Genomic DNA, 57,349 nt, shown 5'->3' with positions numbered 1-57,349 from the left:
TCCCCTCTTTTTTGTCGTCGACCGCAGGATGCTGTTTCTCCCACTCGCGCTCGCTGAGACCGGCATGCGCATGCTCGCGCTGCTCGGCAATGGCAATGGCTTCGCCGAGGTGCAGCACTTCGCCTTCTTCCAGCCCTTCGACGTGACCATGGTCGTGCGTCGGCAACAATCCGGTACGGGAGAAATTGATCATCACCTGGATGAAACGGAAACACATCAGGAAGGAGCCCAGCGGAATGGCGGAATACACCATCCAGGTCGGCCATTCCAGATCAGGCGTCACAGGACCTTCGAAAAACTCGCCCAGCTCAAGGCCGAAAGCATTCAGGGTGACGTAGGCCATGCCGTTTTCCCAGACGAAATAGGCACCGAAAAGGCCGATCACACCGGTAAACAGGATGCCGCAGGACAAACCCAGCAGGACCATCGCCCGGCGCGGCTTTTCCGACAGCTTGTTGATCAGCAGGTCGACGCCGACATGGATGCCGGTGCGCACGCCGTAAGCGGCGCCAAACTTCGCCATCCAGACAAAAAGAATGATGCAGAACTCCTGCGCCCAGCCCATATCGATGGACAACAGCCAGTCCTGGAGCACCGGGATTTCAAAGCCCGTGCCGTAGCGATGTACCACGGAAACGAAGATCACCACCGTTGCCACCGCCATCAGCGACGCAATGATGAATTCTTCGAGGTAGTCTATTATTTTTCCCATTTACCCTCTCCTTGCAAAAACGCCCGCTGCCACGAAGCGCAACAGCGGGCGTCCAGAGGACTGAATCGATTAAAGCTTGTTCGGATTGAAGCCGGTCGCCTTGTACACAGCGTCGATGGTTTCCTTGCCGATACGGCTTTCCATCTTCTTGTGCACCGGCACCAGGGCCTTCTTGAAGACCGCGCGCTCTTCAGCAGTCGGCGTGTAGACCTGGGTCTTGCCGCTCTTGCGCACGTTTTCCAGCGCGGCATCGTTTTCCACCTTGGCGATCTGGTTGGCGTAACGGGTTGCCTGAACCATGGCTTCGTCAAGCTGCTTGCGGATATCTGCCGGCAGACCGTCCCAGAACTTCTTGTTGACGATCACGGCATAACCCAGATAGCCATGCTCGGTCAGCGTCAGATGCTTCTGCACTTCATGCATCTTCTGCGTGTACAGGTTGGAGATCGGGTTCTCGGTACCATCGACCACACCGGTCTGCAGCGCCTGGTAGACTTCGGAGAAGGCCATGACTTGCGGCATCGCGCGCAGGGCACGAATCTGCTCTTCAAGCACCTTCGAAGACTGGATGCGCAGCTTCTTGCCCTTCAGGTCATCAGGGGTCTTGATCGGGCTATTGGCGGAGAAGGACTTGAAGCCGTTGTCCCAGAAAGCCAGGCCGCTAATGCCCTTGGGCTCGAGCTTGGCCAGCAGCTGCTTGCCGACCGGACCGGTAGTGACGGTGTGCAGGTCAGCATAGCTGCCGAAAATGAACGGCAGGTCGAAGACTTCGAAATCACGCACGCCGAGCGGACCGAACTTGGCCAGCGACGGGGCCAGCATATGGACCGCACCCAGCTGCAGCGCTTCCATTTCTTCCTTGTCCTTGTACAGCGTCGAGTTGGCGTAAACCTCTACCTTGACCTTGCCCTTGGTCAGCTCGGCGGCCTTCTGGGCGAAGAAGTCGGCAGCCTTGCCCTTGGGCGTATCGTTGGCAACGACGTGGCTGAACTTGATGACGATCGGCTGTTGCGCATAAGCGCCGAGCGAGACGGCGCAAGCAAACAGGCCGACGAGAAGCTTGGAAACTTTCATTGATTTCTCCTCCAAAGTTTTGAATGTCGCGAAAACACGAATTGCGACTGGATGAAAGTATTACGAAACAGGCAACGCCTGCGTATTGTGGATATCCACATCCAGCCCGTCGGAGTTACCATCGCCACCATGAATTCGCCTGCCCTCAAGAGTCGCCCGACCAAGCAGCACCTCCCCTGGCTGCTCGCCCTGCCCAAGTTCGGCATCGTGTTGCTGATGGCCGCGCTACTCACCTTGCTCTGGCTGCTGCAGCATTCGGAACGCGAGGAGCAGCGCAGCATCCTGATCAAGGACGTCCTCTGGCTGGAACAGAACCTGCGCTTCCACCTGGAAGGCAACCGCGACCTGCTGCAACAGCTTGCGGTCGACATGGCCGATCCGCAGGAAAGGGAACGCGTATTCCGCCTGCGCTCCGCCCACCTGCTGAAAAACAGCCCGGAAATTTCGCAGATCAGCTGGCTCGATGCCGATCGCCGGAGCATCGTTACCCTGCCCGGCCATAGCCAGCAGGAAGAAACAGCCAGAAACTCCGCACATACCGCCAGGGCATTCGAAGTCGCCAAAAAACTTGGCAAACCGGCGTATAGCGCACCATTCTTCACTGAGTCAAAAGACAGCTTCATCGAACTGCTGGTGCCGGTATTCGACGAATCCCGGCTGATCGGCATGATCCTCGCCAACTATCCGCTGAACGACCTGCTGACCAATCAGGTTCCCTGGTGGTTTACGGAAAAATACAAGGTGGAAATCGTCGATGACAGCGACACCCTGTATGCCAGCAAAACCCATATCGAAGGCCTCAACGCCGATAGCTACCAGATCCCCTTCGATCCTCCCGGACACGGCCTGCGACTGAAGGTCAGCAATTACCCCAACGATCAGGGCATGCTCCAGCGCCTGCTCACCGTTTCCATCCTGCTGCTCGCCGGCGGCGTCTTCTGGAGCCTGTGGCTGATCCGCGACCTGATGCACAAGAGTACCCGCGCCGAAGAAGCCCTGCGTGCCGAACACGCCTTCCGCGCCGCAATGGAGGACTCACTGACGGTCGGCATGCGCGCGCGCGACCTGTCCGGACGCATCATCTACGTCAATCCGGCGTTCTGCCGCATGACCGGTTTTGCCGCCGAGGAACTGGTCGACCACGAACCACCGATGCCTTACTGGGCGCCCGAACACCTCGACGACACACAGGCCATGCACCGGGCCGTGATGGCCGGCCAGGCACCGAGCGACGGTTTCGAAATCACCTTCATGCGCAAGGACGGCGAACGCTTCCGGGCACTGGTCTATGAAGCCAAGCTGATCGATGGCAACGGCCAGCACACCGGCTGGATGGCTTCGGTACTGGACATCACCGAACGCGAGCGGGCCGAGGAACTTGCCCGCCAGCAGCAGGAACAACTGCAGTTCACCGCCCGCCTGGTGACCCTCGGCGAGATGGCCTCGACGCTGGCCCACGAACTGAACCAGCCACTGGCCGCAATAGCCAGCTACAACACCGGCTGTCTCAATCTGCTGGCCACCGACAACCTCTCTTGCGCAGAGCTGAAACCGGCACTGGAGAAAATCGGCGTCCAGGCCCAGCGCGCCGGCCGAATCATTCGCCGGGTCCACGATTTCGTGCGCAAAAGCGAGCCCAAGCGTGCGCCATGCGCCCTCGGCGAGGTCATCGACGACTGTCTGGGTTTTGCCGAACCGGAAGCACGCAAGCGACAGATCCGGATCGATGCCAAAATTCCGCCGCTGCCGTTACTGCCGGCCGACCGCCTGATGCTTGAACAGGTTCTGCTCAACCTGATGCGTAATGCGATGGATGCGATGAGCGACACGCCGACCGCCTACCGCGTGCTCAAACTGGCAGCCATCGTTGACGGCGAGGAGGTCCGCGTCAGCGTCAGCGACCACGGCTGCGGCATCAGTCCGGAAATCGAAGACAAGCTGTATACCGCCTTTTTCACGACCAAGCAGGAAGGCATGGGCGTCGGCCTGTCGATCTGCCGTTCGATCATCGAATTCCACCGCGGCCGGCTGTGGGCGGAAAAGCTGCCCGACTCGCCGACCGGAAGCGGTACGATATTCATCTTCACCTTGCCTCTGGAAAGCGCATGAACACGCCGCAAGCCCACCTAGTAGACGACGACGAAGCGATCCGGGACGCCCTGGCCTGGCTGCTCAAGTCGCGCGGCCTGCCATGCGCCACCTACGAATCCGCCGAGCACTTCCTCGCCGCCTGGACCCCGGCCACCGCAGGCTGTGTCGTCCTCGACATGCGCATGTCCGGCATGAGCGGACTGGACTGCTTCGACGCGCTACTCGAACGGGGATCAACGCTACCGGTAATCTTCCTGACCGGCCACGGCGACGTCCCGTTGGCCGTCGCCACACTGAAACGCGGCGCCTTCGACTTCTTCGAAAAACCGCTCAACGACAACGACCTGGCCAACCGCATCGAAGAAGCGATGGCGCTCGACGCCAGGCAACGCGCCGAAAATGCCACGGTCGACTCGGTCAACGCACGGGTTTCTAGGCTGACCACCCGTGAACGCCAGATCATGGAACTGGTTCTCGCCGGCAAATACAACAAGGTCATCGCCGACGAACTAAACATCAGCATGCGCACCGTCGAAGTTCATCGGGCGAACCTCTTCGACAAGATGCAGGTCAAAACTGCCGTCGAACTGGCCAATCTGTTCAAAACGGGCCGCTGACGCTTCCCTTGACCGATTTTTTTCGCTAGCATCACACCAGATTTCATAAGGCGTCACCGCCTTTCCCAAACGAACAAATTCCCCCCTGAAACCAAGAGGCAACCATGAGCGAGCACATCCATTACGTCACCGACGACACCTTTGAAGCCGAAGTGCTGCAAGCGCAGCAGCCCGTGCTCGTCGACTACTGGGCAGAATGGTGCGGCCCCTGCAAGATGATTGCCCCGATCCTCGACGAAATCGCTGCCGAATACGCCGGCAAGCTCAAGGTCGCCAAGGTCAATATCGATGACAACCAGCAGACGCCGGCAAAATTCGGCATCCGCGGCATCCCGACGCTGATGATCTTCAAGAACGGCAATGTCGAAGCAACCAAGGTCGGCGCCCTCTCCAAGTCGCAACTCGCTGCCTTTATTGACAGCACGCTGTAATCTCCGTAGTCTCCCGGCCTGAAGCTGCGTTCTGCAACTTCAGGCTGACGCAACCGGCCACGCGCCCCGGCGTCAATTTCACCCTCCAAGCTCCAGCTCCTGCGCCCCGTTCTTCGGGCTGTCGCCCGCGCTCCCACTTCGGCGCCACATACACTCCCAATGCAACTTTCCGAACTCAAGACCTTACACGTCAGCAAATTGCTCGACATGGCGACCGAACTCGCCATCGAGAACGCCAACCGCATGCGCAAGCAGGAGTTGATCTACGCGATCCTCAAGGCGAAGGCGAAGAACGGCGACACCATTTACGGCGACGGCACGCTGGAAGTCCTGCCCGACGGTTATGGTTTCCTCCGTTCCTCGGACACCTCCTACCTGGCCAATCCTGACGACATCTACGTTTCCCCGTCGCAGGTCCGCCGCTTCAACCTGCGCACCGGCGACACCGTCGAAGGTGAGATCCGCACACCGAAGGATGGCGAGCGCTATGTCGCGCTGACCAAGCTGGAATCGATCAACGGCTTCCCGCCGGAAGCCAACAAGACCAAGATCATGTTCGAGAACCTGACGCCGTTGCATCCGACGCGTCACTTCAAGCTCGAACGCGATATCAAGTCCGACGAGAACATCACCAGCCGGGTCATCGACATGATTTCACCGGTCGGTGCCGGCCAGCGCGGCCTGATCGTCGCCCCGCCGAAAACCGGCAAGACGGTGATGCTGCAGAACATCGCCCACGCCATCTCGGCCAACCATCCGGAAGCCGTGCTGATCGTGTTGCTGATCGACGAGCGTCCGGAAGAAGTCACCGAAATGACGCGCACCGTCAAGGGTGAAGTCGTCGCCTCGACCTTCGACGAACCAGCCACCCGCCACGTCGCGGTTGCGGAAATGGTCATCGAAAAGGCCAAGCGCCTGGTCGAACACAAGAAGGACGTGGTCATCCTGCTCGACTCGATCACCCGCCTCGCCCGCGCCTACAACACCGTCCAGCCGGCTTCCGGCAAGGTGCTGACCGGCGGCGTGGACGCCAACGCCTTGCAGAAGCCGAAGCGCTTCTTCGGTGCTGCACGCAACATCGAGGAAGGCGGCTCGCTGACCATCCTCGCCACGGCGCTGATCGACACCGGCTCGCGCATGGACGAAGTGATCTACGAAGAATTCAAGGGTACCGGCAACTCGGAAATCCACCTCGACCGTCGCATGGCCGAGAAGCGGATGTACCCGGCGATCAACGTCAATCGCTCCGGCACGCGCCGTGAGGAACTGCTGCTCAAACCGGACGTGCTGCAGAAGATGTGGGTACTCAGGAAGCTCTGCTACCCGATGGACGACCTCGAAGCGATGGAATTCCTGCTCGACAAGGTCAAATCGACCAAGGGCAACGCCGAATTCTTCGACGCCATGCGTCGCGGCTGAAATATGTATTGCCAGCGCGTGCTTATTCAACGATAATCACGCGCTTCCCAGATCGGCCACATCCGCCGGTCGCTCGCTTAAAGGACAAAAGATGAAAGCCGATATCCACCCGAACTACCAAGAAATCCAGGTGACCTGCTCCTGCGGCAACACCTTCGCGACCAAATCCACGATGAACAAGAAGGACTTCCACGTTGAAGTCTGCGCTGCCTGCCACCCGTTCTACACCGGCAAGCAGAAGATCGTCGATACCGCCGGTCGCGTCGAGAAGTTCAACCAGAAGTTCGGCGCCATGCGCGGCAAGGCTGCTGCCTGATCGGCTTGCGTTTCGCCAGAATGGGCAGCCTGTGGGCTGCCCTTTTCATTTCTGCGCTCGATGCCTGATCTCGCCCTCCTGCTTCGCCGCGGCATCCGCCTGCCACCGGGCGGCTGGATGCTCGCCGGCATGCTCGCCTTCTATGTCCTGGCCGGACTGTTCGGCCGCGACCCCTGGAAAGGCGAGGATGCGATCCATATCGGCACCGCCTGGCAGATGTTGTCGACCGGTAACTGGCTGACGCCGATACTGGCCGGCCAGCCTTTCCACGAACCACCGCTGTACTACTGGAGCGCTGCGCTGACCGGCCAGCTCTTCGGCTGGCTACTGCCGGCACACGAAGCAATGCGACTGGCCAGCGCCATCTGGATCGCGCTGGCGCTGACCGGCCTCTACTATGCCGGCCGTGAGTTGTACGGCACCGACAGCGCCGCCGCCAGCCCGATGTTGCTCGCTGGTTGCGCCGGGTTGCTGCTGCACGCCCATGACGCCCAGCCGATCCTGATCGCCCTTGCCGCCTACGCCGGCGGCCTCGGTGCGCTGGCGACCATCGGCCGCAAACCCCGGTTGACCGGCGTGTTCTATGGCCTGGCACTGGCCGCCTGCCTGCTTGGCGCCGGCATCGCACCAACCCTGCCCCTGCTGGCCGTCGCCCCGATCGCCTGGTGGCTGTCACCAGACCGCAGCAAGGCCTTGCAGACGCTGCTCGTCGGCCTCGCCATCGGCATCCTGCTTGCCGCCCCCTGGCCGCTGGCTCTGCTGGCCCAGGCGCCGGAACGCTTCGACGCCTGGCTGCTGACCGAACTGGCGCCGCTGCGCACCCCGTTCTCCCTGAACGGACTCGGACGCTTCTCGGCCATGCTGCCGTGGTTCGCTTTCCCGGCGCTGCCGCTGGCTGCCTGGACACTATGGACCCGCCGCCAGCAATGGTCTGCGCCGGCCCAACTGCTGCCGCTCTCCTTCCTGCTGATCACCTTGCTATTGCTGGCCTGGGCCTACCGCCCACGCGATATCCCGGCCTTGCTGCTGCTGCCTGCGGTGGCGCTGCTGGCAACACCGGGCGCACTCAGCCTGCGCCGCGGTGCGGCCAATGCATTCGACTGGTTCGCGATGAGCGTCTTCAGTTTCTTTGCCCTGCTCGTCTGGATCAGCTGGTCAGCGATGGTGCTTGGGGTTCCCGAGCGTCTGGCGCAGCGTGTCGTCACGCTGCGCCCGGGCTTTGTCGGCGAACTGGAAATTGTCGGCCTGCTGATCGGCATCGCTGCCACCCTGTGGTGGATCTGGCTGATTGCCACCGCACCGCGCTCGCCGTATCGCAGCCTGACGCACTGGACACTGGGCTTCACCACCTTGTGGCTGCTCGCGACCGCGCTGATCCTGCCGTGGTTCGACTACGGCAAGAGCTATCGCCCGGTCGCCGAAGGCGTCGCGCGCGCCCTGCCGGACAGCAGTCGCTGCCTGGCCCAGCAAGGACTGAGCGATGGTCAGCGGGCATCGCTGTCCTACTTCGTCAACATTGCCCCGGTAGCCTACGACACACCGGCCGGCAGGAATTGCGACTGGCTGCTGGTCGTCGGCAGCTCGCGTGCTGAACTGGCGGCGCCGGACGAGCAATGGACGCGCGTCTGGGAAGGCAACCGCCCGGGCGAACGCCGGGAGAAATTCCGTCTTTACCGGCGTTGACCGCAAGAATTCCGGACGGCGAGCCGTCCGGAGCGGAAATCAATCCGCCGCGGACTTGACCAGGAAATGTTCCCGGTAGTACTTCATCTCGTCGATCGACTCGTAGATGTCGGCCAGTGCGGTATGCCGGCTCTTCTTCTTGAAACCCTTGTAGATTTCCGGCTGCCAGCGCTTGCACAACTCCTTCAGCGTGCTGACGTCGAGATTGCGGTAATGAAAGAAGGCTTCCAGTGTCGGCATGTAGCGGGCCATGAAACGGCGGTCCTGGCCGATCGAGTTGCCGCACATCGGCGAATGGCCCTTGCCTGAATATTTCTGCAGGAAAGCCAGCGCTTCGGCTTCGACCTCGGCTTCGTTCATTGTCGAAGCGCGCACCTTGTCGATCAAACCTGAACGTCCGTGCGTTTTCTGGTTCCAATCATCCATGGCGGCCAGTGTTTCATCCGACTGATGGACGACCCAGGCCGGCGATTCGGCCACCATTTCGAGTTCCGAGTTGGTCACCACCATCGCCATTTCGATGATGCGGTCGCCGTCCGGATTGAGACCGGTCATTTCCATGTCCAGCCAGACGAGGTTGTTTGCATTGCCTGCCATATAATTGCCCGAAACTTTAAAAACGCCATTTTCTCACAGCTTCCACCGACATCGCCCGTGACCGAGAATTTCACCCTGCTGTTCCTGACCGTTTTCACCCTGAGCCTGGCCACCCGCCTGTGGCTCAAGCTGCGTCACATCCGCCATGTCGCCGCCCATCGAGCCGCGGTGCCGGCGGAATTCGCCGGGCGCATCACGCTCGCCTCGCATCAAAAAGCCGCCGATTACACGGTCGACCGCAGCAAAACGGCAATTTTCGCCATTCTCATCGAAGCCGGCGTACTGCTCGCCTTCACGCTCGGCGGTGGTCTCGCCTGGCTGCATGAACTCTGGTCGCCACGTCTCGACGGCATCGCCTACGGGCTGGCGATGATCTTCAGCGTGATGCTGATCTCGGTGTTGATCGACCTGCCGCTGTCGCTGTACAGCCAGTTCGTCGTCGAGGTCCGGCACGGTTTCAACCGCATGACGCCGGCGCTGTTCGTCTCCGACCTGGTCAAGCAGACGCTGCTTGGCGTCGCCATCGGCGTACCGGTGGTCGCCGCCGTGCTGTGGCTGATGGGCGCCATGGGTGCATACTGGTGGCTGTGGGTGTGGCTGTTCTGGAGCGTCTTCAACCTGCTCGTGCTGTTCGTCTATCCGACCTGGATCGCCCCCTTGTTCAACAAGTTCACGCCGCTGGCCGACGGTGAAATGAAGACGCGCATCGAAGCCCTGCTCGGCCGTTGCGGTTTCCGCAGCAGCGGCCTCTTCGTCATGGACGGCTCGAAGCGTTCGAGTCATGGCAACGCCTATTTCACCGGCTTCGGCGACAACAAGCGCATCGTCTTCTTCGACACCCTGTTCGAACGCCTCGCGCCGGCGGAAATCGAAGCCGTGCTGGCGCACGAGCTGGGGCATTTCCGGAAAAAGCACATCGTCCAGCGCATCGCGCTGATGTTTGCCGGGTCGCTGGCCTTCCTGTGGCTGCTCGGCCAGTTGATCGACACCACCTGGTTCTACACCGGTCTCGGCGTGCCGGCGCAGAGTACTGCGCTGGCGCTGATCCTCTTCTTCCTCGTCGTACCGGTCTTCCTCTTCCCGCTGGCGCCGCTGTCGAGCCGCCTGTCGCGCCAGCATGAGTTCGAAGCCGACGCCTATGCCGCCGAACACGCCGCCGCCGGCGATCTGGTGCGGGCGCTGGTCAAGCTCTACGACGACAACGCTTCGACACTGACCCCGGACCCGCTGCACTCGCTGTTCCACGATTCCCACCCGCCAGCGGCGCAGCGCATCGCGCAACTGCAACTTCAGGAGAAACACGCATGAAAACGATCAGCGCACTTCTTGCCGCCTCCCTGATCCCCCTGTCGGCGCTCGCTGCCGATCCCTGGGGTGATGCCGACGCCAAGGCGGGCCACGCCAAACATGAGGAAAAATGTGTTGCCTGCCATGTCCGGATGTACGGTGGCGACGGCAGCAAGATGTACACTCGGGAAGGCCGGATGCTGTCGACCAAGCTCGATGTCCTGCAACGCACGGCCGCCTGCAACGCCCAGGTGCAGGCCGGCTGGTTCCCGGATGAGGAAGCCGAAGTGGCCGCCTACCTGAACCAGACCTTCTACAAGTTCAAGGACTGATGCGCGGCCGCGTCATCGCCGCCCATGGGCGGCAGTACATTGTCGAAGCAGAAGACGGCCAGCGCCTGCCCTGCTTTCCCCGTGGCAAGAAAAGCGAAGTGGCCTGCGGCGACGACGTCGAGATCACGCAAAGCTCCGCCGACCAGGGTGTCATCGACACCATCCTGCCGCGCCGTAGCCTGCTCTACCGCTCGAACGAAATCCGCCAGAAGCTGATTGCCGCCAACGTCGACCAGCTGGTCGTCGTCGTCGCCAGCGAACCGGCGTTTTCCGACGATCTGGTGACGCGCGCGCTGATCGCCGCCGAAAGCGAGGACATCGAAGTCCTGATCGTCCTCAACAAATGCGACCTGACCGAACAGATGAGCACCGCCCGCCGGCAGACTGCGATCTTTGCGGCACTCGGTTACCGCATCCTTGAACTGTCGGCGTTGCGCCACGCCGAAGACCTGCGCCCGCACCTGCAGGGCAAGACCAGCGTACTGGTCGGCCAGTCCGGCATGGGCAAATCGACGCTGGTCAACGCGCTGATCCCGGAAGCCCGCGCCGCCACGCGCGAAATCTCGCAGGCCCTCGACTCCGGCAAGCACACGACGACACACGCCACGCTCTACCACCTCGACGCCGACAGTCACCTGATCGATTCGCCCGGCCTGCAGGAATTCGGCCTCGGCCACCTCGACCGCAACGAAATCGAATATGCCTTCCGCGAATTCCGCCCTTTTCTCGGCAACTGCCGTTTCCGCGACTGCCGCCATGACCGCGAACCGGACTGTGCACTGCGTCCTGCGGTCGACAGCGGGAAAATCGAGAAAAGCCGTTTCGCCACCTATCGCCGTCTGGTCGGCCTGAATACTCCGATCTGAACGAAAGGGCAGTAGCCAGACGCAGCGGCACAGGCCATAATCCGGGAAACCCGTTTCATGGGCTGGAGAGACAAGATTCAAGCACAGCCAACCATCCTGATTGTCGACGACGTTCCCGAAAACCTCAGCGTTCTCGGGGAACTGTTGCAGCCGATCTATCGGGTCCGCGCCGCCAACTCGGGCCGGCGCGCCCTGCAGATTGCCAATGCCTCGCCGCCACCCGACCTCATCCTGCTCGACGTGATGATGCCGGACATGGACGGCTATGGCGTTCTCGCCGAATTGCGCAGCAATCCCGTCACCCGTGACATCCCGGTGGTCTTCGTCACCGCCATGGACGGCACCGATGACGAGGAACGCGGCCTCGACGGCGGCGCCGTCGATTACATCACCAAGCCGATCCGGCCGGCCATCGTGCTCGCCCGCGTGCGCACCCAGCTCGAACTGAAGAAGGCGCGTGACATCCTCAGCGACCACAACGCCTACCTGGAAAAGGAAGTCGCCAGCCGCATGGCGGAAAACCAGCTGATCCAGGAAGTCAGCATCCACGCCCTCGCCCACCTGGCCGAAACCCGCGACCCGGAAACCGGCAACCACCTGCGCCGCACCCAGGAATACGTGCGCACACTGGCACGCAGCCTGCAGCATCACCCGCGCTTTTCCGCCTACCTCGACGACCGCACCGTCAACGCGCTGGCCCAGTCGGCACCGCTGCACGATATCGGCAAGGTCGGCATCCCCGATCACATCCTGCTCAAGCCGGGCAAACTGACGCCGGAAGAATGGGCGATCATGAAAACCCATGCCGAAATCGGCGCCCAGGCAATCGCCCAGGCTGAAGCCGACTCGGCACGGCCGGTCGAATTCCTGCGCATCGCCCAGGAAATTGCCCGCGGCCACCACGAAAAATGGGATGGCAGCGGCTATCCCGGCGGACTGGTCGGCGACGCCATCCCGATTTCCGCACGCCTGATGGCGCTGGCCGACGTCTTCGATGCCCTGATCTGCGCCCGTGTGTACAAACCGGCGATGCCGATGGAAGAAGCCTACCGCATCATTGTCGGCGGTAGCGGCAGTCACTTCGACCCGGATGTCGTCGCGGCCTTCGTGCACGAATTCGACAACTTCAAGCGCATCGCCGCAACTTACGCAGAGTAGGCCAGATGAGCCAGGCGCTCAAAACCGAAGACCCCGGATATGCCCGCGCCACCCGAAAACTGGTCCTGCTTTATCTTGCGTTCGCGGCCTGCTGGATACTCTTCACCGATCTGGCCGTCGAACTGCTGGTCGCCGAAACCGGCAACCGGACGCTGATCAATCTGCTCAAGGGCTGGTTCTACGTCGCCGCCACCGGCCTGATGCTGTATTTCCTGCTGCGCAGCAAATTTGCCGAAATCACGCAAAACGAACTGCAACTGCAGCACGCCGGCGACAAGGAACACGCCATGGCCCAGGCGCTGCACGAAGAAGGCCAGGCCCTCGCGCGCTATGCCGTCGCCTTCCAGGCGGCACCGGTCGCCGCCTGCATCACCCGCCTGCAAGACGGCAAGCTGGTCGATGTCAATGAACGCCTGCTGCGGGAATATGCCTGGACACGCGAAGCCCTGCTCGGCAAGACGACGATCGAAGCCGGCCTCTGGAACATGCCGGAGGATCGGAACCAGATGCTGGAACTCCTGCGCCGCGATGGGCGTGTCACCGACTTTGAAAGCACCGGCGTCGGCAGCGACGGCAGGAGCCGCGAAATCAGCTTGTCCGCCGAAACCATCAATGTCGACGGCGCTGCCTATCTGGTAGTCTTCATCGCCGACATCTCGCAACGCATCGCCAACGAGCGTGCCCTGCTCGAACGCGAGGAAAAACAGCGTCAGGCCAATATCGAACTCGAACGCTACCGCGCCCACCTCGAGGAAATCGTTGCCGAACGCACCAGCGAACTGGCCAGCGCCCTCGATGCTGCGGAAGAAGCCAACCGGGCGAAGAGCGCCTTCCTCGCCAACATGAGCCACGAAATCCGCACACCGATGAACGCCATCATCGGCCTGACCCATCTCGCCACCCGGCAGACCGCGGAACCGGGCATGCTCGACCGGCTCGGCAAGGTCCAGGATGCAGCGCACCATCTGCTGGCAATCATCAACCAGATTCTCGACATTTCGAAAATCGAGGCCGGCAAGCTGGTCCTCGCACCCAGCGATTTCCGCCTGCAGCAGATCATCGAAAACACCTCGACGCTGGTGGTCGACCGCGTCCGTTCGCGCGGCTTGCAGTTCACCAGCCGGATCGACCCGCAACTTCCCGAAATCCTGCACGGTGACCCCTTGCGGCTGGGCCAAGTCCTGCTCAACTTCCTGACCAACGCCGCCAAATTCACCGAACACGGCAGCATTGCCATCGACGTCAGCCTGCTGGCCAGCAACGATCAGGGGCTGCTGGTCCGCTTTGCCGTCAGCGACACCGGCATCGGCATCGATTCCGAGCAGCAGCGCCGCCTGTTCCAGGCCTTCGAACAAGCCGACGGCTCGACCACCCGGCGCTTTGGCGGCACCGGCCTCGGCCTGGCCATTGCCCGCCACCTGGCCCAGCTGATGGGCGGCGAGACCGGCGTCGACAGCACACCGGGCGTCGGCAGCACCTTCTGGTTTACAGCCCGCCTGCAGACAGGTGCCGGCAAGGAACTGCCCGGACCGATCTGCATTTCGCGTGCCGAAGACTGTCTGAAACAGCTGGCCGCCCCACCGCACGTGCTGCTCGTCGAGGACAACCCGATCAACCAGGAAGTCGCCCGCGACCTGCTGGAAGACGTCGGTTTCGTCATCGATGTCGCCAGCAACGGTGCCGAGGCCATCGAGCGGGTGCTGGCAACGCGTTACGACATCATCCTGATGGACATGCAGATGCCGGTCATGGACGGACTCACCGCCACCCGGAAACTGCGCGCCGACGGGTGCACGACACCGATACTCGCAATGACCGCCAACGCCTTCGGCGAAGACCGGCGGCGCTGCCTGGAAGCCGGGATGAACGATCACATCGCCAAACCGGTCAATCCGGACAACCTGTACGCCTCGATGGTCAAATGGCTGCCACTGGGCACCAGCAGCCAGCTTGCGCTGCCCGTCGCCGCCCCGGCAACCGCCAGGGCGGACGACGAACGCGCTGCCCTGGCCAGGCTGCCAGGCATCGATATCGAACAGGCGATGCGCACGGTACGCAACAACGTCCGCAATTACCTGCGCCTGCTCGACAGCTTCCTTGCCGGGCACGGCGAGGATCACCAAATCCTTGAAAGCGCGCGCCGCGAACAGCGGCTCGACGATGCCCGACGCCTTGCCCACAATCTCAAGGGCGTCGCCGGCACCCTCGGCCTGAGCGACATCCACACCGCCGCCTGCGCCCTCAACGACGCGTTGCTGCCAGGTGCAGCACAAACTCCCATCGACCAATGCTTCGCCGATCTCGGCCAGGCCCTGCAGCAGACCTGCCAGGCCATCCGTCGTTACCGGCAGGATCCTCCGTCCGCCCAATGAACCACCGGCTCCCCGTCACCCTCGCCGACATCATGACCTGCGACGTCCGCAGCGTCGCCCCGGAAACCTCGCTGCAGGAAGTTGCCAAAATCATGAGCGAGGCGAGCATTTCCAGCCTGCTCATCGGACCGCCGGAAAAAACCCTGGGCATCATCACCGAGAGCAACATGCTGCGCGCCCTGCACTGGCGCCTGCCCGGCCATACCGCCGTCAGCGAGGTCATGTCGCACCCGCTGGTCACCGCCCCACCCGACCTTGACCTGCTCGGTGCGCGCAAGCTGATCGATGCCCACAGCATCCGCCATCTCGTCGTCGTCGCCCCGGACGGCGCAACCATCGGCATCGTCAGCGAAACCGACTTCCGCCGCCATCTTGGCGTGCTCGCCTTCCAGCACCTGCAGACGCTGGCCAGCGCCATGGACCGCGAGATGCCGCACCTGCCGCCAGGCACCAAGCTCGATACGGCCCTGACCCGGATGCTGCAACTGGCCTCCGACTATATTCTCGTCAGCGAGCACGGCAAACCGCTGGGCATCCTGACTGAACGCGATGTCCCACGCCTGCTCAGCTGCTACCCGAACGCCTGCGAAATCCCGCTCGGCCAGGCGATGAGCGCGCCGGTCCACAGCATTCACGTCAAGCAGTCGGTCAACGACGCACTGAGCGCGATGAGCGTCTATCGTGTCCGGCACATGGTGGTGCTGTCCGACGATGGTGAGGTTGCCGGCGTCATCAGCCAGTCCCGGCTGTTCGAGCAACTGGCGATGCACGACATGGAAATCACGCTGAACCGGCTGTGCGAGGAACGCGACCGGCTGCGCCTGGAGGCCCAGCTCAACCTGGCCCTGTCCGCCGCCGGTGCCGGCGCCTGGGAATACCGGCCACGACACGACCGTGTCGTGTGCAGCAACAGCCTGCTGGCGCTGTTTGGCGAAAACGAGGGCAACGGCCCGATGAATCTCGCTGAATGGCGCGAACGCATCCATCCGCAGGACCGCCAGCACTACGATGTTGCGGTCGACAGCGTGCTACGCGAAAAAATGGGCCAGCACCGGATGGAATACCGGATTCGGCACGCCTGGGGGCACTGGCTGTGGGTCGAGGACCGCGGCTGCGTCACCGAACGCGACCACGAAGGTTTGCCGACTGTGGTCAGCGGCATCCTCACCGACATCGGCCAGCGCCGCGCCGACCGCCGCCGGATCGAACGCCAGAACCGTTCGCTGCACCTGCTCGGCGGCATTGCCCGCAGCGTCGTCCGGGAAAGCGATGAAACCGCACTGCTGGCTGCTGTCTGCCGGCTGGCGGTGGACATCGGCGGCTACCGTTCGGCACGTTTCATTGCCGCTGACGAACCGATGCCAGCGGTACAGGAGGCCGACTACATCCTGCCGCTCCATAACGATGGCGAACGCGTCGGCTACCTGCTGCTCGGCATTGAAACCGGACACAGCATCGACGACGAGGAAGCCGGGCTGCTCGACGACCTGGCCAACGAACTCGGCATCGGCATCGGCAAGCAGCGCTCGCGGCGTGCGCTCGCTGCCAGCGAAGCCAGCCTGCGCCAGTTGTCGCTGGCGATCGAACAAAGCCCGCACAGCATCATCATCACCCGCACCGACGGCAGCATCGAATACGTCAACCAGGCTTTCGTCGCCTGTACCGGCTATCCGCCGGAAGAAATCATCGGCGGCAATCCACGCCTGCTCAAGTCCGACCAGACCAGCCGGCGGACCCTGGCCGAACTGTGGCAGAGCCTGCTGCGTGGCGACATCTGGCGCGGCGAGTTCATCAACCGGCGCAAGGACGGCTCGCTGTACAACGCCCACGCCATCATCTCGCCGGTTCGCCAGAAGAACGGCGAGGTCACGCACTACCTGGCGATCGAGGAAGACGTCACTGAAAAGAAGCGCGACCAGGCCGAACTGGCACGCTACCGCCAGGAACTGGAAGGGCTGGTCGACCAGCGGACGAAGCAATTGCAGCACGCCAAGGAAGAGGCAGAAGCCGCCAACCGGGCGAAGAGCAGCTTCCTGGCCAACATGAGCCACGAAATCCGGACGCCGATGAACGCCATCCTCGGGCTCACCCACCTGCTCCAGCGTGACATCGCCGCCACCGACGCCAGCGAGCGCCTGGGCCGGATCGCCGATGCCGCCAACCAGCTGATGCAGCTGCTCAACGACATTCTCGACCTGTCGCGACTCGAAGCCGGCAACCTGACCCCGAGCAACGGCGAATTCTCGCTTGCCGAACTGATCGCCGAAGCCCGGCAACAGTTTGCCGACAAAGCCCGGAGCAAGAATCTTGGCCTCGACAGCCAGATCGCCCCGAACCTCCCGCCGCGACTGCGCGGCGATGCCCAGCACATCCGGCAGATCCTGCTGCAGTTGCTGGCCAATGCGATCAAGTTCACCGAATCCGGCAGCATCACGATCCGGGTCGAGGCGCAGGCACGGGAGGGCGACCGCCTGCGGCTGCGTTTCTCGGTCACCGACACCGGCATCGGCATCGCCCGCACCACCCAGTCGCGGCTGTTCAACCCCTTTGAACAGGCCGACAGCTCGACCACACGCCGGCATAGCGGCGCCGGACTGGGGCTGGTGATCAGCCGGCGCCTGGCCGAACTGATGGGCGGCAATATCGGCGTCAACAGCGCACCGGGCGAAGGCAGCGAATTCTGGTTCGTGCTGCCGCTGCAGGTCATCGATGCCGGCGCGCAAACGCTGCCCGCACCCGCAGCAGCCTCAGTCACGGCACCGGATACCGCCGGCGACGCCGATGCCCTCGATTATCTGTCCCGGATTCCCGGCCTCGACGCCAAGGCCGGGCTGCACGCCGTCCGCGGCAAACTGGCCACCTACCAGCGGCTGTTATCGACCTTCGCCGACAATCATCTCGGCGACTTCCCGCACATGCACGAACTGTTCGCCCTGGGCGAACTCGAAGAGGCGCGCCGGCTGGCCCACTCGATCAAGGGCGCGGCCGGCACACTGGGCGCGACCGCGGTGTTCCAGTCGGCCGCCGACCTGGATCATGCGATTCGCCAGCAACGTCCGGCGGAAGAGATTGCCCGCCTGATCGCCGATTGTGAAGATAACTACCAACAGTTGCACGCGGCGCTGGCCGGGCAGCGGCAGGCCGCACAAGCTTCGGCCCAGCAGGGCAACGGGGCGACGGCGGAAGAATTGCGCCGGCAACTGGCCGGCCTGAGCCAGCAGCTCAAGGATTGCGATTTCGCCGTACAAGGCCAGCTGCAGACGAAAGCACCATTGTTGCAGCAAGTGCTTGGCGAGGCTTTCGGCAGTTTCGAGCGAAAGATCGCCGATTTCGACTTCGAAGCTGCCGCCGAACAACTCGACCAGGCCCTTGCCCGGCTGAGCTGATATCGCGGCTAGCGGCGCAGCCAGTCGGCGGCGCCGCTGCCGGCGCGATGGCCGCTGGCAAAGCAGGCCGTCAGCAGGTAACCGCCGGTCGGCGCTTCCCAGTCGAGCATTTCGCCGGCAACGAAAACCCCCGGGTGGTCACGCAGCATCAGCGCTGCGTCGAGCGCCTCGAAGCGTACGCCACCGGCGGTACTGATGGCCTCGTCGATGGGCCGCGTTGCCGTCACCGGCAACGGCAGCGCCTTGATCGCGGCAGCCAGACGGTCTGCTGCGGTCAACACCTCGGGCGGGCACAATTCGCGCAACAGTCCGGCCTTGACGCCCTCGATGCCGAGACGCCGGCGCAGGTGATTGGCCAGCGAATCGCGGCCGCGCGGCTTCGCCAGGTCGGCACGCAGGCGTTCGAGGCTACGCCCGGGCGCCAGATCCAGATGCAGTTCCGCCACTTCGCCGGCAAGCAAAGCATCGCGCAGCGGCGCCGCCAGCGCATAGACCAGGCCACCCTCGATGCCGCTGTCGGTGATGTTGAATTCGCCCTGCTGGCGCAGTTGACCGCAAGATCCGACCACCGGCTTGACCGGCTGGCCGGCGAAGCGCTCGCGAAAATGCGCCGACCAGGCGACGTCGAAACCGCAATTGGCCGGCTGCAGCGGTGCCACCGACACACCGGCGGCGCGCAGCACGTCCACCCAGCGGCCATCCGAACCCAGCTTGGCCCAGCTACCGCCGCCCAGCGCCAGCACCGTGGCCGCCGCATGCACGAAAACTTCGCCGTCCGGCGTGGCAAAACGCAGGCTGCCGTCGTCGCCCCAGCCCAGCCAGCGATGCCGGACATGGAAACGCACGCCCTGCCCGCGCAGCCGGTGCAGCCAGGCCCGCAGCAGCGGCGCTGCCTTCATTTCGGTGGGAAAGACCCGGCCGGAAGTGCCGATGAAAGTTTCGACGCCCAGGCCATGAATCCAGTCGCGCAAGGCCTGCGGACTGAAAAGCTCGAGCAGCGGCGCGATCTGGCCGGCGCGCTGGCCGTAACGGCCGATAAAATCCGGCAGCGGCTCGGCATGCGTGATGTTCATGCCACCCTTGCCGGCCATCAGGAACTTGCGCCCGAAGGACGGCATGGCGTCGAAAATCTCGACTTGCACGCCGTTGAGCGCAGCAAGCTGCTCGGCCGCCATCAAGCCGGCCGGCCCGCCACCGATGATGACAACGCGACGCATCAAGCCTCGGCCGCGCCGGCTTCCGGTTCGGCCAGCAGCGCTGCGGGAATTTCCTCTTCGTCGAGCGGCACGACCGTCACCGCCACTTCCGGTTCGGCACCGCCGCCGCCGAGGATGATGCCGCGCAGCGGCGAGATGTCGGTGAAATCGCGGCCGATGGCCAGCGTGATGTGCTCGGTATCCGGCAGCAGGTTGTTGGTCGGATCGAAATCGACCCAGTTGTCGGCAGTGCCCGGCGCATAGACCGACACCCAGGCATGCGACGCATCGGCACCGATCAGGCGCGGCTTGCCGGGTGGCGGCCGGGTCAGCAGATAGCCGCTGACGTAACGGGCAGCCAGACCGAGGGCGCGCATGCAGGCAATCATCAGGTGGGCAAAATCCTGGCAGACGCCGCGCTTGTTCTCCAGCACCTCGAGCACCGGCGTCGATACCGTGGTGGCTTCGGGATCGAACTCGAATTCCTCGAAAATCTTGGCCATCAGTGCACGGGCACCAATCAATACCGGTACGCCGGGTGGAAAACAGTCGGCGGCATAAGCGGCCAGTTCGTGCTTGACCCGGACATGCGGGCTTTCAAACAGGAAACGCGCAGCATCCAGATCTTCCGGCAGCGGCTCCAGCGCATCGTAGGCCAGGCGCTCGCGCAGCTCTTCCCAGGGGATGGACGCGTCGAGCATCGCTTCGTCAGGCAGGTGCGGCAGCACCGCGATGTTCATCGCCGAGCGGATGCACAGGCTGTCGTGTGGCGCATTGAACGATATCCAGCTGACCGGATTACCGAAGGCATCCAGGCCGTCGCGCCGCCAGGTTGGCGTCGGCTCGATGACGATGCGTTGCTCATGCACCTGCTGCCAGGGCAGGAAACGCGGCGACAGGTGCAGTTGTTGCTGCGACAGCGAGACATTGCTGCCGTAGTCGTAACGTGTTTCGTGCAGGACGTGGTAACGGACGGGTTCCATGATGCTCACAGGGCCATGGTCTGCCGGCTGACATCGCCGACGTGCGTGAAATAGCGCATGCCCAGCCCGTCCGACAGATGGCCGGCGGCGGCGACGAGATCTTCGAGCAGCGTCGCCAGCTCATCGCAGGGCGCACAGCTGCGACACTGGCTGAACTGCAGGTGCTCGAACTGTTCGAGACTGAACTTCCGCAGGCGTTCGCTGGCGGTGCTCAGGCGGGCGTCGTAATCGGCCCCGAGTTCATGCGCCATGCGCTCCAGGTAGCGGCTGAGGACATTGACCTGGAACATCACGCCGTGCGGATTGCTCTCGTCGAAAACCAGCAGGTCGATGACCGGCAACAGTTCCGCCTGGCGCGAATAACGCGAACGGTAGGTGATGATCGAATCGGCCATTTCCAGCAGCCATTCCAGGCAACCCTGACCACGCGCCGAGTCCATGCGCAGGAAGCCGGCGATGCCACGGGCGAGGAAGGACAGGCGCTCCAGGCGACGGCCGATGATCAGGAAACGCCAGCCATCGTCGCGCGTCATGTTGTCCATGGCGAAACCGTTGAGCGACGACGACACCAGCAGTACGCGATCAAGGAAGGCAATCGCCTCGGTCAGCGTCGGGTGCTTTTTCTGTGCCGCCTGCTGCTCGCGCTGCAAACGGTTCAGCGAATGCCAGTGATCCAGCGACAGGCGCTCGCGCACATGCGTCGCCGACCACATCAGGCTGCGGATGTTGGCCGCCAGGCTGCCCGGTTGCGCCGGGTCGTAGATGGCTTCGAGCAGCACGTGTTCGCCGCCTTCGGCTGGTTCGCTGTCCTCTTCCGGCGTCGGCAGCACCTTCAGGCGCTCGGCCAGTTCCATGACCGAAGCGACGGCCGCCGTCTTCTCGCCGCCGACATCGACCAGCCGGGCCAGCGCCACGCGCAGCAGGCGCGCGCTGTCGTCGAAGCGCTCGGAATAACGGCCGAGCCAGAACAGGTTCTCGACCACCCGCGAAGTCAGGTTGGCACCGGCACGAACCAGGTCACGGACACCGAACGACGGCTTGAGCAGCGTGAATTCGCTGACTGGGCCATTGGTCAGCACCCAGGTATCCTTGGAAGCACCGCCGCGCTGCATCGAAATGATGCGGGCGCCGGCGCCCTGGGCAACACGGGTCAGGCCACCAGGCATGACCGAATATTCGCCCTCGGCATTGACCACGGCGTAGGCGCGCAGGCCGACCGGACGGGCGATCAGCCGGCGTTCATGGGCCCGGCTCCAGGTCGGTGCCTGGGCCAAGTTGACCATTTCCTGGGCCACGTAGGCATGCGGCCTGGCCTCGATCCGGCGCAGCATTTCCTCGCGCGCCTCGCCCTCGAGTTCGTGGCCGAACACCGGCTCCATGCGCTGGGTCGGGTAAGCCGGCTTGATCACCAGGTCGTCGAAATTTTCCTTGACGTAGTCGAGCGCCGGTTTCTCGCCACACCACCAGGTGCCGACCGATGGCATCGCCAGTTTCTCGCCGAGCAGGTGCCGGCAGATCGCCGGCAGGAAGCCCATCAGCGCACCAGAGGCCAGCAGACCGCTGCCCAGCGCGTTGGCAATCGTCACCCGGCCAGCGCGGGCGACGTTGATCAGGCCGGGGATGCCGAGCGCCGAATCGCCGCGCAATTCAAGCGGATCGCAGTAATCGTCATCCTGGCGACGCAGGATCACGTGTACGCGCTTCAACCCGCGCAGCGTCTTCAGGTAGACGGTATCGCCGCGCACCGTCAGATCCTGCCCCTCGACCAGCGGGAAACCGAGGTAGCGGGCCAGGTAGGCGTGTTCGAAGTAGGTTTCGTTGTACGGTCCCGGCGTCAGCAGCACGATGTGCGGTTGCTCGTCGCCTTCCACCGGCGCCAGCGCAGCCAGGCCATCCTGGTGATCGCGGAAGAAATCGGCCAGATGCTGAACGTGCAGGTCGCGGAACATTTCCGGGAAGACACGCGACACCACCAGCCGGTTTTCCAGCGCGTAGCCGGCGCCCGACGGTGCCTGCGTACGGTCGGCGATGACCCACCAGCGACCGTTCGGCGAACGGGCCAGGTCGACAGCGTAATGGTGTAGCCAGATACCACCGGGCGGCTTGATCCCCTGGCACGGCCAGAGGAAACCGTGCTGGCCGTACACCAGCGCCGGCGGCAGCAGGCCCTTGGCCAACAGGGTCTGCTCGCCGTAGAGATCGGCCAGGATGGCGTTGAGCAGCGTTGCCCGCTGGGCGACCGCCGACGACACCTCGGCCCATTCGTCGGGCGGGATGATCAGCGGTACCGGGTCGAGCGCCCACGGCCGGTCGGCGCCGTTCGGATCGGCGTAGACGTTGTAGGTGACGCCGTTTTCCTGGATGCGCCGGTCGGCGAAGTCCAGGCGCTGGTGCATGTCCTCCGGCGACACCGCGTCCAGGTGCTCGAAGAAGGGCCGCCAGTGCGGGCGCACTTCGCCGTCAGCCTTCAACATTTCGTCGTAGCGGCGGGCGCTGTGCGGGTAGATTGCCAGGAGGGTGCGTGCCATTCGGCCTCGTCGGTAACGCCAACAGGCCGGAGACGGCCTGTTGCTGCGGTCAACCGACCGCAGGGTGCGTTTTTCTTGGTTTAGTTACGGCGCAAGTCTAGCGTAAACGGGTGCTCGGCGCTGATCTGCGGCGCCTTGACCTGCATCTTGCCCGGCGTGTGGCCGAAGCGGAAGAAGCGGGCCAGACGACGGCTTTCAGCCTCGAAGGCATTGACCGGGAAGGTGTCGAAACTGCGCCCGCCCGGATGCGCGACGTGGTACTGGCAACCGCCCAGCGAACGCTGCATCCAGGTATCGACAATGTCGAACACCAGCGGCGCATGGACGCCAATGGTCGGATGCAGGCACGACGCCGGTTGCCAGGCCCGGTAACGGACGCCGGCAACGAACTCGCCGTTTTTGCCGGTGTTGGTCAGCGGCACCGGTTCGCCGTTGCAGGTCAGGATGTAGCGGTCCGGCGCCATGCCGGTGACCTTGACCTGGACGCGCTCGACCGACGAATCGACATAGCGCACGGCGCCCCCGGCCGAGCCTTCCTCGCCCATGACGTGCCAGGGTTCGAGCGCGTGCCGCAGTTCGAATTCGATGCCCTTGACGGCGAAATCGCCGTATTTCGGGAAGCGGAATTCGAAATGCGGGGCAAACCATTCGTGCTTGAACGGATAGCCGGCGGCGGTCATTTCTTCCATGACGTCGCGGAAATCCTGGTCGACGAAATGCGGCAGCATGAACCGGTCGTGCAGCTCGGTACCCCAGCGGGCCAGGCGTTGCGGGCTGTACGGTTCGTTCCAGAAGCGGGCGATCAGTGCCCGCAGCAGCAGTTGCTGGGCCAGCGACATGCGCGCGTGCGGCGGCATTTCGAAGGCGCGCAGTTCGAGCAGGCCAAGGCGACCGGTCGGACCATCCGGCGAATACAGCTTGTCGATGCAGAACTCGGAACGGTGCGTGTTGCCGGTGACGTCGGTGAGCAGGTTGCGCAGGATGCGATCGATCAACCACGGCGGCACCGAATTTGCAACACCAGGGCCGGCCGGCGGAATCTGGCTGAAGGCGATTTCCAGTTCGTACAGCGAATCGTTGCGCGCCTCGTCGATGCGCGGCGCCTGGCTGGTCGGCCCGATGAACAGGCCGGAGAACAGGTAGGACAGGCTGGGATGGTTCTGCCAGTAGGCGAGCAGGCTCTTCAGCAGATCCGGCCGACGGAGGAAGGGCGAATCGTTCGGCGTCGCGCCGCCGAGGACGAAGTGATTGCCGCCGCCGGTGCCGGTGTGGCGGCCGTCGACCATGAATTTTTCGGTGGTCAGGCGGGTGACGTGGGCCGCATCGTAGAGGTGCGTGGTCTGCTCGACCAGTTGGTCCCAGCTCTTGGCCGGATGGATGTTGACTTCGATGACGCCCGGATCGGGAGTGACGCGGAAATGCGTCAGGCGCGGATCGGACGGCGGCTCGTAACCTTCCATGATCACCGGCAAAGCCATCTCTTCTGCGGTCGACTCGACGGCAGCGACGATTTCCAGGTAATCGTCGAGTTTTTCGGTCGGCGGCATGAAGATGTACAGCTTGCCGTCACGCGGCTCGGCGCACATCGCCAGGCGGGTGATCCAGCCGGCGGATTCCTTGAAACCGGGACGGGTGTCGGTCGGCTTTTCCCAGGCCCGGCCCTTGCCGTCGCCAGCGATGCCGACGGCAGCGCTGCGCCGGTCCTGCATCTGCGGCCCACGGGCGCCGGTCTGGCCGCTGACGCGGGCGCGCAGTGCGGCGTAGCTGGCCAGCGGATCGGTCGCCGTCTCGGCATCCGGGACATTGACGTAGGGATAGTCGCTCTGCGCCGTCCACGGTTGCGAGTCGATCGGCAGGCGGTAGCCCATCGCCGAATCACCGGGGAACAGGTAGCAGCGCTCGGCGCGCAGGAACCACGGCCCGGTCTGCCATTCGCCGTAAACGTTCTTCATGATCGGCAGCGTATGGCCGACGGTGTAGGTCATGCCTTGCGTGAACACCTTCATCAGCCGTTCGCGCTCAAGCGCATCGTCGACGCGCGAATCGAAAGGATCGACGTTGCCAGGCAGGCGGCGCTCGCGCCACATGTAGTAGAAAACGTCTTCGAAAGCTGGGAAGACGTAGTCGGCAGTCACGCCCAGGCGTTCGGCAACACGCTTGAGGAAGTGCCCGGCCTGATCGGCGGTGACGCCGTAATCCTTGCGCTCGTCGGCATACAGCGCCGGGTTGTTCCAGATCGGCTCGCCATCCTTGCGCCAGAAGCAGTTCAGCGACCAGCGCGGCAACTGCTCGCCGGGGTACCACTTGCCCTGGCCGAAGTGCATCAGGCCGTTCGGCGCATATTTGTCACGCAGGCGGTGGAACAGTTCGGCGGCGAAGAAGCGCTTGGTCGGCCCCATCGCGGCGGTGTTCCATTCGGCGCCATCGGGGTCGTCGACCGCAACAAAGGTCGGCTCGCCACCCTGGGTCAGACGTACGTCCATGCGCATCAGCGCTTCGTCGATCTGGTGGCCGAGTCCCTCGATCTCCAGCCACTGCTCATCGGTGTACGGCTTGGTCACGCGCGGCGCTTCCCAGATGCGGGTAACGCCCATCGAATGCGCGAACTCGGTTTCGCATTCGTCGATGGCGCCGCTGACCGGCGCCGCAGAAGACGGTTCCGGCGTACACGCCAGCGGAATGTGGCCTTCGCCGGCGAACAAACCTGAGGTCGGATCAAGGCCGATCCAGCCGGCACCGGGCAGATAGACTTCGGTCCAGGCATGCAGGTCGGTGAAATCCTTTTCCGGGCCGGACGGGCCGTCAAGCGACTTCACATCGGCGGTCAACTGGATCAAATAGCCGGAAACGAAACGTGCGGCCAAGCCCAGGTGGCGCAGCACCTGCACCAGCAGCCAGGCCGAATCGCGGCAGGAACCGGAGCTCTTGGTCAGTGTTTCTTCCGGCGTCTGCACGCCCGGCTCCATCCGGATCGTGTAGCTGATGTCGCGCTGCAACTGGGCGTTCAACGCCACCAGGAAATCGACGCTGCGCAACGGCTCACGCGAAATGCCGGCCAGGTACTTGTCGAACAGCGGGCCGCAATCGACCTTGTACAGGTAAGGCGCCAGTTCGTGACGTTCCTCGGCAACGTAGGCGAAAGGAATCTTTTCGGCATGCGGCTCAAGGAAGAAGTCGAAGGGATTGATCACCGACATTTCGGCAACCATGTCGACCTCGACGCGGAACTCGCGGGTCTTTTCCGGGAACACCAGGCGCGCCAGGTAATTGCCCTGCGGGTCCTGCTGCCAGTTGATGAAGTGCTGCGCCGGCCCGATCTTCAGCGAGTAGGACAGGATGCGCGTGCGCGAGTGCGGGCAGGGACGGAGACGGACGATCTGCGGACCGAGATTGATCAGACGGTCATAGCTGTAATGCGTGACGTGATTCAGTGCGACATGGATGGACACAGGCTTGCTCCGGGCAAAATGACTGATGGCTTAAAAGCAAGAGGCGAACCAGCTTGCAAGCCCTTGTTTCTTATCAAACCCGGCACCGGCATGCACCCGCCAAACGCCCGCCGCCGAAGCGAAAGCACCAGTTTGGTGCGGTCGACCGCAGAAGTCCATCACTTTTCGCTGATGAAATCCGCATTGCCCGCCGGGGCATGAAATCTGCTTCAATGGCGGCCATGACGCAAACCGCTCCCGCCCAACGCATCATCAAGATCCGCCGCGACTACAACACCTGGGTCGCCAATGAAACGCTGGAGGATTATGCGCTGCGTTTCACGCCGCGCAGTTTCCGCAAGTGGTCGGAATTACGCGTCGCCAATACGGCTTTCGGCGCGGCTTCCTTCCTTGTGCTCGAAGCGGTCGGCGCGACGATGCTGGTCAATGCCGGTTTCATCAACGCCTTCTGGGCGATTCTGGCGACCGGGCTGATCATCTTCCTGATCGGCCTGCCAATCTCGCATACCGCCGCCAAGCATGGGCTGGACATGGACCTGCTGACACGCGGCGCCGGTTTCGGCTACATCGGCTCGACCATCACCTCGCTGATCTACGCGTCGTTCACCTTCATTTTCTTCGCCCTCGAAGCGGCGATCATGGCCTACGCGCTGGAACTCGCCTTCGGCCTGCCACCGGCCTGGGGCTACCTGGTCTGCGCCGTCGTGGTGATTCCGATGGTCACCCACGGGGTCACGGCGATCAGCCGTTTCCAGGCGTGGACGCAGCCGCTGTGGATTTTCCTGCTGGTCCTGCCCTACGTCTTCGTGCTGCTCGAAGAGCCAGACGCCTTCGCCGGCCTGCTCGCCTATGCCGGCGAGAAGGGCAACGGCGCCGTTTTCGACCCGCACCTTTTCGGTGCGGCGCTGACCGTTGGCATCGCCATGGTCACACAGATGGGCGAGCAGGTCGATTACCTGCGCTTCATGCCCGAGAAGACCGCCGCCAACCGCAAGCGCTGGTGGTTCGGCGTCATCGTCGGCGGCCCGGGCTGGGTCGTTCCCGGCATCCTGAAGATGCTGGGCGGCGCACTGCTCGCCTGGCTGGTGCTGCGCAACGGTTTTTCGCCGGACAAGGCCGTCGACCCCAATCAGATGTATCTGATCGGCTTCTCCCACGTCTTCGACAACACGACGATCGCCATTGCCGTCACCGCCATCTTCGTCATCGTCTCGCAACTGAAGATCAACGTCACCAACGCCTACGCCGGTTCGCTCGCCTGGTCGAACTTCTTCGCCCGGCTGACGCACAGCCACCCGGGACGCGTCGTCTGGGTGGTGTTCAACACGGCGATCGCGCTGCTCTTGATGGAGCTCAACGTCTTCCAGGCGCTCGGCCAGGTGCTCGGGCTGTACTCGAACATCGCCATTTCGTGGATGGCGGCGGTGGTTGCCGACCTCGTCATCAACAAGCCGCTCGGCCTGTCGCCGAAGGGCATGGAGTTCAAGCGCAGCAACCTCTACGACATCAACCCGGTCGGCGTCGGCGCCATGGCTGCCGCCTCGCTGCTGTCGGTGGCCACCTTCACCGGCCTCCTCGGCTCGGCCATCCAGCCTTACGCGCCCTTCGTTGCGATGGCGGCGGCTTTCGTCATTTCGCCGCTGATCGCCTGGTTGACCGCAGGACGCTACTATCTGGCGCGGCCGGCCGACATTTCTGCGGTCCACAGCCATACCTGCGTGATTTGCGAGCGCGAGTACGAAGGCGAGGACATGGCGCACTGCCCGGCCTATCAGGGCCCGATCTGTTCGCTGTGCTGCTCGCTCGACGCCCGCTGCCACGACCTGTGCAAACCGCAGGCCAGCCTCTCGGCGCAATGGCACGCGCTGCTCCGCCGGCTGCTGCCGAAAGCTGCCCTGCCCTACCTGGAAACCGGGCTCGGCCACTACCTGCTGCTGATGGCCGGCATCGTCCCGATCCTGGCGCTGGTCCTCGGCCTGCTGTACACGCACGAACTGCTGATGCTCGGCGACGGCAACCCGGCGATGGTTTCCGCGCTGCAGGAAACCTTCATCAAGACCTTCGCCGCCTTGCTGCTGCTCTCCGGCGTCGGCGCCTGGTGGATGGTGCTGACCCAGGAAAGCCGGCGCGTCGCGCAGGAAGAATCGAACCGCCAGACGCAGTTGCTCTTGCAGGAAATCGAATCGCACCAGCGCACCGACGAAGCGTTGCAGAAGGCCAAGCAAGTCGCGGATGCCGCCAACCAGGCAAAGAGCCGCTACATCACGGCGATCAGCCACGAGCTACGAACGCCGCTCAACAGCATCCTCGGCTACGCCCAGATCCTCGACGCCGACCCCGACGTGCCGCCCAAGCGCAAGCAGGCGGTCAGCGTCATCCGCAAGTCCGGCGACCACCTGCTGTCGGTGATCGAGGGCACGCTCGACATCGCCCGCATCGAAGGCGGCAAGCTGACGCTGGAGGTCAAGGCGATGGACTTCCCCGACTTCATGCAGCAGATCGTCGGCATGTTCGAGCTGCAGGCGCGCAACAAGGGGCTGTCCTTCGACTACCGGCCGGCCGGTGAGCTGCCCGCAGTGGTCCGCGCCGACGAGAAGCGGCTGCGCCAGATCCTGATCAACATCCTCGGCAACGCGGTCAAGTTCACGGTGCGCGGCGGCGTCGAATTCAAGGTCGAATGCCGGCGCGAGATGGCCGTCTTCGAAATCCGCGACTCCGGCCCCGGCATCCCGGCCGAGGACATGGAACGCATCTTCGAACCATTCGTCCGCGGCAGCACGGTGCAGGCTGGCGGCAGCGGCGTCGGCCTGACCGTCGCCCGCATGCTGACCGACCTGATGGGCGGCGAGATGCAGGTGTCCAGCACGCCCGGTACCGGCACGCTGTTCCGCATCCGGCTGTTCCTGCCGCAGGTGCATTCGGCGCAGGCGGCGCGCGAACTGCCGAAGCTCAACCGCATCGGCTACGTCGGCGTGCGCAAACGCATCCTCGTTGTCGATAACGAAAAGGTCGACCGCGACATGCTGCAAAGCGTGCTCGAACCGCTCGGCTTCATCGTCGACCAGGCGGCCAGCGGTTACGAAGCGCTGCAGGCGATTCCCCGGTGCAAGCCGCACCTCGTCTTCATGGACCTTGGCATGCCCGGCATCGACGGTTGGGAAACCATCCGCCGCATCCGCCAGCAGCAGCTGACCGACGCCCACATCGCCATCCTCTCAGCCAACGCCTTCGACAAGGGGCTGGACAACGATGTCGGCATCGGCCCGGAGGATTTCATCGTCAAGCCGCTGAAGGTCAATGAACTGCTCGACTGGCTGGGTCGCAAGCTCGGTATCGAATGGGTCACCGCCGACACGCCGCGCCCGGCGCCGACGCCGGCCGAACCACTGCCGCTGGTGGCGCCGGCTGCGGAATACGTGGCAGCGCTGGAAGAGGCAATCAACCTCGGTTACCTGCGCGGCATCCTCAACCAGCTCGGCGCAATCGAACAACTCGATGCCCGCCACGGCGAGTTCGTCCGCGTGCTGCGCGAGCTGGCGCGGCAGTTCCAGTTCGATGCGATGAAGGAAATCCTGCGCAAACAACAGGCGTGAAAACGCCCGGCCAGCCCGGGCGAAAATTTACGACATTTTTATGTGCGCCTTGCCAGAATGCTTCGCACCATTGACGCAAGCCTGACGCATGAAATCCCTGCTCCACCCCAGCCAGAGCGTAGCCCTGGCGTTCCTGCTGGCCATCGTCGCCGGCACGCTGCTGCTGATGCTGCCGCAAGCACAGGCCGACGGTGTCTCCGCCCCCTGGCTGACCGCGTTGTTCACCGCCGTGTCGGCGGTCTGCGTCACCGGTCTGGTGGTCGTCGACACCGGCACCTACTGGTCGACCTTCGGCCAGTGGACGATCATGGTGCTGTTCCAGATCGGCGGCTTCGGCATGATGACGGCGGCGACGCTGCTCGGCCTGATGGTCAATCGCTCGCTGCGCCTGCGCTCGAAACTGATCAGCCAGGTTGAAACGCATACGCTCGGACTGGGCGATGTCAGCAGCGTGGCGCGGCTGGTTTTCGGCGTCACGCTGAGCATGGAACTGGCCGTCACCCTCCTGCTGACACTGCGGCTGCACCTGGCCTACGATCTGCCCTGGGGTGAAGCAGCCTGGAGCGGTCTGTTCCACGCCGTTTCAGCCTTCAACAACGCCGGCTTCTCGATCCACCCCGACAGCCTGGTCCGTTATGCCAGCGACGCGATGATCCTGCTGCCGGTAATGATGGCCATCGTCGTCGGCGGCATCGGCTTTCCGGTCCTGCACGACCTGCGCGCCAAGCGCCGCGATTCCCGCCACTGGTCGCTGCACACCAAGCTGACGCTGCTCGCCAGCGGCATCCTGTTGCTCGGCGGCTTTCTCGTGCTGCTGGTCTTTGAATGGAAAAATCCGGCCACGCTGGGGCCGATGACGCTACCCGACAAGCTGCTGTCGGCGGCCTTTGCCTCCGTCTCCGCGCGCACCGCCGGTTTCAACTCGGTCGACATCGGCGCCTTGACGCACGAAAGCTGGGCGCTGCACTACTTCCTGATGTTCGTCGGCGGCGGCAGTGCCGGCACGGCCGGCGGCGTCAAGGTCACCACCGTGGCCATCCTGGCCCTGCTGGTCATCGCCGAAATCCGCGGCCGCAGCGATAGCGAAGCCTTCGGACGACGGGTCAGCGCCTCCGCCCAGCGCCAGGCGATCACCGTCCTGGTCCTTGGCAGCGCGCTGGTCGTTTTCGGCACCATCGCCATCCTGCGCTGCACCGACCTGCCGACCGACAAGGTGATCTTCGAGGTGATCTCGGCCTTCGGCACGGTCGGCCTGTCCACCGGCATCACCGCCGACCTGCCGCCATTCGGCCAACTGATGCTGACGCTGCTGATGTACGTCGGCCGGGTCGGTACCATCACCCTTGCCGCGTCGCTGGCCCTGGGCGAACGACGCATGCCTTTCCGCTACCCCGAGGAGCATCCCATTGTTGGCTAGACTATTCACCGAACAATTTTCCTTTGCCAAGGGCGACAGCGTTGTCGTCATCGGCCTCGGCCGCTTCGGCTGCGCCGTCGGCCAGTCGCTGGTCCGCCTCGGCCACGACGTCATGGGCATCGACCGCGACGAACAACTGGTGCGCGAATGGGCCGACCTGCTGACCCACGCCGTGCAGGCCGACTCGACCAACACCGCGATCATGCGCCAGTTGGGCGTCGCCGACTTCACGCATGCCATCGTCGGCATCGGCACCGACATCGCCGCCAGCCTGATGACGCTGATGGTGCTGACCGAACTGGGCATCAAGGATATCTGGGTCAAGGCGCTCTCCGCCGAACACGGCCAGATCGCCGAACGCATCGGCGCCCACCATGTGGTCTATCCCGAAGCCGACATGGGCGAACGGGTGGCCCACCTGATCAGCGGCCGGATGATTGACTTCATCGAATTCGACGACGGCTTCGCCATCGCCAGGATTCACGCCCCGGCCAGCACGCATCAGCAAACGCTCGGCGAGTCGATGATCCGGGAGAAATTCGGCGTCACTGTGGTCGGCATCAAGCGGCTCCATGAGGATTTTCAGCACGCAACGCCAAGCAGCCGCATTCTTCCCGGCGACCTGCTGATCATCTCCGGGCCGACCCGCAAGATCGAACTGTTCGCCGGAAAAGCATAGAAACCGTGCCGTCATCGGCGCTGGCATTTAGAATGGCGCGGCGACACCACGGAGGCGCATGCGCATGGCGAAAACGAAATCCATCGAAGTCGGTCTGGCGATCAAGACCACCGCCGAACTGATCAACGGCCTCGACGCCCTGCGCGCCGCCTGGAAACTCGACCCGGCGAGCGTGCCGAAAGGCCTGTCTTGTTCCGAGAGCAAGGACGGCCAGTTCATCCTGGTCGCTGCCGAATCTGTCTTCGTCACGCTCCCTGGCGCCTGCGTCATCAAAGGTATCGGCGCCGTCGAACTGCTCAGCACGGAACCGGTTTTCGAGCCCGGCGCCAACTCGAAATCGCTGCTGCTCAAAGACACGGCAGATGGCTGGCTGTTTTCCGTCAAGTACGTGCCGCCGATCGTGCGCGAGCGCAACGCCAAGAAAATCTAGCCCTGCAGCAGCCGGCAAAAAAGCCCCATGAACCCAGTTGACCGCAACATTTCCGACATCGTCCTGATCGTGGACGACATCCCCGAGAACCTGTCGCTGCTGCACGATGCACTCGACGAAACGGGCTACACCGTGCTCGTCGCCACCAACGGCGAATCAGCGCTGCAACGCGCCCGGCAGAGCCTGCCCGACGTCATCCTGCTCGACGCGCTGATGCCCGGCATGGACGGCTTCGAAGTCGCCCGCCGGCTGAAGGCCGATTTCAGCACACAGCACATCCCCATCGTCTTCATGACCGGCTTGACCGAAACCGAGCACGTCGTCGCCGCCTTCACCGCCGGCGGCGCCGACTACGTGACCAAGCCGATCCGCCCGGCCGAAGTCCTGGCGCGCATCGCCGCCCACATGCAGAACGCCCGCCAGATGAAGCAGGCGCGCAGCGCGCTCGACGCCTTCGGCCAGGCCACCGTCGCCGTCCGCGCCATCGACGGCAAGATCGTCTGGCAGACACCGCTCGCCCGCAAGCTGCTCAACGACTACTTCGCCAACCCGGAACACGTCGCCCCCGAAGAACTGCTTGCCTGGATCGCCGCCGCCAACGCCGCCCGCAAGGAGCAGCGCGAACCGCCCGCCCTGCTCGTCGCCGAAGGCCAACGCCGCCTGCTCGCCTCCTTCCACGACCAGACCGGCGACGACGAATGGCTGGTCGTCCTGCGCGAGGAAAACGACGCCTCCGCCGTCGAATCCCTGATCGCCGCCTTCCGCCTCACCCAGCGCGAAGCCGAAGTGCTCTACTGGGTGGTCCAGGGCAAGACCAGCAAGGACATCGGCGACATCCTCGGCAGCAGCCCGCGCACGGTGAACAAGCACCTGGAGCATGTTTACGAAAAGCTCGGCGTCGAAACGCGGACGGCGGCTGCCAATCTGGCGATGGGAAAGATGCGGGGGGGCTGAAACCGGTAGGCGGCGGTTTTTGCCTGAATATTGCGGTCGACCGCAAGAATCGAGGGATTTTTATGGTGGAAATATCGGCCTTGGGGCGAGAGCGCGGAGCATGTGAGGTCTTGTTTTCGGCCATTGCAGACGTTCGTTTGCTCTGCCGCTTAGGTCTGCATTGCTCCATAAACCTGCCGATCAGGGCGGTATCCAGACCAGTCAATTCGTTCATTGCGAGAGACCATCAGGGCCGCCGGTGATTTGCTAAAAGTATAGGCAAATCCTAGAGCCGGCCGCCCAGTAGGCAAGCGATTAGATGCTCAATAGCTAGTCGAGGCGACCTATATGCCGGCATACTTATACGACCTAATCCTACCTGAAGATAATGAGCACCCCGCACAACATCGAACCACGCGTCGCCGTCCTAGTCGATTGCGATAACACGAGCCCCGAGATCCTCGATCATGCCCTGCGAGTCGTAGCGCAGTTCGGCCGCGTTGTCCTTCGTCGCGGCTACGGCAATCTGCAAACCCTGTCTAAGTCGTGGCAAGAGGCTCTGGTGCGCCAAGCTTTTACGCCGTGCCTGCAATACCAGTACGCCGCCGGAAAAAATACAGCCGACATCGCCATGGCGCTCGATGCACTGGAGGCCATGTTCGACCATCGCGCCGAGAAATTTTGCCTGGTCACCAGCGACTCCGATTTTGCTTACCTCTGCCGTAAGTTGCGGGAGCGTGGAGCCACCGTATGTATCGTGGGCGAGGCCAAGACCCCAGACGCCCTGCGCAACGCTAGCGATCAGTTTTTCGAATGGGCGTCAGCCGCAAAAGAAACGGCTGAACCTGCAGAATCAGCTACCGCAGTGGCGAAAAATGGCGCGACCAAGGCGCTGGCAGCCACCACGCCGGCGGCCACTACGCCGGCATCAGTGGTCAAGCGCCGCCCAAAATTTGTTGTGGATGCCGTTGCGCTGCTGGCGGGGTCAAGCTCAGATGGCCACGTTCACCTTGGTGGACTAGGGCAATATCTCAAGCGGACGGACCCGGGATTTTCGCCGGCCGATTATGGGCATTCCGGCCTGCTCAGCATGCTTCGGACGTACGATCTGTTGGCGCTTCGCCTAGAGCAAGGTGGGCACTACACGGTCGGCTTGGCAGAGGTAGCGCCTGCAGGGGCTGAGTGACCCTCTTGGGCGATCGCCCGCGCTCCGGCCGAAGTCCTCGTGTTCTCCCCAGAGGGACTGTCGAGTGTGTCTCAAAATGCTGGAGCAAACCTACGCTACGTTCGGCAACTGACTCGATCTCAATGGCTGCTTACCGGAAGCCCAGCCCAATTGGTGGTGTCGGCCAGGAGCGGTCTCTCAAGAAAGCGTCACAGACCGGACGTTGGCTCTGTCCGTATGATTGCTGATTGATAAGGAGACCGGCATCGGATAATCTCCATGTCATTCAAAATCTTACGAGTGATCCAATCGTGTCCGTATTATTAGCAATGATCCGGATGTTTCTGCTCGTGAATAACTGTTAGCCCCTTATACCGGAGCATCTCGGATGGAAACAAAGACGATTACTGCTGCCGATGCACTGCTGCTATCGACAAGGCAGGAAGACCACTTCTTCGACCGAAAGGCTGCCGCAATTAAGGGAGCGAAACTACAAAAGATCGCCGTTGCATTTGCGAATGCCGATGGGGGGGAAGCCTACGTAGGAATTGCAGACGAAAAGGATGAGCCCGATCCGTCAAAGCGCTGGGCCGGTGCGCCGAACATCGGAGCGTGTAAGAATTTTTGTGTAAACGGTCACCCGGCAGGAAACTGCCACATTGCCAGGAGCGATGATGACCGTAGGAAAGAAAGCAGTACCGAAGGAGTTGCTGGACAGCCTGTTGGCTGACTACCGCAAGCCGGAAGACCTGATTGGCGAGAATGGGTTGCTCAAGCAACTGACCAAGCTGCTGGTCGAGAAGGCGTTGGAAGCGGAGATGGCTGACCACCTCGGCCACGGGAAGAATGAACCGGTAGAGAATCTTGCCGGGAATACCCGCAACGGCAAGAGCAAGAAGACCTTGAAGGGCGAGTTCGGCGAACTGCCGATTGAGATTCCCCGTGACCGCCACGGCACGTTCGAGCCGCAGCTGATTCCGAAGCACCAGACCCGCTGGAGCGGCTTTGACGACAAGATTCTGTCGCTCTACGCCCGAGGAATGACGGTTCGCGAGATACAGGCCCATCTTGAAGAAATGTATGGCACCGAGGTTTCGCCGACACTGATTTCCTCGGTAACCGACGCTGTGATCGAAGAGGTCAAGGCTTGGCAGTCCCGGCCTCTGGACAGTATTTACCCCATCGTCTATCTCGATTGCATCCACGTGAAGGTCAGGGATGGCAGTGTGCGGGTCAAGGCCGTCTATCTGGCCATCGGCCTCAACATGGCCGGTGAGAAGGAGGTGCTGGGCCTGTGGATCGCACAGACCGAGGGGGCCAAGTTCTGGTTACAGGTCATCACCGAGTTGAAGAACCGTGGGGTGCAGGATGTCTTTATTGCCTGCGTGGATGGCCTCAAGGGATTCCCGGAAGCCATCGAAGCTGTGTATCCCCATGCCGCCGTCCAGCTTTGCATCGTCCATCTGGTGCGCCATAGCCTGAATTACGTCTCGTGGAAGATGCGGCCTGAGGTCGCTGCCGACCTGAAGCGGATTTACACCTGCGCCACGGCGGACGAGGCTGAGCAGATGCTCGGTGAATTCGAGGACAAATGGGACGAGGCCTACCTGCCGATCAGTCAGTCCTGGCGTCGGAACTGGCCGAGGATCATCCCGTTCTTCGACTACCCGCCAGAGATTCGCAAGGTCATTTACACGACCAATGCGATCGAATCGGTGAACATGAGTCTGCGCAAAATCACCAAGAACCGCGGCTCGTTTCCGAGCGATGAAGCACTGCTGAAACTATTCTACCTGGCGCTGCGCAATATCAGCCGGAAATGGACCATGCCGATTCGGGATTGGAAGGCGGCGCTGACTCGCTTTACTATCCAGTTCGAGGACCGGATGAACAACCTTTAACCCAAACCCCGTTTACACAAAATTCCGGACACGCTCGAACATCGAGGACTACAACCAGCATATTCAGGCTCTTACAGAAGTTCAGCCTGCCTTGCCAATGGACCTTGCATTCCTCAAGGCTGAGGGAATGCTCACTTATGTGCTGCGAATCCAGATCGAAAAGAGTCAGGCAGTCCACAAGACTTCCGACGGCACTGTCTATGAACGTCAGGGGGCACAATCTCTTCCCGTGTCCGATCCTGCTCGGATTACAGCCCTATCATTTGCGAAGGGGGCCGTTTCCTACGAGGACTATTCGATTGACAACGCGGTTGCCGAAGATGTCGTCGACTCACCACGATTGACTGAGTTTTTGGCGGGCTATTCGCCAACCACCGACCCACTCGAACTTGCCCTAAATAAAAACTTAATCGATAGGAAATCCTTCAAGCCGAAGGTCGCTGGCGTACTACTCTTTTCTGTTGAACCGGCAAGTCTTATGCCGAAGAAGTGCTCCGTTCGCATTGTTCGCTACGAAACAAAGGAGGATGATCCAGAGCGAGATCACCTCGGTCCAATTGAGTCGGTTGAAGGCCCCGTCTATGACCTAATACACAAAACGGTTGAACGGGTCACAGCAATCATGTCATCAATTAACGTCTGGACTACCGATGGCGCCAAGGCGATGGCTTATCCACCTGAGACCTTATGGGAAATCGTTGTAAACGCAATCATACATCGCGACTATTCAATGTCCGATGACGTCCAGATACAAATATTCGACAATAGGATTGAAGTATTAAGTCCTGGTCGACTGCCTGCGTTTGTAACTAAAGAGAATATTCTTGATGTTCGCTACGCTCGCAACCCACGTATTGTCGGCATGCTTTCTCGCTACAAGATCCCACCCAACAAGGACATCGGCGAGGGTCTGAATACAGCCTTTCAGAAGATGAAAGAATGGCGACTGCGAAATCCAGAGATCCTTGACGAAGGCAACTACGTGCGTGTTGTCATTCCACATACGCCGCTTGCAACACCACAAGAAGCGATTATGGAATTCTTATCCAAGCAGGGAATAATCACGAATCGACAGGCTCGTGACATCACGGGGATCAAGAGCGAAAACGCAGTGAAGTCAGAGTTCTACAAACTAAAGGATGCTGGGCTCATCGAAATGATTCCAGAACTCAAGGGCAATAAAGCTGCATGGCGACTTGTCTCCATGTGATCAGGGCTAACAAGCGCTTCGAGTGGGACGCTCCAACAGCCGGCTTCGCCGCCTGTTTTCGCGCCCCTCAAGCTAGACGTTCCTGAACGACAGCTTTTTCAACCCGCCAACTACCGCTTCGGGTCGGGTGCCGTCCCTGGACCTTGATGTAAGCGGCCATTACGCCAATCCAACCTGCCAACGGCAGCAAACTTTGCGACACCGGCCCTACGTTCGAGCTACCCGCAACGGCTGGATTGGCCGAATTTCAGCCACCGCCCCCTTGATGGTCACATGAATTATGAGTGCCGCCAGCAGGGACGCATTTGTCATGAAAAACTGAAGTGCTAGCGCAAGCGATATCCGCATCGCGTCGCACGGTCGAAACTGAAGACATGCTCTCGTGGGCTTTCCTGGCAGCGACCAACAATTCGCCTAGGAAAATCCGGCTCACCTTTGTCGAGCAAGACCTGTGCGGAGCAAATGGGGCAGGTTCCCGCATATTTGATCATTCGGGCACGCTTTGGCGTGTCTGCATTGCTTCCTTCGGGCTTGAAAAGTTCGAGGCAGACGCCGAACTCCTTGAAGCCGACCATATGGTCTGAGGCCAGTATGATCCGGTCGTCGACGAGCCGACAGAAACGGTCGGCAAGGTGACGCGCATACCAAGCGAATAAGCCGATATAGATGAGAATGGTCGTGTCGCTTGCGGTGAGTGGCGATGTGCTTTGGCTCATTGCCCAGAGTAGAAAGACACCGAGCAGGCTGACAATCCCGAGCCCGATAAGATTCGGCCAAACCAACATCCATTTTCGCCAGCCTTCCGCGACTTGATCCTTGTTGAAGAGCCAGCGTGCCCACCACGAGAGTTTGAGTTTCTCCGCCGGAATGTAGTCAATGTCATGTTCCGGGAGCTTTTTCGCTGCCTGTGGGCTAGAGCCTGGGATGGCGAGTGCAACTAGGCAAATCAGGGCTTGATTGCCTGCGCCACCATTGCTCTCTCGTTTTTCGATCCAGGGATAGATCGTCAGGCCTTGGTCGGACGCGAATTTTTGGATGCCTTCCTCGCATTTTTGGCGGAAATCGCCTGTAAGCGTTTTCCAATGACGCCCGAACCAGGCGCTGGCGTCGCCTTCGGTTTCTCCGGTGACGGCTTCTCGAATGGCAAGGTAATTGAACCAGGGCTGCTTGCCTTCCGAGAGTCGCTGAAGCGTTTCATCGGCGAGAAAACGCAGTATTTGGAAGTGCTGGGCGGTGCGACCGTGGACTGATAGGTAGTCTTTAAGGCACTCGGCTATCGCCACGGTGTTTTGATCGAAGCCATTTGTGCTGCTTCCCGTAAGCTTATGATTGTTATTCATTTAATTCCCTGTGCGAGGGTATTACCAGGGTTGTGAAGTGAAATTTCGGAAGCGAAATTCCTAACCTGACTTCGTGTTCAAATTACGGAGTCAGGATTATGCAACAGAAATTTTTTGTGCTGGGAGTGCCGGTCTTCGCCAGGAAGCTTCCATCTGGGGATATGGCGGTATGGCACCCATTTAATTCCGATGTGCAGGCAGTGGTTGAGCCCATTTGTCGTGGGCGTGGCTACTGGCAACCGGATTTTACAAACTGGATTGTGAAATCCCCTCATACCAGTTCTGTCTTGCTTGAGTTGGCTGCAGTTGGGAGGTCGGTATGAGCAGAGGCCCTGCGCGTATTACCTGGGCGCTCGATATTCAGTCCGGCAAGTTGGTTAAGGCGGATCGTGCCGAGCATCGTCCAGGCAAGGGGCGCTATCGCTGTTTGGATGAGCGTTGTGCACGAGACTTAACCGTGGCACGGAACAGGCAAGGAAGACAGCATTTCAGGCATTTCCGGAATGGGCATTCGGATGGCTGTGCATTTCACGATTTTGCCAAGGGAAAGCATGAAGCAGCACAGCGTGTTCTGGCGACGCTATTTGCTGAAGCCTTACGTCGAAGGACGCCAATGCCGCTCATGGTTTTCAATACACCGGCAGGAATCCGAACTGTCCTTCCGTTTGTTCAGGCACACGAGGTTGTTACGGAGTGGCGCTGCCCCGATAGTGGCCGGAGGGTTGATTTGGCGTTGCTCGATCAAGCTGGGCAGCCGGTACTCCTAATCGAGGTATGGCATACCCATCCGGTGGATAGTGACAAGCGGAGCGACTTAACGTCCTACTGGTGGATTGAGGTTGAGGCAAACGATGTTTTGGCCGACACCGACAAGCTTCATATCCGCAATCACGACAATCTACCGCCGCAACTGGCATTGGCTTGGGAGCAGTTCGAGTTGTTTTGAGCGGAGAGGCATGTCGACAAAGGCCGAAGAGCGCTCCCCATCCGGTCTAACCCGCTATAGTTAGCCCACCACCTCCTCCCAAACCACTACCATGCTCTCCATCCTCATCGCCCTCATCCTCCTTCTCGCCGGTGTGGCGGCGGTCTATCTGCTGCTGAAGAACATGAACGAGGATGGCATCGACATTGCCGCACCGGGGAGTTGTCGGCGGGGTCGTTGCGGGGTGCCGGGGCGGCCGCTCGAAGAAAAGGCTGAGCAGATGCCACAACTGGCGGCGGATGCAGACAATCAGGTCAAGCCTGGGGCGTGAAGGGCCGGGTTCAAATTGGTTCGATTTTGCTTTCCGTGAACACAGAATACGAGTGTTCAGTCTGAGGCCTTCGATTTCATCAAGGAACTGAGCAGCGACGGTTTTTGCCAGAATATTGCGGTCGACCGCAATATTCTGGCAATTACACGAACACTCAAGTTTTCGTCACCAGAGTGCCAACGATTTTCTGCGTGAATGGTGCAACCAGCATGACCGTTGGAAATGCGATCAGCCAAGCGGTAATCCAAGCTGACATCCAGAGATCGAGAAGGCCATCAACCAGGCCAGCAGCACGGAGCGTGGCGATCCCGGAAACCAGGAGTGACATCATTCCGGAAAGAAGCAGGCTGAATAAAACAGGTCCATATTTTTTGGGAATCATGAGGTTTTCTCCTGATCAGTTTTGCGTTTCGTTTGAAATGCGGTGCGCCGTCTCGGCAAAATTGCGACCAAACATCCTGGCTGTCTTGATGTCGCCAGCAACAAAGGCGTCAGCTGCCGACGAATGCCCGGCCTGAGCCATCAAGCCGGACCATGAGCCCAGGCGGTTAGCGGCTTCGTCATAGGGAACTCCGCGATGTTGCTCCGGGAGGATGGGATTGCCGCTCCACAGCATTCCGTGTTGCATGCAGAAGGTGAACAAGGAGATCAACGTCGACTGCTTGTCACCGGCCGGAAGTGAAGAAACAGTGAAGCCGGCGGCCAGTTTTCCCTTGAGTTGCTGCGTGCGCCACAGCCCGCCAGTCGAATCCATGAAATTCTTGAAGGTCCCTGAAACACCGCCCAGATAGGTTGGTGAGCCCAGGAGCAAGCCATCGAACTCAAGCAGATTGTTGGGCTGCGATGTCAGTTCCTCGGCCCTGACGAGATGAACTTCGGTATCCGGGATGTCTCGTGCTCCCTCGGCGATATGCTGGGCAATATGCTCGGTATGGCCATGGGCGCTGTGGTAGATGACGGCTAGTTTTTTCATTTCACTGACTCCGGAAAAATTGGATTTCTTCGGTGGGGAATAGGCATTCATCGAAAAATCCATTCGATGACGCAAGCCGACAGGAATAGGCCAAGGCCAAAAATGCTGTGGTTGATCAGGCTTCTGATGCAGTTCTTGACGGGGCTGGGGGTCTTTGAAGCGGCCACCCCCAGCCCCATCGCTGGTTGCATGACCAGCAGCGGGAATGCCACTGTGCATACGCCCACCAGCAGCGCCATGCCGAGCGACGGCGCTCTGGTCCACGCAACACCGGAAATACTGATCAGCAGGAAGGCGAAGGCAATGCCCACTGCGTAATGGGTGATCCAGCCAAACGCGGCTTCATGGGCGATAGGTGATGCCTTGCCGATTGATGCATGCGCAATCCGGCCATGGAACAAATGCCCGACCCAACGCCCGATGAAGGCAAAATTCAGTGTCTGCACACCGATCCGCTTCAGGAACACCAGCCAGATATCCATGACCAAAGTGGCTCCGCACCCGATGAGGACGATCCTCGTGATTTCTTCAATTGATGCCATGGCACACTCCTTTGAACGTTGACGAACAGGACTCTGGCGTGCACTCTAGAAGTTGAAGTCGACTTCAAGTCAAGGGGTGTTTGGATGGATATTTCTGAAGTCAGTAAACAGACGGGGATCCCTTCATCGGCCCTGCGCTATTACGAACAAAAGGGACTCATTACCTCGGTTCGTGAAAAAGGGGAGCGGCGCCGCTACGCTCCAACCGTGCTTGATCAACTGGCCTTGATTGCTCTTGGTCAAGCTGCGGGGCTGGCGCTCGATGAAATTCGATCGATGCTGTCACCTTACGGACCGCCCAATATCGACAGGCAATTACTGGCAGCGAAGGCCGACGAAATTGATGCGCTGATCAAACGTTTGAGAGCAATGAGCAGCGGGCTGCGACATGCCGCAGCTTGCCCGGCGCCAAGCCATGTCGAGTGTCCGAGCTTTCAAAAGCTCTTGAAGGCGGCGGCAACGGGGGCGCTGGAAAAACGCTGGGGGAAAAAAATCTGCTGCTGAAGAACATAAACGAGGATGGCTTGACATTGCCGCGCCTGGGCGGTGTCGAGAAACCGCTGGAAGCAGTACGCATCAAGTGTTCAACCTGAAGTCTTCGATTTCATCGAGGAACTGAGCGGCGACGGTTTTTGCCCGAATATTGCGGTCGACCGCAATATTCGAGGGATTTTCATGTGGGAATATCGGCCTTGGGGCGAGAGCGCGAAGCATGTGAGCTCTTGTTTTCGGCCACAGCCGAACTTGCTTATCTCGCCAGAGCCGAGCCAGACAGATAATCAAGAAACACTGCGGCCGGGCCTTCCGGGACTGCATCGCTGGCAGTGCACAGCAGCAGCTTCCTGTTCGCCCACGGATCTTCAAGCGGCAACAGATCGATTTTCGGACTAGCCAAGCGCCTGGCCGTTGTCTCCGGAATAATCGCAATACCGACCTCATCGGCGACAAGACTCACCACGGTATCCAGGCTACGCACCCGTACCCGGTAGTGAATACCGCGCCCATATTGAATGGCCTGGTTTTGTATGAACCGGCTCAAGCCGCTTTCGGATGGCAGCCCCACAAAGGGATGCGTCAGGAGGTCGGCAAATTGTACGGATGTCGTTTGCCGAGGACGTCGAACGGAAGGAAATACTGCTACCAGCCGATCCTCCCGAAAAAAACGCGTGCTCAGGCCTTCGGTCCTGACATAGTCAGCAACAATTCCGATGTCAGCCTGCTCTTGCCGCATCGCCGAGAGCACATCCTGACTTCCAAGCTCACGCAGATCGATATCAACCTCCTGGTGTTCGGCCAGGAAACGGCCGATCAGCGGCGGCAAATATTCCGTCATCGCGGCGGTATTGCACAGAACCCGGACCGTGCTTCGAATTCCGTGCGCAAAGGCCGCCATTTCAGCGTGTAGAATTTCCAGTTCGCGCTCAAGCCGGCCCGCATGCCTCAGCAAGGTCCGACCGGCATCCGTCAGCCTGACCCCGAGCTTTGATCGATGAAGCAACTCCGTGCCCAGGGCATGCTCCATCTTCTGCAAGCGCGTGCTGGCGGCAGCCAGCGAGAGATGCATGCTTTCTGCCCCGCGGGTGATTGACCCCGCCTCGGCGATAGCCGCAAAAACGTGAAGGTCGTAAGTGGAGATGCGATGCGGCAAGAGGGATCGATTGAGGGGCACTGTCATCATCCTTCAAATTTGGCGAAGGATACCACCGCCAACATGTGATCGACAGATGGCATCCTCTCGATAATCATTCATGCATGAACACTGAAACATATTTGATCATAGCCGCCGTATTTCTGGCCGCCGGGGCGGTCAAGGGGATCTCCGGACTGGGACTACCGACCATTTCAATGGCGCTGCTCAGCTTGCTGATGTCACCGGCCAAAGCCGCAATGCTGATGGTCCTGCCTTCATTTGCGACCAATGTTGCGCAGTGTTTCGGTCCGCATTGGCGACGGCTGGTCAGAAAATTTTGGCCCATGTGGGCTTGCCTGGCTCTACTGACCCTCTTCAGCCCGCTTGCCAGCATAGAGGCTGAGGGAAGTCATGCCACTTCGATCCTCGGTTTTGTGCTGATTGCCTATGGAATCTGGGGCTTGTTGAAGCCGGGCCTTCCGGAAGCGCACAAACACGTCGGGTTGATCGGCGGAATCGTCGGTGCATTGTCCGGTGTGATTGCGGCAGCGACCGGCGTGTTCGTGATTCCGCTGGTTCCTTACATGCAGTCGCTGCGACTGGACAAGGAGGAGTTCATTCAAGGACTCGGCATCAGTTTCATGATTGCCACGGTCGCGTTGACCATCCGGCTTGGAGCGACCAACGCGGATGAACTGGTCGCCAATATTCCCGGCTGCACCACAGCGCTCGTTGCTGCCTTTGTCGGCCTCGGGATCGGTGCCCGACTGCGGGGCCGGATGAATCCGATCCAGTTTCAGCGCGCGCTTTATGGGGTCTTTGTCTTCCTTGGATTGATCATGACGGGGCGATCTTTGTGATGGTCCTCAAGGCTACGGATCAGGAGTCACCTGCGCACGCTCAAGGCCTGGAACGAGCGTACCGCATGGCGCTTGGCCTGGAAGCCGCCGCCCGCCAAAGGTTGGGCGATAGCGATCCACCTTTCATTGATTTGACGCAGTGGTTGCTTGCTTCGGAACTCCTTAACGTCCTTGATGAGCTTCGGACCGGGCTTCTGCGCTCAAGCCTCCCGGAAGAAGATGGAAGGTGCCCTGACGGAAGCGCATTGTTGTGCCCGGGAAACCCGGATAATGGCGGCCTCGCGTTGTAAAAACCCTGTTGCAAACGCCTTTTCTGGATCCACGCATGGAAATCAAGGTCAATTTTCTCGACAAGCTTCGTCAGGAAGCCAAGTTCGACGACTTCACGGTCATCGCCGATCAGTCGATCCGCTACAAGGGAGACGGCTCGGCGCCGGGGCCGTTCGATTACTTCCTGGCCTCGTCGGCCTTGTGCGCGGCCTACTTCGTCAAGCTCTACTGCGACACGCGCAACATCCCGACCGAGCACATCCGCCTGTCGCAGAACAACATCGTCGATCCGGAAAACCGCTACAAGCAGACCTTCAAGATCCAGGTCGAGCTGCCGCCGGACATTTCGGCCAAGGACCGGCTGGGCATTTTGCGCTCGATCGACCGCTGCACCGTCAAGAAGGTCGTGCAGACCGGGCCGGAGTTCGTCATCGAGGAAGTCGAGAACCTGGATGCCGATGCGCAGGCGCTGCTGACCATCAACCCGGATGCCGGCACGCAGACCTTCATCGCCGGCAAGGACCTGCCGCTGGAGCAGACCATCGCCAACATGTCGGCCCTGCTCGCCGGGCTGGGCATCAAGATCGAGATCGCCTCCTGGCGCAACCTGGTGCCCAACGTCTGGTCGCTGCACATCCGCGACGCGCATTCGCCGATGTGCTTCACCAACGGCAAGGGCGCGACCAAGGAAAGTGCGCTCGCTTCGGCGCTTGGCGAATACATCGAGCGCCTGAGCTGCAACCATTTCTACAACGACCAGTACTGGGGCGAGGAATTCGCCAACGCGCCCTTCGTCCATTACCCGAACGAGCGCTGGTTCAAGCCGGGTAAAAAAGACGCGCTGCCCAAGGGCCTGCTCGACGATTACTGCCTGGCAATCTACAACCCGGACGGCGAGCTGCGCGCCTCGCACCTGTTCGACACCAATTCCGGCAACACCGAACGCGGCGTCTGCGCGCTGCCCTACGTGCGCCAGTCGGACGGCGAGACGGTGTATTTCCCGACGAATCTGATCGACAACCTGTTTCTCAGCAACGGCATGAGCGCCGGCAACACGCTGGCCGAGGCGCAGGTGCAATGCCTGTCGGAAATCTTCGAGCGGGCGGTGAAACGCGAAATCCTCGAAGGCGAAATCGCGCTGCCCGATGTGCCGGCCGAGGTGCTGGCGAAATATCCGGGCATCGTCGCCGGCATTGCCGAGCTGGAAAACCAGGGCTTCCCGGTGCTGGTCAAGGATGCGTCGCTGGGCGGCGAATTCCCGGTGATGTGCGTGACCCTGATGAACCCGCGCACCGGCGGCGTCTTCGCCTCCTTCGGCGCGCATCCGAGCCTGGAAGTGGCGCTCGAACGCAGCCTCACCGAACTGCTGCAGGGCCGCAGCTTCGAAGGCCTCAACGACCTGCCGCGGCCAACCTTCGAGAGCAATGCCGTCACCGAGCCGAACAACTTCGTCGAGCACTTCATCGACTCCAGCGGCGTCGTCTCCTGGCGCTTCTTCAGCGCCAAAGCGGATTACGAATTCGTCGAATGGGATTTCTCCGGCCACGGCGAGAACTCCAACGCCGATGAAGCCGCCACGCTGTTCGGCATTCTCGAAGCCATGGGCAAGGAAGTGTACATGGCGGTCTACGACCAGTTGGGCGCCAACGCCTGCCGCATCCTGGTGCCCGGTTACTCGGAAATCTACCCGGTCGACGACCTGATCTGGGACAACACCAACAAGGCGCTGGCCTTCCGCGAAGACATCCTCAACCTGCACCGCCTTGACGACGCCGGCCTGGAAGCCTTGCTGGAGCGCCTGGAAGAGAGCGAGCTCGACGACTACACCGACATCATCACGCTGATCGGCGTCGAATTCGACGAGAACACCGACTGGGGCCAGCTGACCATCCTCGAACTCAAGCTCCTGATCAACCTCGCGCTGCAGGACTTCGAGGCGGCCAAGGAACAGGTCGAGGCCTACCTGCAGTACAACGAAAACACCGCCGAGCGTGGCCTGTTCTACCAGGCGGTCAACGTGGTGCTGGAAGTGCTGCTCGACGACGAACTGGAGCTGGACGATTACGTGGTGAATTTCCGCCGCATGTTCGGCAACGAGCGCATGGACGCCGTACTCGGCTCGGTCGACGGCAGCGTGCGCTTCCACGGCCTGACCCCGACCAGCATGAAACTCGAAGGACTGGACCGCCACCAGCGGCTGATCGACAGCTACCGCAAGGCGCACGCGGCGCGGGCGAAGGCAGGTGGCAGCGAATGCGGCGGAAAATCCTGAAAAAGTCAGCGCATCAATCCTGCGGCCAGCCCTGCTTTCACCGGCCGCCCGGGCTGCCTTTCGTCGAGGCACGCAGCGCCGCCGACTCGCAGGCCTGCTACCGGCCGCACGCCCATGCTGAATGGTCGATTGGTACGGTCGACGCCGGTCACAGCCGGTTTTCCGTCGCCGGCGCCGAGTACCGCCTGGGCCCCGGCGACCTAGTGCTGCTGCCGCCCGGGCTGGTCCATGCCTGCAACCCGGAGGAGCGCGCCGCCTGGAGCTACCGCATGCTCTACCTCGACGCCGCCTGGATGCGCGATTTCCTCGCCGGCTCGCCAGCCGCTGCGGCGCTGGCCGAACAGCCCTGGCGCATCGTCGGCGACGCAGTGGCCTATCGCCATTTCGGCGACACCTTCGCGGCAGTCAACGAGACGACGTCGGCAAATCATTTTGCCGACTGCCTCGGCCAACTGCTCACCGCGCTCGCCGGTCAGCCACTGAAAACACCGGCCACAGCAAGCGTTCCCGCCGGCATTGCCGCTGTCCGCGACTGGCTCGATGCGCATTGCGACGAGACGATCCCGTTGGCCGAACTCGCCGCCATCGCCGGGCTCAGCCGTTACCAGTTGATCCGCCGCTTCGTCCGCCACACCGGCATGACGCCGCATGCCTACCAGCTTGACCGCCGCATCCAGCGCGCCCGCCGGCTACTCGCCGCCGGTGCGCCGATCTGCGATACCGCGCTGGCGGTGGGTTTTGCCGACCAGAGCCACTTTCACCGCAGTTTCCGCGAACGCGTCGCGGCCACCCCGGGGCAATACGGCCGCCGCCGCTGAGCGGCGCAATTTCGTCCAATACCGGCCGGCACCGGCTGGCGATACTCCGCCCATTTGCGGAAGCCGCCATGTCCTTCGACTTCACCCAGTTCGGCCTCGTTGCCGCTGCCCACTTCGTCGCCCTGCTCAGCCCCGGGCCGGATTTCTTCCTGATCATGCGTACGCGCATCGTGCATGGCCTGCGCCCGGCGCTCGCGACCAGCCTCGGCATTGCCCTCGCCAACGCCGCCTACATCGCGCTGGCGCTGACCGGCGTGTCGCTGCTGGCGCGCTTTCCGCTGCTTTTCGCGGCCCTCAAGTGGGCTGGCTGTCTCTACCTGCTCTGGCTCGGCCTGCTTTTCCTGCGCAGCGACGGCCAGTTGACGGTTCCGTCAGCGCCGGGAACGCCACGGGAAAGGCTTGCCCCGAATTTCGTCCAGGGTTTCCTCTCCGGCATCCTCAACCCGAAAAACTCGTTGTTCTACACGCTGCTCTTCGGCGCCATCGTCGCGCCCGCCACGCCGGCCGGCGAGCAGGCGCTCTACGGGTTGTGGATGGTCGGCGCAGTCTTCGCCTGGGACGCCGCGATCGCCCGCGGCGTCGGCCAGCCCCGGCTGCTAGCCTGGTTCCGGCGCCATCTGCGACACATCGAACGCGGCTCCGGCGTGGTCATGATCGCCCTCGCCGCCGCCATCGCCTGGCGCTGAACGTCGATCAGCCCCAGATGCCCAGTTCAACAAGCTGTTTCGTCGCTGCCGGTGCCCAGCCGCGATTGGCTGCCGGACTGGCCGGGCTGGGGTGCAGGATGCGGCCGAAGCGTACCGGCAAGCCATCCAGCGCAAGCATCGCGCGCTTTTCCGCCCAGGCGCCGACACCGATCACCCATTCCGCTTGCAGGGCTTCGACCATGCGCCGCAGATGCGCGTCGCAGGCAGCCTGCAGCGGCCCGGCTTCGGCCGCCGGCAGTTTGTCCGGCGTCAGGTTGCGGCCGTCTTCGAAGAACACCAGCGGGCAGTAGTTGGCGACGAAATGCTCGGCGAAGAAGGCTTCCGGCGTGCCGAAGCGCTCGCGGAACAGCCCCCACAGCCGCTGCCCGCTGACTTCGCCGCGCTTGCAGGCGAAGCCTTCCACCAGCTTCTTGGGATTTTCCTGCGCCGGCTTGCCAACCGGGCCTGCCAGCCCGAGCCAGTCGCGCACGGCGGCGATTTCGCCGAAAGGCACGCCGGTCTGCGCCATGCCGAACGGTCCCGGATTCATGCCCAGAAAAACCACGCGCTTGCTGCTGGCGCCAAAACGCTCCAGGTAGGCCCGATGCACCGGCCAGGCGTAGTCGAGCGGGTTGTAAACATGGCTGACCGGGGCGGCGAAGCGCATGGCATCGACCTGCGCAGAAAGCGCCTGGGCGGCGTCGACAAGTTGGGTGGCTATCGAAGTCATCGGAAACGGGAGACGTGGGAAAGCGGGCGATTATCCCAGATCAGCATTATCTTGCTCACCCGTGGTGGCAGATGATCAGCCCGCCACGCCAGCGTCGAACACGACGCGGTTGCGCCCGCCCTGCTTCGCCGCGTACAGCAAGCGGTCGGCAACATGCAGCGCCGCCTCTTCATCTGCATCGGTCAGCGTCGGCACATGGACGCCGATGCTCAGCGTCACTGTGCCGGCCGGCGCTATCGGCGTCGCTTCGACAACACTGCGAATCTTTTCGGCCACGCGAGCAGCCTGTTCAAGATCGGTCGCTGGCAGGATGACCATGAACTCCTCGCCTCCGACCCGGCCGACAAAATCCGAAGCGCGCAGCGTCGACCGCAACAGGCCGGCAACATGGCGCAATACCGCATCGCCGGCCGGATGACCCCAGGTGTCGTTGACCTTCTTGAAGTAATCTATGTCCATGATCATCAAGGCGTAAGCCACGCCAGTCCGCCGGAAGCGCACGAACTCCTCGGCCAGCCGTTCGTTCGAGAACATCCGGTTGGCCAGTCCGGTCAAGGCATCGGTACGCGCCAGCAACTGCAGCTCGGCGTTGAGGCGGCTCAGTTCAGCGGTCCGCTCGGCCACCTTGTCTTCCAGTTCGTGATTGGCGGCAAGCAAAGCCGATTTCTGGTCCATCAATGTCTGCGCCATGCCACCAAGCGCTTGCGACAGGCATTGCAGTTCCTGGGTATGTACGCTGACGGCAAAATCGACGTGTTCATCACCGCGCTCGATGCGTCTGGCGATGTCGGTCAACTGGGCAAGCGGCCGACTGACCCGCGCGGCACCAATCCAGGCGAAGATCAGGAAGACGACAAGCGCCACCAGCGTCGTCAGCAGGATCACCCGCTGCAGTTCGGCCACGCCAGCCAGCACGACATCCCGGGGCTGGCGCACGACGACCCGCCAGCCCAGCGTATCGCCGCTCGGCTCGGCGACCGCATGCGCCGCCGTCAGGTAGGGCTGGACGCCCCCCCAGTCCTGAAAGCCGTCAGCCTGCTTGCCGTTACTGCCCCGTGCCGGCACCCGGGTATCGGCGAAACCGCCTTCGGGGTAGATGATCTGATCGTCGCGGCTGACGATGAAGACTTCGATCGCATCCTCCGCCGCATTGAGCGGCACCACCGCACGCAGGATATAACCGGCCCACTGCCAGTGGGCATGGGCCGCGAGCACACCGCGCAGGTTGCCGGCATCGTCGTAGACCGGTGAGGCGAAATCGATGAAGCGCACGACCTGTCCCGGATACTCGCTGGACAGCAGCTTGGCCAGCAACTTCGCTTCGTGCAGGTCACCGACATGGACACCATGACGCCCGTGCTCGAACCACGGACGGGCGGCCGCATCGATACCGACCAGCTGGCCGCCGGTCGCCGCACGGATGCGCCCGGCCGTATCGGTCAGGCCGATCCATGAGTAATGCTGATAGGAACGTTTCAGGCGATCGAGGCCGGCGTTGATGTTCGGACTGTCGAGCGGTTCGGTGCGAAAAGCCGTTGTCTGCGCCAGCAATTCGATTTCGCGACGCCGCTCGATGAGGTTCTCGGCGAGTACCGTTGCCGTCGCCATCGCCAGCGAGTGCAGGTTTTCCTGACGGTCGGCAATCAGTTGGTCGCGGTGGATGCTGCTGCTGTAGAGATAGAGCGGCAACCCCACCACCAGCGTCAACAGGCCGAAAACGACGACCAGAAGATTGCGGAAGGAACGGGGAAGCACGCGGGTGGGCATGATTTCAAATGCGTCGGGAAGTGACAAAAATGTAACACCTTCCCGAGCGCTTTTGGGCCCCCGGCAAAAATCAGTTTTTTTGCGGTCGACCGCAAAAATGCCAGAAAAATGCCGTCGACCGCGGCATTGAGCTAGCGCGGACCGCCGTACTCGTCGGCCAGGCCGTCGTAATGTGCATGCGCCTCGGTTTCCAGCAGCGCCGCCGCATACCATTCGCGCATCGCCGGATGGGCAAGCACGGCGTCGCGCCAGGCGGCGGCAACCGGCGGCAGCGCCACGTTGTAGATGTGAAAACGCCAGGCAACCGGCGCGAACATCGCATCGGCCACCGAGAAATCGCCGAACAGCCAGTGTCCGTCACCACCGGCGAAGTTGTTGCGCGCGTCTTCCCAGATCTCGACGATACGGTCGATGTCCCGCTGCACTTCCGGGCTGGCCGGCTTGCCCTTGAGTCTGAGCTTGAGGTTCATCGGCATTGCCTTGCGCAGGTGCATGAAACCCGAGTGCATTTCGGCGCAAACACTGCGCGCGCGGGCCCGCGCCTTGCGTTCGGCAGGCCACATCTGCGGGTGGCGCTCGGCCAGGTATTCGGCAATGGCCAGGCTGTCCCAGATCTGGAAACCGTCATCGTGCAGGCAGGGCACGCGGGCGTTGCCGGCGATCGGCTTGAGCGCCGGGTTGTAATCGCGGCCGGCAACCGAAACCATGTGCTCAACAAAGGGAACGCCGAAATGCTGCATCAGCAGCCAGGGGCGCAAGGACCACGAAGAGTAGTTCTTGTTGCCGAGATGGAGGTCGTACATGGTTTTTCCTTTTTTCACGGGGTTGACCGCAACATTCAAGGCAGACGGATGAAACCGTCGGCGTCGAGCGGGATGAAGGGGTTATGGCAGATTTCCCAGAGAAAACCGTCGGGATCGGCGAAGTAGCCGCGAAAACCACCCCAGAACACCTTGCCGGCCGGCTGCGTCAAGGTCGCGCCGGCAGCGACGGCCTCGTCAAGCAAGGCAGTGACCGCGGCCTCGGAAGCGACATTGTGGGCCAGCGCAAAACCGGGGAAGCCGCTGCCTTCGGCCGGCAGCGCCGCATCCTCGGCCAGTTCGGCGCGCGGGAACAGGCCGAAGGCCACCGTCCCGGCCTGGAAGAAGGCGACTCCCGCCTGGCTGGCTGACGATTCGCGCCAGCCGAGTGCCTTGTAGAATGCCCGGCTGCGCGCCAGGTCGCGAACACCGAGGGTGATGAAACTGATGCTTTGCCGCATGGCGTCGCCTTTCAAATCGCTTTTACCGGATAAACGGGGACATTCTATTACCGGCATTTTCGGCCCGGCAAAAAATACCAGGTAAATTTTTGCTGCAGTGCACAATTTTCCCAGCCAATAGGCTATACTGGTTCCTGAAACATCCACAATCGATATCAAAGGAGCCATTCATGACCATCAATACCGAACAATTCGCCGCTGCCAACAAGGCCACCGTTGACTCCCTGCTGTCGGTTGCCAATACGGCACTGGCTTCCGCCGAGCGCATCGCTGCCCTGAACCTGAACACCGCCCGCGCCGCTCTGGAAGACACCGTTTCCGGCGTCAAGACCGTGATGGACGCGAAGGACCCGCAAGCCGCCCTGGCCGCCCAGAAGGCACTGGCCCAACCGGCTGTCGAGAAGGCTGTTGCCTACTCGCGCTCGGTCTACGAAATTACCGCCCAGACCCAGCAGGAACTGGCCAAGATGGTCGAAGCCCAGTTCAGCGACTTCCAGAAGTCGATGGCCGGCATGCTCGAAATGGCTGCCAAGTCCGCACCGGCTGGTTCTGAAGGTGCCGTTGCCGCAATCCAGAATGCCATCGCTGCCGCCAATTCCGCTTTCGGCAACATGAACTCGGTCGCCAAGCAGTTCTCCGAAGCTGCCCAGAAGAACATCGCTGCTGCCGTCAAGCAAGGCAAGTAAGTCGCCGGGCACACCGAACAAAAGGCCCCGCGAAACCCGCGGGGCCTTTTTCTTGGTGCCACCGCCAACCCCACGGAGAACCCCATGCCGGATGATAACTATACCGACGCAGAACTCGACAGCATGCTGCATGCAGCGCTGGGCGGACTGACGCCGCACCAGGCACTGATCCAGGCATCGCTCGCAGAATCCGCCAACGTGGACGAACGCGCCGCTGCGATTGCCAAAAACCGGGAACGGGCGCTGCGCTTGCTCGAAGCCATCGAGAAATCGCAAGACTGACATTCCTGTCAGGTCATCACGAGAAGACCGGCATTTATGCCGGCTTTCCCGAAAAAACCGTCTATACTCAAAATACTCGACAAAATTCATCGAGTATTGCCCTGAAGTCAGGGGCCGCAACGCAACAGTCACCCCCGGGGAAACGCGTATGCAGTTGATCTGTGACGAAGCCGTTGAACGCATGCACCGCGACCATGCCTACATGCTTGACCTGATCCACCGGATCAAGGCCTCCTGTGACCGTAGCGACAAGATCGACAATTGCCGCGACTGCCAGTCGAACCACCGCGAGTTCTGCCACAGCAACATCGAGCAACTGGTCAGGGCCTTCGTCGAAGCCACGCTCAAGCACAACGCCATCGAATCCCTGTACATGGCGGAAAGCGTTCCCAAGGCACATCGCATTGCCCACAACAACGCCCATCTGGTCATCGCGGAACAGTTGCGGGCGATCCGTGTCATCTTCACCGAAGACGGCAACTGCGTGCTGGCGATTCATGGCATCGACAAAGTCCTGCAAACGCTGCAATCCCATTTCCAGGAATTCGACCGGCACCTCGAAGACTACCTGACAGCGCACGCCTGACGACCTTCGTCGAGGGCCGTTCGCCTGAATACGCAGCCCTACGCAATCTAACGTATTTGCCCCGAAGCTCAGCCTCCTTAATCTGACGTTGCACCGCAGCAAACAGTTTTCCGTAACGTCAAATTTCAGTCCAAGGAGTTCTCATGAGCAATCGTCGCACTTTCATCAAGGCCACCGTCCTTGCCGCCGCCCTGTCCTCCATCGGCATGGCCGCCCACGCCGCGGACACCATCAAGGTCGGCATCCTGCACTCGCTGTCCGGCACCATGGCCATTTCCGAAACGGCGCTGAAGGAAACCGCGCTGATGGCCATCGAGGAAATCAACGCCAAGGGCGGCGTGCTCGGCAAGAAGCTCGAGCCGGTCGTCGTCGATCCCGCCTCCAACTGGCCGCTGTTCGCCGAAAAGGCCCGCCAGCTGCTGAGCCAGGACAAGGTCGCCGTCACCTTCGGCTGCTGGACCTCGGTCTCGCGCAAATCGGTCCTGCCGGTTTACAAGGAACTCAACGGCCTGCTCTTCTACCCGGTTCAGTACGAAGGTGAAGAACTCGAGAAGAACGTCTTCTACACCGGCGCCGCCCCCAACCAGCAAGCCATCCCGGCCGTCGAATACCTGATGTCCAAGGACGGCGGCGAAGCCAAGCGCTTCGTGCTGCTCGGCACCGACTACGTCTATCCGCGTACCACCAACAAGATCCTGCGCGCCTTCCTGAAGTCCAAGGGCGTTGCCGACGCCGACATCATGGAGGAGTACACCCCGTTCGGCCATAGCGATTACCAGACCATCATCGCCAAGATCAAGCAGTTCTCGTCGCAGGGCAAGAAGACCGCCGTCGTGTCGACCATCAACGGTGACTCCAACGTGCCGTTCTACAAGGAACTGGGCAATGCCGGCCTGAAGGCCACCGACGTGCCGGTCGTCGCCTTCTCGGTCGGCGAAGAGGAACTGCGCGGCGTCGATACCAAGCCGCTGGTCGGCCACCTGGCGTCGTGGAACTATTTCATGTCGATCAAGAACCCGGAAAACGCCAAGTTCGTGAAGATGTACCGCGACTGGGCGAAGAAGCAGAAGCTGCCGAACGCCGACAAGGTCGTCACCAACGACCCGATGGAAGCCACCTACATCGGCATCCACATGTGGAAGCAGGCCGTCGAGAAGGCCAAGTCCACCGATACCGACAAGGTCATCGCCGCCATGGCCGGCCAGACCTTCAAGGCACCATCGGGCATCGTCTCGAAGATGGACGAGAAGAACCATCACCTGCACAAGTCGGTGTTCATCGGCGAAGTGAAGGCCGACGGCCAGTTCAACGTCGTCTGGAAGACCAAGGGTCCGGTCCGCGCCCAGCCGTGGAGCCCGTACATCGAAGGCAACGACAAGAAGAAGGACGTGCCGGACAGCAAGTAAGCCGGAACTGTCAGTCGCAGAAAAACGGGAGCTTCGGCTCCCGTTTTTCTGTTTCAGGGAAGCTGCCGGCGCAATGCTGCCAGATCAAGGATGCGGATGTCGCTGCGCCCGATGCGCAGGATGCCTGCAGCCTCGAAACGCCGCAGGATCAGGTTCACCGTCTGGCGCGTCACCGCCACCATCTGCCCGAGTTGTTCCTGCGAGATGCGGATGCTGTCGCCAGCGTCGCCTTTCGGCTCACCGTAGCCCTCGGCGATCGCCAGCAGACGTCGGGCCAGCCGCACCTGGGCCGGCTGCAGGGCAGCATCATCGAACAAGGTCAGCAGATACCGTATCTTGTGCGTCAGCAGACGCCCGAGTTCCTGCCAGTGCCGGGGCTCACGTTCGAGCAGCGCCTGCAGCGGCGCCAGCGGCAGATGCAGCACACAGCTCTCACCCTCGCTGTGTGCATCGTGGGTCCGTCGATTGCCGTCGAACAAGGTGATCTCCCCGAACCAGTGCGGGGCCTCGAAGAAATTCAGGATGGCCTCGCGGCCATCCTCGGAAACGGTCGTGATGCGGATGCTGCCTTCGATGACCGAGAACAGGCCATCGGCCAGCGCACCACGGGCGAACAGACATTGCCCATGCGTCAGCCGGAGCACGCGCGACATGGCGATCAGCTCTCCCTGAAGCCCGGTCGGCAGCGAGGAGAACCATGAACCGGAACGAATGATGGCGAGTTGTTGTGAGGTGGGTGCAGACATTGGTAACTGGCAAACAGGCTGTGTCGGGTAGCCGACGGAGAACTGCCGCCGGCACATGCCATGATGCGAAAAAATCACAACACCCAATGGAGACTACCGTGAAGACCCTGGAGGATCAACTCGCCCAGTACGCGGCTTACCACCGCGATGCCCGCAACATTTTCACGCACTTCTTCGGCATCCCGCTGATCGTGCTTGCCATCGCCGTCCTGCTCTCACGCCCCGCCCTGGACGCGGGTGGCCTGAGCATCAGCCCGGCGCTGGTACTTTCCCTCGGCGTTGCCGTGTATTACCTGCGCCTGGATCTCTCCCTCGGCCTGCTGATGTCGGTGCTGCTCGCGCTGTCGGTCGCTTTCGGCCACTGGGCCGCAGTGCAGCCGACCGGCATCTGGCTGGCCATCGGCATCGGTGGTTTTGTCGCCGGCTGGATCATCCAGTTCGTCGGCCACTGGTTCGAGGGGCGCAAGCCGGCATTTGTCGACGATATCGTCGGGCTGATCATCGGCCCCCTGTTCGTTGCCGTTGAACTGCTGTTCAAGCTGGGTTTGCTGAAGCCGCTGCAACAGGAAATCGATCGTCGGGCCGGACCGGTCCGGCAGAAATGAAAACGGGGGCCATGCCCCCGTTTTCATTTTCGTAACAGGTTCGCCGGTTTACTGATTGAGCAAACCGAGCACATCCTGCACCAGATCAGCCTTTTCGCTGATCAGATCACTGACCGCATGACCCCGGCCACCCAACTCGATCTTCACTTTTGGCTCGGCCGACTTGGCAAAGGCATCCGGTTGCCAGGCAGCCCAGCGATCGTTCTTGTTGTAGGCAAACAGCTTCTTGGTCTGCGTCATCGGCAGCCCCTGATTGTCTACTGAACAAAACTGGATCACCGTATTGAACGTGCCGTCATCCTGGCTGCGCGCATAGTTGGCTGCCAGTTCGCCGCCGCGGCTGTGCCCCATCAGGGAAATCTTCTTGGCACCGGTCTCCCTGGCGTGCGCCACGGCAGCAGCCACTTCGGTAAAACCAGCGCCAGCCTGCCCGGCCCAGTTAACCGCAATGACACGGAAGCCTGCGTTGGCCAGCGCCTGGCCCATTTCTCCACCCTTGCCGCCAAAGAAAAAGCGACGATCGTTCCCTCCCGCACCATGCAGGGCGATGACGACATGCTCGCCCTCACCCATGGTCATCACGGAAATGTTGTTTTCACCGCTCTTGATCACGGTATCGACCTGGGCAACAGCGCCGACAGAAGTCAGCAATGCGGCACAACCAACGACAATCCATTTCTTGAACATTTTTGTTTTCTCCCTTGAACGGAAATAAGAGCAGGATGTGAAACAACCTGCTGCCGACGGGATGTTAGCCAAAAATCGATTCGCATACACCCAGCAATCGACCTAGGGGTGGGGGTGGGGG

General features: G+C 61.8%; 51 protein-coding genes (1 of these 51 cut by a window edge). 33 read left to right on the top strand and 18 right to left on the bottom strand.

Going from position 1 to position 57,349, the window contains the following annotated elements; translation table 11 throughout:
* On the bottom strand, positions 1-712 hold the 5' portion of the coding sequence (locus BJN45_RS13795; protein ID WP_076096235.1) for a TRAP transporter small permease. It extends 5 nt beyond the left edge of the window; only the first 712 of its 717 coding nucleotides appear in the window; the start codon lies at positions 710-712; its stop codon lies beyond the left edge, outside the window.
* 69 nt (positions 713-781) lie between these two features.
* A complete protein-coding gene (locus tag BJN45_RS13790) occupies positions 782-1,786 on the bottom strand; it encodes a TRAP transporter substrate-binding protein (protein WP_076096234.1) in 1,005 nt (334 codons plus the stop codon).
* Between the two features lie 129 nt (positions 1,787-1,915).
* Between BJN45_RS13790 and BJN45_RS13785 the strand changes: the two genes are divergently transcribed.
* From BJN45_RS13785 to BJN45_RS13760, 6 genes are all read left to right on the top strand, one after another.
* Positions 1,916-3,895: a PAS domain S-box protein gene (locus tag BJN45_RS13785; RefSeq protein ID WP_076096232.1), complete on the top strand. Its 1,980-nt coding sequence runs from the start codon at positions 1,916-1,918 to the stop codon at positions 3,893-3,895.
* Positions 3,892-4,494, top strand: coding sequence for a response regulator transcription factor (locus BJN45_RS13780; RefSeq protein WP_076096230.1), 603 nt, complete (start codon positions 3,892-3,894; stop codon positions 4,492-4,494). The genes BJN45_RS13785 and BJN45_RS13780 overlap by 4 nt, the downstream gene beginning before the upstream one ends.
* A gap of 104 nt (positions 4,495-4,598) precedes the next feature.
* On the top strand, positions 4,599-4,925 hold the full coding sequence (gene trxA, locus BJN45_RS13775; RefSeq protein ID WP_076096228.1) for a thioredoxin TrxA: 327 nt from the start codon (positions 4,599-4,601) through the stop codon (positions 4,923-4,925).
* A gap of 159 nt (positions 4,926-5,084) precedes the next feature.
* Positions 5,085-6,344, top strand: a complete 1,260-nt coding sequence (gene rho / locus BJN45_RS13770) for a transcription termination factor Rho (protein WP_076096226.1) — start codon at positions 5,085-5,087, stop codon at positions 6,342-6,344.
* Positions 6,345-6,435: 91 nt separating this feature from the next.
* Positions 6,436-6,660, top strand: coding sequence for a 50S ribosomal protein L31 (rpmE, locus tag BJN45_RS13765; RefSeq protein WP_076096224.1), 225 nt, complete (start codon positions 6,436-6,438; stop codon positions 6,658-6,660).
* A gap of 60 nt (positions 6,661-6,720) precedes the next feature.
* Entirely contained in the window at positions 6,721-8,343 is a 1,623-nt protein-coding gene (locus tag BJN45_RS13760; RefSeq protein ID WP_076096222.1) for an ArnT family glycosyltransferase, read from the top strand.
* 39 nt (positions 8,344-8,382) lie between these two features.
* On the opposite strand, the gene orn is transcribed toward BJN45_RS13760, so the two are convergent.
* The gene (gene orn / locus BJN45_RS13755) at positions 8,383-8,940 is read right to left on the bottom strand and encodes an oligoribonuclease (protein WP_076096220.1); all 558 of its coding nucleotides are present in this window, start codon (positions 8,938-8,940) and stop codon (positions 8,383-8,385) included.
* Between the two features lie 57 nt (positions 8,941-8,997).
* Between orn and BJN45_RS13750 the strand changes: the two genes are divergently transcribed.
* From BJN45_RS13750 to BJN45_RS13725, 6 genes are read left to right on the top strand one after another with little or no spacing between them, the layout of a single operon-like run.
* Positions 8,998-10,248 (top strand): M48 family metallopeptidase, encoded by a 1,251-nt coding sequence (locus BJN45_RS13750; RefSeq protein WP_076096218.1) that lies wholly within the window; start codon positions 8,998-9,000, stop codon positions 10,246-10,248.
* Positions 10,245-10,559: a hypothetical protein gene (locus BJN45_RS13745; RefSeq protein ID WP_076096216.1), complete on the top strand. Its 315-nt coding sequence runs from the start codon at positions 10,245-10,247 to the stop codon at positions 10,557-10,559. Before BJN45_RS13750 ends, BJN45_RS13745 begins: the two co-directional genes overlap by 4 nt.
* Complete coding sequence (gene rsgA, locus BJN45_RS13740) at positions 10,559-11,425, top strand: ribosome small subunit-dependent GTPase A (protein WP_076096214.1); 867 nt, start codon at positions 10,559-10,561, stop codon at positions 11,423-11,425. Before BJN45_RS13745 ends, rsgA begins: the two co-directional genes overlap by 1 nt.
* 57 nt (positions 11,426-11,482) lie before the next feature.
* Positions 11,483-12,583: a response regulator gene (locus tag BJN45_RS13735; protein ID WP_076096212.1), complete on the top strand. Its 1,101-nt coding sequence runs from the start codon at positions 11,483-11,485 to the stop codon at positions 12,581-12,583.
* Between the two features lie 5 nt (positions 12,584-12,588).
* Positions 12,589-14,955 (top strand): response regulator, encoded by a 2,367-nt coding sequence (locus tag BJN45_RS13730; RefSeq protein WP_076096211.1) that lies wholly within the window; start codon positions 12,589-12,591, stop codon positions 14,953-14,955.
* Positions 14,952-18,341 carry a CBS domain-containing protein gene (locus tag BJN45_RS13725; RefSeq protein ID WP_076096209.1) on the top strand — a complete coding sequence of 1,130 codons (3,390 nt, stop codon included), beginning with the start codon at positions 14,952-14,954 and terminating at the stop codon, positions 18,339-18,341. Before BJN45_RS13730 ends, BJN45_RS13725 begins: the two co-directional genes overlap by 4 nt.
* 8 nt (positions 18,342-18,349) lie before the next feature.
* Here BJN45_RS13725 and BJN45_RS13720 read toward each other — a convergent pair whose 3' ends face one another.
* The 4 genes from BJN45_RS13720 to BJN45_RS13705 all read right to left on the bottom strand — a co-directional run bounded on the left by BJN45_RS13720 (position 18,350) and on the right by BJN45_RS13705 (position 26,497).
* Positions 18,350-19,558 carry a TIGR03862 family flavoprotein gene (locus BJN45_RS13720; protein ID WP_170873098.1) on the bottom strand — a complete coding sequence of 403 codons (1,209 nt, stop codon included), beginning with the start codon at positions 19,556-19,558 and terminating at the stop codon, positions 18,350-18,352.
* Positions 19,558-20,520 carry a transglutaminase family protein gene (locus BJN45_RS13715; protein WP_076096206.1) on the bottom strand — a complete coding sequence of 321 codons (963 nt, stop codon included), beginning with the start codon at positions 20,518-20,520 and terminating at the stop codon, positions 19,558-19,560. The genes BJN45_RS13720 and BJN45_RS13715 overlap by 1 nt, the downstream gene beginning before the upstream one ends.
* Before the next feature lie 5 nt (positions 20,521-20,525).
* Positions 20,526-23,048, bottom strand: coding sequence for a circularly permuted type 2 ATP-grasp protein (locus tag BJN45_RS13710; protein WP_076096204.1), 2,523 nt, complete (start codon positions 23,046-23,048; stop codon positions 20,526-20,528).
* Between the two features lie 80 nt (positions 23,049-23,128).
* Positions 23,129-26,497 carry a DUF2126 domain-containing protein gene (locus BJN45_RS13705; protein ID WP_076096202.1) on the bottom strand — a complete coding sequence of 1,123 codons (3,369 nt, stop codon included), beginning with the start codon at positions 26,495-26,497 and terminating at the stop codon, positions 23,129-23,131.
* A gap of 197 nt (positions 26,498-26,694) precedes the next feature.
* Between BJN45_RS13705 and BJN45_RS13700 the strand changes: the two genes are divergently transcribed.
* The 9 genes from BJN45_RS13700 to BJN45_RS13665 all read left to right on the top strand — a co-directional run bounded on the left by BJN45_RS13700 (position 26,695) and on the right by BJN45_RS13665 (position 37,825).
* Entirely contained in the window at positions 26,695-30,090 is a 3,396-nt protein-coding gene (locus BJN45_RS13700; RefSeq protein WP_240494578.1) for a hybrid sensor histidine kinase/response regulator, read from the top strand.
* 88 nt (positions 30,091-30,178) lie between these two features.
* On the top strand, positions 30,179-31,507 hold the full coding sequence (locus BJN45_RS13695) for a TrkH family potassium uptake protein (protein ID WP_076096199.1): 1,329 nt from the start codon (positions 30,179-30,181) through the stop codon (positions 31,505-31,507).
* On the top strand, positions 31,500-32,186 hold the full coding sequence (locus tag BJN45_RS13690; protein ID WP_076096197.1) for a potassium channel family protein: 687 nt from the start codon (positions 31,500-31,502) through the stop codon (positions 32,184-32,186). The genes BJN45_RS13695 and BJN45_RS13690 overlap by 8 nt, the downstream gene beginning before the upstream one ends.
* Positions 32,187-32,250: 64 nt before the next feature.
* The gene (locus BJN45_RS13685; protein ID WP_139326354.1) at positions 32,251-32,616 is read left to right on the top strand and encodes a hypothetical protein; all 366 of its coding nucleotides are present in this window, start codon (positions 32,251-32,253) and stop codon (positions 32,614-32,616) included.
* 27 nt (positions 32,617-32,643) lie between these two features.
* Positions 32,644-33,570, top strand: a complete 927-nt coding sequence (locus BJN45_RS13680) for a response regulator transcription factor (RefSeq protein WP_076096193.1) — start codon at positions 32,644-32,646, stop codon at positions 33,568-33,570.
* A 367-nt stretch (positions 33,571-33,937) separates the two neighbouring features.
* Positions 33,938-34,735 carry an NYN domain-containing protein gene (locus BJN45_RS13675; RefSeq protein ID WP_076096191.1) on the top strand — a complete coding sequence of 266 codons (798 nt, stop codon included), beginning with the start codon at positions 33,938-33,940 and terminating at the stop codon, positions 34,733-34,735.
* A gap of 367 nt (positions 34,736-35,102) precedes the next feature.
* Positions 35,103-35,444: an RNA-binding domain-containing protein gene (locus BJN45_RS17685; protein WP_139326353.1), complete on the top strand. Its 342-nt coding sequence runs from the start codon at positions 35,103-35,105 to the stop codon at positions 35,442-35,444.
* Positions 35,389-36,615, top strand: coding sequence for an IS256 family transposase (locus BJN45_RS13670; RefSeq protein ID WP_076096472.1), 1,227 nt, complete (start codon positions 35,389-35,391; stop codon positions 36,613-36,615). The genes BJN45_RS17685 and BJN45_RS13670 overlap by 56 nt, the downstream gene beginning before the upstream one ends.
* Before the next feature lie 97 nt (positions 36,616-36,712).
* Positions 36,713-37,825 carry an ATP-binding protein gene (locus BJN45_RS13665; protein ID WP_076096189.1) on the top strand — a complete coding sequence of 371 codons (1,113 nt, stop codon included), beginning with the start codon at positions 36,713-36,715 and terminating at the stop codon, positions 37,823-37,825.
* Positions 37,826-38,151: 326 nt separating this feature from the next.
* On the opposite strand, the gene BJN45_RS13660 is transcribed toward BJN45_RS13665, so the two are convergent.
* Positions 38,152-39,165, bottom strand: a complete 1,014-nt coding sequence (locus BJN45_RS13660) for a hypothetical protein (RefSeq protein ID WP_076096187.1) — start codon at positions 39,163-39,165, stop codon at positions 38,152-38,154.
* Positions 39,166-39,484: 319 nt separating this feature from the next.
* On the opposite strand from BJN45_RS13660, the gene BJN45_RS17680 reads away from it, so the two are divergent.
* On the top strand, positions 39,485-40,111 hold the full coding sequence (locus BJN45_RS17680; RefSeq protein WP_139326352.1) for a hypothetical protein: 627 nt from the start codon (positions 39,485-39,487) through the stop codon (positions 40,109-40,111).
* Positions 40,112-40,202: 91 nt separating this feature from the next.
* Positions 40,203-40,421, top strand: a complete 219-nt coding sequence (locus BJN45_RS13645) for a hypothetical protein (RefSeq protein ID WP_076096181.1) — start codon at positions 40,203-40,205, stop codon at positions 40,419-40,421.
* A 154-nt stretch (positions 40,422-40,575) separates the two neighbouring features.
* On the opposite strand, the gene BJN45_RS13640 is transcribed toward BJN45_RS13645, so the two are convergent.
* From BJN45_RS13640 to BJN45_RS13630, 3 genes are read right to left on the bottom strand one after another with little or no spacing between them, the layout of a single operon-like run.
* A complete protein-coding gene (locus tag BJN45_RS13640; protein WP_076096180.1) occupies positions 40,576-40,803 on the bottom strand; it encodes a DUF2798 domain-containing protein in 228 nt (75 codons plus the stop codon).
* A gap of 15 nt (positions 40,804-40,818) precedes the next feature.
* A complete protein-coding gene (locus BJN45_RS13635; protein ID WP_205750601.1) occupies positions 40,819-41,445 on the bottom strand; it encodes a flavodoxin family protein in 627 nt (208 codons plus the stop codon).
* Positions 41,442-41,936, bottom strand: a complete 495-nt coding sequence (locus tag BJN45_RS13630; RefSeq protein WP_076096178.1) for a DUF2938 domain-containing protein — start codon at positions 41,934-41,936, stop codon at positions 41,442-41,444. Before BJN45_RS13630 ends, BJN45_RS13635 begins: the two co-directional genes overlap by 4 nt.
* Positions 41,937-42,020: 84 nt before the next feature.
* Between BJN45_RS13630 and BJN45_RS13625 the strand changes: the two genes are divergently transcribed.
* A complete protein-coding gene (locus tag BJN45_RS13625; RefSeq protein WP_076096725.1) occupies positions 42,021-42,440 on the top strand; it encodes a helix-turn-helix domain-containing protein in 420 nt (139 codons plus the stop codon).
* A 244-nt stretch (positions 42,441-42,684) separates the two neighbouring features.
* Here BJN45_RS13625 and BJN45_RS13620 read toward each other — a convergent pair whose 3' ends face one another.
* On the bottom strand, positions 42,685-43,611 hold the full coding sequence (locus BJN45_RS13620) for a LysR family transcriptional regulator (protein WP_076096723.1): 927 nt from the start codon (positions 43,609-43,611) through the stop codon (positions 42,685-42,687).
* 77 nt (positions 43,612-43,688) lie between these two features.
* Between BJN45_RS13620 and BJN45_RS13615 the strand changes: the two genes are divergently transcribed.
* The 4 genes from BJN45_RS13615 (at position 43,689) to BJN45_RS13595 (ending at position 48,472) form a co-directional block, all read left to right on the top strand.
* Positions 43,689-44,426 (top strand): sulfite exporter TauE/SafE family protein, encoded by a 738-nt coding sequence (locus tag BJN45_RS13615; RefSeq protein ID WP_076096177.1) that lies wholly within the window; start codon positions 43,689-43,691, stop codon positions 44,424-44,426.
* Between the two features lie 325 nt (positions 44,427-44,751).
* On the top strand, positions 44,752-46,968 hold the full coding sequence (locus tag BJN45_RS13605; protein ID WP_076096173.1) for an OsmC domain/YcaO domain-containing protein: 2,217 nt from the start codon (positions 44,752-44,754) through the stop codon (positions 46,966-46,968).
* Positions 46,950-47,786, top strand: a complete 837-nt coding sequence (locus BJN45_RS13600; protein ID WP_076096171.1) for an AraC family transcriptional regulator — start codon at positions 46,950-46,952, stop codon at positions 47,784-47,786. Before BJN45_RS13605 ends, BJN45_RS13600 begins: the two co-directional genes overlap by 19 nt.
* Before the next feature lie 68 nt (positions 47,787-47,854).
* Positions 47,855-48,472: a LysE family translocator gene (locus BJN45_RS13595; RefSeq protein ID WP_076096170.1), complete on the top strand. Its 618-nt coding sequence runs from the start codon at positions 47,855-47,857 to the stop codon at positions 48,470-48,472.
* A gap of 7 nt (positions 48,473-48,479) precedes the next feature.
* Here BJN45_RS13595 and BJN45_RS13590 read toward each other — a convergent pair whose 3' ends face one another.
* The 4 genes from BJN45_RS13590 to BJN45_RS13575 form a co-directional block, all read right to left on the bottom strand.
* Complete coding sequence (locus BJN45_RS13590) at positions 48,480-49,202, bottom strand: uracil-DNA glycosylase family protein (protein ID WP_076096168.1); 723 nt, start codon at positions 49,200-49,202, stop codon at positions 48,480-48,482.
* A 75-nt stretch (positions 49,203-49,277) separates the two neighbouring features.
* Positions 49,278-50,969 (bottom strand): sensor domain-containing diguanylate cyclase, encoded by a 1,692-nt coding sequence (locus BJN45_RS13585; RefSeq protein WP_076096166.1) that lies wholly within the window; start codon positions 50,967-50,969, stop codon positions 49,278-49,280.
* 131 nt (positions 50,970-51,100) lie between these two features.
* A complete protein-coding gene (locus tag BJN45_RS13580) occupies positions 51,101-51,772 on the bottom strand; it encodes a glutathione S-transferase family protein (RefSeq protein WP_076096721.1) in 672 nt (223 codons plus the stop codon).
* Positions 51,773-51,807: 35 nt separating this feature from the next.
* Positions 51,808-52,230 (bottom strand): VOC family protein, encoded by a 423-nt coding sequence (locus BJN45_RS13575; protein WP_076096719.1) that lies wholly within the window; start codon positions 52,228-52,230, stop codon positions 51,808-51,810.
* Between the two features lie 170 nt (positions 52,231-52,400).
* Here BJN45_RS13575 and BJN45_RS13570 point away from each other — a divergent pair, with 170 nt between their 5' ends.
* From BJN45_RS13570 to urtA, 4 genes are all read left to right on the top strand, one after another.
* Positions 52,401-52,916 (top strand): phasin family protein, encoded by a 516-nt coding sequence (locus BJN45_RS13570; RefSeq protein WP_076096165.1) that lies wholly within the window; start codon positions 52,401-52,403, stop codon positions 52,914-52,916.
* Between the two features lie 84 nt (positions 52,917-53,000).
* The gene (locus BJN45_RS13565) at positions 53,001-53,198 is read left to right on the top strand and encodes a hypothetical protein (protein ID WP_076096163.1); all 198 of its coding nucleotides are present in this window, start codon (positions 53,001-53,003) and stop codon (positions 53,196-53,198) included.
* 148 nt (positions 53,199-53,346) lie between these two features.
* Entirely contained in the window at positions 53,347-53,784 is a 438-nt protein-coding gene (locus BJN45_RS13560; protein ID WP_076096161.1) for a hypothetical protein, read from the top strand.
* A gap of 143 nt (positions 53,785-53,927) precedes the next feature.
* Positions 53,928-55,190 (top strand): urea ABC transporter substrate-binding protein, encoded by a 1,263-nt coding sequence (gene urtA, locus BJN45_RS13555; protein WP_076096159.1) that lies wholly within the window; start codon positions 53,928-53,930, stop codon positions 55,188-55,190.
* 53 nt (positions 55,191-55,243) lie between these two features.
* Here urtA and BJN45_RS13550 read toward each other — a convergent pair whose 3' ends face one another.
* Complete coding sequence (locus tag BJN45_RS13550; RefSeq protein ID WP_076096157.1) at positions 55,244-55,936, bottom strand: Crp/Fnr family transcriptional regulator; 693 nt, start codon at positions 55,934-55,936, stop codon at positions 55,244-55,246.
* 98 nt (positions 55,937-56,034) lie between these two features.
* Here BJN45_RS13550 and BJN45_RS13545 point away from each other — a divergent pair, with 98 nt between their 5' ends.
* The gene (locus tag BJN45_RS13545) at positions 56,035-56,541 is read left to right on the top strand and encodes a DUF962 domain-containing protein (protein WP_076096717.1); all 507 of its coding nucleotides are present in this window, start codon (positions 56,035-56,037) and stop codon (positions 56,539-56,541) included.
* Positions 56,542-56,589: 48 nt separating this feature from the next.
* Here the strand turns inward: BJN45_RS13545 and BJN45_RS13540 are convergent, their stop codons facing one another.
* Positions 56,590-57,228, bottom strand: coding sequence for an alpha/beta hydrolase (locus tag BJN45_RS13540; protein WP_076096155.1), 639 nt, complete (start codon positions 57,226-57,228; stop codon positions 56,590-56,592).
* Positions 57,229-57,349 lie beyond the last annotated feature (121 nt).

The sequence above is a fragment of the Azonexus hydrophilus genome (assembly GCF_001956855.1).
In the GTDB taxonomy this organism is placed as follows: Bacteria; Pseudomonadota; Gammaproteobacteria; order Burkholderiales; family Rhodocyclaceae; genus Azonexus; species Azonexus hydrophilus_A.
This window is presented reverse-complemented; position numbering and strand designations above follow the sequence as displayed.

Excerpts from the sequence above, each read along its gene's own strand:
- BJN45_RS13790 (WP_076096234.1), bottom strand. The coding sequence starts at position 1,786 with ATGAAAGTTTCCAAGCTTCTCGTCGGCCTGTTTGCTTGCGCCGTCTCG.
- BJN45_RS13785 (WP_076096232.1), top strand. The coding sequence starts at position 1,916 with ATGAATTCGCCTGCCCTCAAGAGTCGCCCGACCAAGCAGCACCTCCCC.
- BJN45_RS13780 (WP_076096230.1), top strand. The coding sequence starts at position 3,892 with ATGAACACGCCGCAAGCCCACCTAGTAGACGACGACGAAGCGATCCGG.
- trxA (WP_076096228.1), top strand. The coding sequence starts at position 4,599 with ATGAGCGAGCACATCCATTACGTCACCGACGACACCTTTGAAGCCGAA.
- rho (WP_076096226.1), top strand. The coding sequence starts at position 5,085 with ATGCAACTTTCCGAACTCAAGACCTTACACGTCAGCAAATTGCTCGAC.
- rpmE (WP_076096224.1), top strand. The coding sequence starts at position 6,436 with ATGAAAGCCGATATCCACCCGAACTACCAAGAAATCCAGGTGACCTGC.
- BJN45_RS13760 (WP_076096222.1), top strand. The coding sequence starts at position 6,721 with ATGCCTGATCTCGCCCTCCTGCTTCGCCGCGGCATCCGCCTGCCACCG.
- orn (WP_076096220.1), bottom strand. The coding sequence starts at position 8,940 with ATGGCAGGCAATGCAAACAACCTCGTCTGGCTGGACATGGAAATGACC.
- BJN45_RS13745 (WP_076096216.1), top strand. The coding sequence starts at position 10,245 with ATGAAAACGATCAGCGCACTTCTTGCCGCCTCCCTGATCCCCCTGTCG.
- rsgA (WP_076096214.1), top strand. The coding sequence starts at position 10,559 with ATGCGCGGCCGCGTCATCGCCGCCCATGGGCGGCAGTACATTGTCGAA.
- BJN45_RS13735 (WP_076096212.1), top strand. The coding sequence starts at position 11,483 with ATGGGCTGGAGAGACAAGATTCAAGCACAGCCAACCATCCTGATTGTC.
- BJN45_RS13730 (WP_076096211.1), top strand. The coding sequence starts at position 12,589 with ATGAGCCAGGCGCTCAAAACCGAAGACCCCGGATATGCCCGCGCCACC.
- BJN45_RS13725 (WP_076096209.1), top strand. The coding sequence starts at position 14,952 with ATGAACCACCGGCTCCCCGTCACCCTCGCCGACATCATGACCTGCGAC.
- BJN45_RS13720 (WP_170873098.1), bottom strand. The coding sequence starts at position 19,558 with ATGCGTCGCGTTGTCATCATCGGTGGCGGGCCGGCCGGCTTGATGGCG.
- BJN45_RS13715 (WP_076096206.1), bottom strand. The coding sequence starts at position 20,520 with ATGGAACCCGTCCGTTACCACGTCCTGCACGAAACACGTTACGACTAC.
- BJN45_RS13710 (WP_076096204.1), bottom strand. The coding sequence starts at position 23,048 with ATGGCACGCACCCTCCTGGCAATCTACCCGCACAGCGCCCGCCGCTAC.
- BJN45_RS13700 (WP_240494578.1), top strand. The coding sequence starts at position 26,695 with ATGAAATCTGCTTCAATGGCGGCCATGACGCAAACCGCTCCCGCCCAA.
- BJN45_RS13695 (WP_076096199.1), top strand. The coding sequence starts at position 30,179 with ATGAAATCCCTGCTCCACCCCAGCCAGAGCGTAGCCCTGGCGTTCCTG.
- BJN45_RS13685 (WP_139326354.1), top strand. The coding sequence starts at position 32,251 with ATGGCGAAAACGAAATCCATCGAAGTCGGTCTGGCGATCAAGACCACC.
- BJN45_RS13680 (WP_076096193.1), top strand. The coding sequence starts at position 32,644 with ATGAACCCAGTTGACCGCAACATTTCCGACATCGTCCTGATCGTGGAC.
- BJN45_RS13675 (WP_076096191.1), top strand. The coding sequence starts at position 33,938 with ATGAGCACCCCGCACAACATCGAACCACGCGTCGCCGTCCTAGTCGAT.
- BJN45_RS17685 (WP_139326353.1), top strand. The coding sequence starts at position 35,103 with ATGGAAACAAAGACGATTACTGCTGCCGATGCACTGCTGCTATCGACA.
- BJN45_RS13670 (WP_076096472.1), top strand. The coding sequence starts at position 35,389 with ATGACCGTAGGAAAGAAAGCAGTACCGAAGGAGTTGCTGGACAGCCTG.
- BJN45_RS13665 (WP_076096189.1), top strand. The coding sequence starts at position 36,713 with ATGGACCTTGCATTCCTCAAGGCTGAGGGAATGCTCACTTATGTGCTG.
- BJN45_RS13660 (WP_076096187.1), bottom strand. The coding sequence starts at position 39,165 with ATGAATAACAATCATAAGCTTACGGGAAGCAGCACAAATGGCTTCGAT.
- BJN45_RS17680 (WP_139326352.1), top strand. The coding sequence starts at position 39,485 with ATGAGCAGAGGCCCTGCGCGTATTACCTGGGCGCTCGATATTCAGTCC.
- BJN45_RS13645 (WP_076096181.1), top strand. The coding sequence starts at position 40,203 with ATGCTCTCCATCCTCATCGCCCTCATCCTCCTTCTCGCCGGTGTGGCG.
- BJN45_RS13640 (WP_076096180.1), bottom strand. The coding sequence starts at position 40,803 with ATGATTCCCAAAAAATATGGACCTGTTTTATTCAGCCTGCTTCTTTCC.
- BJN45_RS13635 (WP_205750601.1), bottom strand. The coding sequence starts at position 41,445 with ATGAATGCCTATTCCCCACCGAAGAAATCCAATTTTTCCGGAGTCAGT.
- BJN45_RS13630 (WP_076096178.1), bottom strand. The coding sequence starts at position 41,936 with ATGGCATCAATTGAAGAAATCACGAGGATCGTCCTCATCGGGTGCGGA.
- BJN45_RS13625 (WP_076096725.1), top strand. The coding sequence starts at position 42,021 with ATGGATATTTCTGAAGTCAGTAAACAGACGGGGATCCCTTCATCGGCC.
- BJN45_RS13620 (WP_076096723.1), bottom strand. The coding sequence starts at position 43,611 with ATGACAGTGCCCCTCAATCGATCCCTCTTGCCGCATCGCATCTCCACT.
- BJN45_RS13615 (WP_076096177.1), top strand. The coding sequence starts at position 43,689 with ATGAACACTGAAACATATTTGATCATAGCCGCCGTATTTCTGGCCGCC.
- BJN45_RS13605 (WP_076096173.1), top strand. The coding sequence starts at position 44,752 with ATGGAAATCAAGGTCAATTTTCTCGACAAGCTTCGTCAGGAAGCCAAG.
- BJN45_RS13600 (WP_076096171.1), top strand. The coding sequence starts at position 46,950 with ATGCGGCGGAAAATCCTGAAAAAGTCAGCGCATCAATCCTGCGGCCAG.
- BJN45_RS13595 (WP_076096170.1), top strand. The coding sequence starts at position 47,855 with ATGTCCTTCGACTTCACCCAGTTCGGCCTCGTTGCCGCTGCCCACTTC.
- BJN45_RS13590 (WP_076096168.1), bottom strand. The coding sequence starts at position 49,202 with ATGACTTCGATAGCCACCCAACTTGTCGACGCCGCCCAGGCGCTTTCT.
- BJN45_RS13585 (WP_076096166.1), bottom strand. The coding sequence starts at position 50,969 with ATGCCCACCCGCGTGCTTCCCCGTTCCTTCCGCAATCTTCTGGTCGTC.
- BJN45_RS13580 (WP_076096721.1), bottom strand. The coding sequence starts at position 51,772 with ATGTACGACCTCCATCTCGGCAACAAGAACTACTCTTCGTGGTCCTTG.
- BJN45_RS13575 (WP_076096719.1), bottom strand. The coding sequence starts at position 52,230 with ATGCGGCAAAGCATCAGTTTCATCACCCTCGGTGTTCGCGACCTGGCG.
- BJN45_RS13570 (WP_076096165.1), top strand. The coding sequence starts at position 52,401 with ATGACCATCAATACCGAACAATTCGCCGCTGCCAACAAGGCCACCGTT.
- BJN45_RS13565 (WP_076096163.1), top strand. The coding sequence starts at position 53,001 with ATGCCGGATGATAACTATACCGACGCAGAACTCGACAGCATGCTGCAT.
- BJN45_RS13560 (WP_076096161.1), top strand. The coding sequence starts at position 53,347 with ATGCAGTTGATCTGTGACGAAGCCGTTGAACGCATGCACCGCGACCAT.
- urtA (WP_076096159.1), top strand. The coding sequence starts at position 53,928 with ATGAGCAATCGTCGCACTTTCATCAAGGCCACCGTCCTTGCCGCCGCC.
- BJN45_RS13550 (WP_076096157.1), bottom strand. The coding sequence starts at position 55,936 with ATGTCTGCACCCACCTCACAACAACTCGCCATCATTCGTTCCGGTTCA.
- BJN45_RS13540 (WP_076096155.1), bottom strand. The coding sequence starts at position 57,228 with ATGTTCAAGAAATGGATTGTCGTTGGTTGTGCCGCATTGCTGACTTCT.